The organism is Halorubrum rutilum (genome assembly GCF_024494565.1).
Window position 1 is genome coordinate 328,617 of record NZ_JANHDN010000002.1, and the last position, 55,548, is coordinate 384,164.

The following is a 55,548-nucleotide window of genomic DNA, read 5'->3' on the forward strand; positions in this document are numbered from 1 at the left end:
ACACAACAGGGAATAGCACGACAGTCACCGGCGTCACCAGCGGCAGCGCGAGCAGTGGTGACACGAAGACCAGTCCCCAAGCAGCATTTCGCATTAACGACAACAGTTGATACCGCCGGGGCAAGAGATGGGAATCACGGGCCGCCCCGGAGATCCAACGACGACGCTGGTAGATCATCTCTCGAACTGATGGCGGGGCTTGGTTCATAGCGCGGATGTTGAGAAACTGAAAGGCACACTCACCAGCCTGGAAGGCCCGCCAGACGAAGTTCGTGTCTTCGGTGACGGTGTTCACGTCCCAAGTGATCTGATCTTCAAGTTCCTTTCTGACAGCGATTCCCCCTCCCCATGCATACAGTGGATACCGAAACTTCGGGAATACGGCTTGTTCCAACTGGAAACCCATCCTAAATATCTCTGCAAAGTACGTGAGCCACGAGTCGCTCCTGATCGGTTGTTCGGAAAGTTGGACAATGTCAGCATCCGGCAACCCATGGAACTCTCGCAAGAGCGTATCCTCGTCCAAATACAGGATATACGATGCATTACAGTTCAACTCTCGTCTAGCCCACTCCAGCGCTCGGCCCTTCCGTGTGGCCTCACACTCAAACTCAGAAGGGACGACACATACCTCTGCACCATCGATGGTAATCGGTCGTTCAGCAATGACCCGAATAGTGTCCAGTTCTGTGGGTAGTTGGTCGACGGTGGCTTGGACGACACGTTCAGCCGCTACGGTCATCACTCGAACCTCAACCTCTGCGGGTTCGTGCTCTATCGCCCCACGGCGAGCACGGCCAATAATCACAATCTCAATGAGCCAAAAGACTGTAGCGACAAAGAAGATCGTCAGCACTGTCCAAGCGAACAGTGTGAAAAGCAAATTCGCCAGCTGATAATCCATTACCGTCCTTTAGATCGCTTGTTAATAATATATTGCTCCTCATATCTTTACCAGCAGATCCAGCAAGTCGGCCACAGGATCGGTCGAGCACCAGTTTGTCGTTACGGGTCTGTGCCGGTTTTCTAACGGTTAGTAGCCTTGGGCTAACCGATCTCTGCTGGATCAGTCTCTACCAATCCAAGTACTCGCGGAATGCCAATCATCCGGTGACCGATACGCGCCCTGTATTCAGCAGCGTCTCTGAGATTTCTTCAGCTTCTGACAAAAACGCGTGTGAGATACAGAGAGTGAAGTCAGTACAAGATATGTGTGGGCGCGAGCGGTTGAGCAGAGTGATTCACACCGCAAATACAAAGCCGGTGGCAAACCGGAGTGATATAGATATGATAGTGATTGAGTGCCCTGATTGTCCTGCTGATCTCGCCAGCGATGAGGTAGGAGATGAGTGCCCAGAGTGTGGTGGAAATCTAACTGAGGGGAACATCCTGATGGTAGACTTCGTAATAAAGTGTAACGAGTGTAAGACAAGAATTGGGATTCAAAACCTCGATCAGAGCGGCCAATGCCCAGAATGCGGGCAGTATAGTGGGTTCGGTTAATATATTCGGTGTTTCTTAGCTCCGACCTGTATTCGATGGATATGTGCATTGTATGTAGCACGGATCTTCAAACATATCAGACATATTTGTACTCTCGTCAGACATCATTCCAGGCTCGTCATCATCGACTGTTCACCCGAGAATACGACGAGGATAGGGATCAGTATGGGATCTCTTGTCTCAACAGTAGGCTACAATCAATACTACAAATATTATTTTCAAATAATTCTAATAACACACTCAAAATGTACGCCCGCGACACTAACGACCGGTCTCATCTCCGGCGGCGTGCCGCGTCGACCGGGAAACCCTCGTGGCGGGCGGTCGCCTGCGCGGCGACGGGCGGGTCGCGTCAGCGACCGGATGTCACGCGCCTGGGTTCTCCGCGCTGTCATCGCTCCCATCGGGGAGTACTCGGGCGGGGACTGAGGGCGCGCATCACGCGGTAACCGGCGAACGCTCTTAAACAGTCGGTTGAGAGTTTAGTCGTCCTGTTCCGCGCCGGCGACGAACACGCCCTCGCCGCCGTCTTCCTGCCGCTCCGAGACCGAGACCGGGTCGATCCCGCGGCGGGCGGCGTCGAACTCCGAGAGGAGGTACACCAGCCCGGCGAGCAGGGCGGCGCCGAGCGGGAGCAGCGCGAGCGGCGTCACCCGCGTCAGTCCCCAGACGACCAGCAGGAGGACGACGACCGCCGCGACCGTGACCGCGTAGTAGATCTGCGTCCGCACGTGGTCGATCAGGTCGGCGCCGGTGAACGTCGCCGAGAGGACGGTGGTGTCGGAGATCGGCGAGCTGTGGTCGCCGAAGATGGCGCCAGAGAAGATGACGCCGACCATCGCCGCCACGAGCGTGTGGCCCGCCGCGCCGCCGCCGCTGATCTCCCACGCGATCGGGATCGCGATCGGGGTGACGATCCCCATCGTCCCCCACGAGGTGCCGGTCGAGAAGGCGATGACGCCGGCGACGACGAACACTAGGGCGGGCAGGAGCGCCGGCGAGACCGACCCCACGGCGGCGTTCGCGACGTACTCCCCGGTGCCGAGGGCGTCGATCGCCCCGCCGATCCCCCACGCGAGCACGAGGATGGAGGCCGCGGTGAGCATAATCGAGAACCCGTCGATCGTGTACTCGGTCGCGTCGCCGGCGCCGAAGATGCCGTAGACCCTGCCGAGGACGAACCCGCTGGCGACCATCGCGAACGAGCCGATCATGAGCGCCACCTCGTACGAGGCGTTGAGCGCGGCGTCCCACAGCCGGCCGCCGGCCGCGCCGAGCTCGCCGGCGAGGAGGTCGCCGCCGAAGCCGACCGGCGAGAACTCGCCGGACCACAGGGCGGTCGCGACCGTGACGGCGACGAGCACCGCCACGGGGACGAAGAAGTTGACGAGCCGCGGCGTCGACGCCGGCGGCTCGCCGAGCTCGCCCGCGACGTCCTGCATCGGCACGGCCTCGTCGCGGGTCACCTTCCCTGAGGTCCACGAGCGGTGCTCGGCCGTCAGCATCTCGCCGTAGTCCCGGCCAGACCCCACGATCAGGAGGACCATCACGATTGCGAGGATCGCGTACATGTTGAACGGGATCGACGAGACGAACACCTCGAACGTGCCGGGACGGTTCGCCTCGGCGACCCCGGCGGCCTCGTACCCCTCGCCGATGAGCGAGAGCTGGAAGGCGACCCACGAGGAGATCCCCAGCGTCGCCACCGGCGCCGCCGTCGAGTCGACGACGTACGAGAGCTTCTCGCGGGAGATCCGGAGGCGGTCGGAGACGTCCTTCATCGCCGAGCCGACGATGGCGGTGTTCGCGTAGTCGTCGAAGAAGAGGACGATCCCGAGCCCCCAGGCGACGAGCCCGGCCTGCCGCTGAGAGTCGAGGCGGTCGAGCGCCCAGTCGCGGACCGCGGCGGTGCCGCCGAGGTTCCACACCATGGCGACGCCGGAGCCGAGCAGCAGCGTGAAGACGAGGATGGTCGCCTGGAACTCGTCGGACACCGCCGCGACGATCCACTCGAACGTCTGGACGATCCCGAGCCCGCCCGTGACGATGACGGCCCCCGACCAGACGCCGAGGAACAGCGACAGCACCGCCTTGCGGGTGATCACCGCGAGGACGATCGCGAGCAACGGCGGGGCGACGGACAGCGCTCCGAACCCGGTCATTGGCACCTACTCTCGCACGCGAGTATTTAATACCACCCGTGGGTCCGGACTGACGGATCCCGCGGCACGCGGCGCGTTCGGGAACCGATCTCGGGTCGAGGGCGCTCACGGCGACCGTTCGTCGGTCTCCTTCCGGTCTCGGTCGGCGTCTCGGCGATCCGGACGACCGGTCCGACGCGGCGACTCCCTCCCTCGACCGGCGGATTCGGCGCGTATCCGAACGCACTTACGTCCCTGTGACCGACCCACGCGCAATGTCTGTACGAGTCGGCATCCTCGGTGCCACCGGCGCCGTGGGTCAGCGGTTCATCCAGTTGCTCGACGACCACCCGACGTTCGACCTCGCGGCCGTCACCGCGAGCGCGGACAGCGCCGGGAAGACGTACCGAGAGGCCGCCAAGTGGCGCGTGGACACTCCCATCCCCGACGGGGTCGCGGAGATGACGGTCGCGGAGACGACGCCCGCGGGGATCGCGGACGCCGACGTCGACCTCCTGTTCTCGTCGCTGCCGTCGGGGGTCGCCGCCGAGGTCGAGCCGGCCTTCCTCGACGAGGGGTACGTGGTCTCCTCGAACTCCTCGAACGACCGCATGGCGGCCGACGTCCCCCTCACGATCCCCGAGATCAACCCCGGCCACCTCGACCTCATCGAGGTCCAGCGCGACGAGCGGGGCTGGGACGGCGCCCTCGTGAAGAACCCGAACTGCTCGACGATCACGATGGTCCCCACGCTCGCGGCGATCGACCGGTTCGGGATCGAGAGCGTCCGCGTCTCCACCCTGCAGGCGGTCTCCGGCGCGGGCTACTCCGGCGTCACCTCGATGGAGATCATCGACAACGCCATCCCGCACATCGGCGGCGAGGAGGACAAGATGGAGACGGAGTCCCGGAAGCTCCTCGGCGAGTTCGACGGCGCTGAGGTCCACCTCCACGGGGCCGACGTGGCCGCCTCCTGTAACCGGATCCCGACGCTCGACGGCCACCTAGAGAACGTCTTCGTCGAGTTCGCCGAGGACCCCTCGCCCGCGGCCCTCCGCGAGGCGATGCGCTCGTTCGAGGGCGTCGGCTCGCTCCCGAGCTCGCCCGACCAGCTCATCAAGGTGTTCGGCGAGGACGAGCCGGAGCGACCGCAGCCCCGCCTCGACCGCACGTACGCGGACGGGATGGGCATCGTCGCCGGCGGCGTCCAGTCGACGGACGCCGGCGCGAAGTACAACTGCCTCGCGCACAACACGATCCGGGGCGCCGCGGGCGCCTCGCTGCTCAACGGCGAGCTGCTCGTCGAGGAAGGGTACGTCTGAGCGGCCCCGACCGTTACCGATTTCACACTCGGCCGTCAGCCTCCCGCTCGTCATGTCAGAGACGATCCGATCCCTCCGCCGGGGCGTCGCCCTCCTCCTGCTTCCGCTGTCCGGATCGACGACGCTGCCCGCGTTCGTCGAGTCCGCGCTCCCCGGCCTCTCGGACGTCCTCGGCGTCGCGCTGTTCGTCGCCGCCGTCGCGTACCTCGTCGTCAGCGTCGGGAGACAGGCGGTCTCGGCGGCCGACACGCCGCTGTAACCGGGCGATCGGAGGGTATCGGTCCCGCGGGCGGCGGCCCTACTTCCCCTCGGCGACCTACTTCCCCTCGAACTCGGGCTCGCCGTCGCCCATGAACGCCGTGACGCCCTCCACGAGGTCGTCGGTGTTCATCACGTGACCGAAGCCCATCGCCTCCACTTCGAGGCCGGCCTCGGCGTCCGTGCGGCCGGCGTGCATCGCGCGCTTCGTGTACTTCTGGGCGATCGGCGGGCCGGCGGCGAGCGACTCGGCCAGCTCGCGCCCGCGCTCGTCGAGCTCGTCGCCGGGGACGACCTCGTTGACGAAGCCGTACCCTTCGAGCGTCTCGGCGTCGTAGCGCTCGGCGGTGAAGATGATCTCCTTCGCGCGCCCCTCGCCGACGATCCGGGCGAGCCGCTGCGTGCCGCCCCATCCCGGGAGGAGCCCGAGGTCGTGTTCGGGCTGGCCGAGCTCCGAGCGCTCGGAGGCGACCCGCATGTCGGCCGCGGTCGCGAGCTCCATCCCGCCGCCGAGGCAGTAGCCGTCGATGGCGGCGACGACGGGCTTGTCGGACTCCTCCAGCTTGCCGAACGTCCGCTGGCCTCGTCGCGAGAGCTCGACGGCGTCGATCGGGTCCGCGCCGCCGGCGGCCATGCTCTGCACGTCGGCGCCGGCCGAGAACGCGCGGTCGCCGGCGCCCGACAGCAGGATCGCGCGCACCTCGTCGTCCGCGTCGAGGCGGTCGATCGCGTCGCCGAGCTCGTCGAGCAGCTCCCCGCTGATCGTGTTCATCCGGTGGGGACGGTCGATCTCGACGTGTCCCACGCGGTCCTCGACGACGACGTTGAGGGCGTCGTAGTCGAGCGCGTCGCCCGCGCCGCCCTCGCCGTCGGCGCTCTCGGCGTCCCCGTCGCCTCCGCCGTGGAAGCCGCCGGCCTCGGCGGCCTCGCGCAGGTAGTCGGTCGCCTCGTAGCGCGCCTCGCCCGTCTCCTCGTGGAGCGCGTCGAGCACGTCGACGAGGGCCGGGAGGCCCTCGTCGTCGGCGAGCGTCGCCGGGCCGTCCGGGAAGCCGGCGCCGAGCGTCACGGCGCGGTCGATAGCGGGCGCGTCGGCGACGTCGTCCCCGATCAGGCCGGCGACCTCGTTGGCCATCACGGCGAGCAGGCGCCGGCGGACGTCCTCGTCGACCGCGTCCGAGGGGATGCGGGCGCCGTCGCCGTCCTCGTAGTCGTAGAACCCCTTCCCGGTCTTCTTGCCGAGCTCGTCGGCCTCGACCTTCTCGACGAGCAGCGGGCAGGGGCGGTACGCCTCGCCGAGGGTCTCGTGCATGTACTCCAGGACGTGGTACCCCACGTCGACGCCGACCTGGTCGGCGAGCTCGAACGAGCCCATCGGGAGCCCCATGCCGAACTTCGCCGTGGAGTCGACCGTCTCCATCGTCGCGTCGCCGGACTCGACGATCCACGCCGCCTCGTTCATCAGCGGGACCAGGATCCGGTTGACGACGAAGCCCGGGCTGTCCTTCCGGACGCGGACCGGGGTCTTCCCCATCGACTCCGCGAGCCCCTCGATCAGGTCGAGGGTGTCCTCCGAGGTGTGCTTCCCGGAGATGACCTCGACGAGGTCCATCCGCACCGGCGGGTTGAAGAAGTGCATGCCGCAGAAGCGCTCGGGGCGGTCGGTGACCTCGGAGAGCTCCGTGATCGAGAGGCTGGAGGTGTTGGTGACGAAGACCGCCTCCGCGGGCGCGTGCTCGACGACCTCGTCGTACACGTCCTTCTTGATCGCCATCTTCTCGGGGACGACCTCGACCACCACGTCGGCGTCGGCGAGCGACGCTTCGAGGTCGACGAACGTCTGGACGCGGTCGAGCGCCGCCTCGGCCTCGTCGTCGCCGATGCGGTCCCGCTCCGCGAGCTTGCCGAGCGACCACTCGATCTGGTCGTAGCCGTCCCGAACGAGCGCCTCTTCGATGTCCCGCAGCGACACGTCGTAGCCGGCGAGGGCGGCGACCTCCGCGATGCCGTGCCCCATGTTCCCGGCGCCGAGGACCGTCACGTGCTGGACGTCGTCGAGTTGCATACGAGACCGGTCGGAACCGCGGCGGTTGAACGTTTCCATCTTCCAAACGCGAAACCCGCGGCAAGTTTACGACCCCCGGAGCGCGCGGCGGGCGCGACCGTCGCCGCGACCGAAACCGTCGGGTGGCTCCGGCTCGAACGCCCGGTCGATGGACGACCGAGTCGCGGCGACCCTGCGGGAGGACCCGACGATGGCGACGCTGATCGACCGGCACGGCCGGCTGTCGATCGAGCCCGCGGCCGACGAGTTCGCGCGCCTCTGCACCTCGATCGTGAACCAGCAGCTCTCGACCGCCTCCGCGGCCGCCATTCGCGAGCGCTTCGTGGACGTCCTCGGCGGCGAGCCGACGCCGGACCGCGTGCTCGCGTCCGACGAGGCCGCCCTGCGCGAGGCCGGGCTCAGCGGCACGAAGGTCGAGTACCTGCGCGCGGCCGCCGACGCGTTCCGCGACGGCGACCGCGACCTGACCCGCGAGGGGCTGGCGGGCGAGAGCGACGAGGCGGTCGTCGCCGCGCTCACCGAGATCCGCGGCGTCGGCGAGTGGACCGCGCGGATGTACCTCATCTTCGCGCTGGGCCGCGAGGACGTGCTCCCGCTCGGCGACCTCGCGGTCCGGAAGGGGATCGAGCGGGTGTACAACGACGGCGCGGAGCTGACTCGGGCGGAGATGCGCGAGATCGCCGCGGCGTGGCGACCCTACCGGAGCTACGGGACGCGATACATCTGGGCCGAATACGAGTCGTAAGTTGTTGTGTACTGAGTGGTATCGAATAGCATCGAAAGTCCAGTCGCTCAGTTGTACGTAATCGACGACCCTGCAGCGAACACCTCCAAAGCCCCAGCCGCGAGGACGGCGCACGCTCGCTGCGCGCTTCGGTCGTTCGCTTCGCTCACTCCCTGCAGTGCTTACGTCGCCTGCGCCGTCCTCGCGGCTGCCCCTTTGAGTCCCACCCGACCGCACCACACCTCACACCTCCCCAGCTTCGCGGTTCGCTCGGGCTCCCTCCGGTCGCCTGTCGCTCACCGCGTCCCTCGCACCGGCGGCTCGCGCCACCGCTTCGTCCCCGAATCGCCTCGCCTCTCGCGTTCGCTACTCCTCTTCTTCCAGAATCTCGCCGGCCTCGCCGCGTTCGGCCTCGTCGGTGTCCGCGCGCCGCCGGACGTCGACCCGGTAGTCGGTGAGGATGTCGCGGCCGAGCAGCAGCGGGTAGTCCATGTGACCGCGGTCCTCGACGCTGGCGGTGACTGTGTGCTGGTTCCCGCCGATGCCGATGACGAGATCGACGACGGGACGGGCCTTCCCGCCCTTCACGCTGCCCGACTTGACTCGGGTCATGCTCTTGATCGGGCCGGCGCCGATCTCGGCGGCCAGCTGGGTGTCGATGCTGGTCCGGGTCGCGCCCGTGTCCGACTTCGCGAGCGCCTGCGTGGAGCCGGAGGTCCCCGTGACGACGACCTCCTCGATGTAGCCGATGTCGGGCTGTTCGGCGGGGTTCTTCTTCGGCGCGGGCGCGCAGGACGGCCGCGAGTCGTCGAGGGTGGCCGCGACCCGCTCGACGTCGTCGTCGTCCACCTCGCCGCCGACCGTCTCGATCGCGAGCCGCGCGATGTGCGGCGCCGGGCTCGTGCCGGTCGCCTCGTAGAGCCCCTTGAACCCGGCCGTCGGGTTCACTTCGAGCACGTACCAGCCCTCGTACCCCTCCACGAGGTCGACGCCGGCGTAGTCCAGCCCCATGACGTCGGCCGCGTACAGCGCGGTCTCGGCGGCCTCCTCGGGCATGTCGTCGGTCGCGTCCTCGACCGCGCCGCCGAGCGCGACGTTGGTGCGCCAGTCGCCCTCGGGCGCGTAGCGGTACATCGAGCCGACGATCTCGTCGCCGACGATATAGACGCGCAGGTCGCGGTGCTCCTCGTCGTCGCGGTCGATGAGCTGCTGGAGGAACGCCTGGCGGTTGCCGACCTTCGGGTTCACCCGCTCGGTGAGGTCGACCTTCCACGTGCCGCCGCCGTGCGTGCCGATCGCGGTCTTGTAGACGCCGACCTCGCCGAAGCGCTCGCGGTCCTCGTTGAGCCGGTCGTTCGACAGCGCGAGCAGCGCGTCGGGCACGCGGATGTTCCAGTCGGCGAGCGTCGCCGCCGTCGCGAACTTGTGGATCGACGCCAGCACGGCGTTCGGCTCGTTCAGCATCGGTCGGATGCGCTCGAACGTCGTCGCCAGCCCGAGCAGCTCCGCGGGCTGGTCGGTGTTCGACAGGAGCAGGCGGTTCGCGATGACGTCGACCGGCGGCTCCACCGAGACGTCGCCGTCCTCGACGCTGATGGCGGCGTTCTCCTCGCGGAGCCACACGGGCTCGTGGCCGAGGTCCTCGACCGCGTTGCAGATCGCCTTCGTTTCCTTGCTGTTGTGCAGCGACAGCACTCCCACCCGGACCGGATCCGAACTCATAAGCGCACCTGCGTGGGCCCGGGTAAAAGGTCGCCCGATCGGTGAGCCGGGCGGCCGGGCGGACCGGGGATGACCGCCGACAGACCACCAACCGAATCGCTGGTCGACTGCCGGTCAGTTAGCGACCCGTCGGTCCCCCGATCCGCGGGTCGCCATATATATACCCCCCGACCCGCTCCCTCGTGACATGAGCGACGACCGGGTGTTCACGTATAACGGCGGCGCGGTGCCGCCCGGCGAGACGCAGAACATCCGCTACGGGATCAGCGAAACGTACCTCGGCGACCCCGTCCGGATCCCCGTGACGATCGTCAACGGCGCGCGCGACGGCCCCACGGTGTTCCTCACCGCGGCCTCGCACGGCGACGAGCTCAACGGGATCGAGGTGGTCCGCGAGGTCGCCCACGAGTGGGACCTCGACGACCTCGCGGGGACGCTCGTCTGTCTCCCCGTCCTCAACGTCCCGGGCTTCCTCGCCCAGCAGCGCTACCTCCCCGTCTACGACCGCGACCTCAACCGCTCGTTCCCCGGCAAGCCCGGCTCGACGAGCTCGAAGCGGATGGCCCACCGGATCTACGAGAACTTCATCGCGCCCTGCGACTTCGGGCTCGACTTCCACACCTCGACCCGCGGCCGGACGAACATGCTCCACGTCCGCGCGGACATGGCCGACGCGGGCGTCCACCGCCTCGCGATGGCGTTCGGCTCGAAGGTGATCATCGACAGCGACGGGCCGGGCGGCACCCTCCGCGGCGAGGCGACCGCCGACGGCATCCCGACGATCACGATCGAGATGGGCGAGGCCCACCGCTTCCAGCGCCCGCTCATCGACGACGCGCTCGGCGGCGTGCGCTCCGTCTTCGCCGAGTACGGGCTGCTCGAAACCGACACCGTGCGCTGGCCCGGCTGGCGGACGATCATCGCCGGCGCGGGCGAGAAGACGTGGCTGCGCGCCGACTCCGGCGGCATCGTCGACACCCACTTCGAGAGCGGGTCGCTCGTCCGCGAGGGCGAGCGCATCGCGACGATCACCAACCCGTTCAAGCAGGACGCGGTCGGCGTCGAGGCCCCCTTCACGGGGCTCCTCATCGGACTCCTCGAAAACCCCGTCGTCTACCCCGGGAACCCGCTCTGTCACCTCGTCGAGATCGACGAGGCGGTCCGCCGCGCGATCGAGACGGGGGACGCCCCGACGCCGGTCGGGCAGCCGGAGCCGTCGGAACCGAGGGACTGACCCCCTCGAAGCGACCGCTCCGCGGGAACGCTTTTGACGCCGACGAGCCAAGATCGACGCGTCCGGAGACCGTCCGGACGGGTGATCGCATGAGCGAGCTCAGCCTATCGAGCCCGGCGTTCGGCGACGGCGAGCGCGTCCCCGACGAGTACGGCTACGCGGAGCGGAACGTGAACCCGCCGCTGCGGATCGGCGGGGTCCCCGACGCGGCGGCGGCGCTCGTGCTCATCGTCGACGATCCGGACGCGCGGGAGCCGGCGGGACAGGTGTGGGACCACTGGCTGGTCTGGGACGTCGACCCCGACCGCGAGGCGGTCCCGGAGGACTGGTCCCCGGCGGAGGCGACCGAGGGACAGAACGACTTCGGCGAGCACGGCTACGGCGGACCGAACCCCCCGGACCGCGAGCACACCTACCGGTTCCGACTGTACGCGGTCGAGGAGCCGCTCGGGCTTCCGCCGTCGGCCGACAAGGAGGACCTCATCGACGCGATGACGGGACGGATCGTCGCTAAGGCCCGGATCGACGGGACGTATCCGGCGTGATAGGCGGGACGTATCCGGCGTGACCGGCGACAGGACGCACCCGGACCGGTGACGGCGGGCGTGTGAGCCGCGGTGGCCCCGCGATCGAGCCTTATATTCCGCCGCGGGCGAAGCACCGACCATGACCGAGGACTTCGACACGCCGGTGTTGGACGACCACCTCCACCTCGACCCGCGCCACGGGCGCGGGGTCGACGCGGTCGAGGACTTCGTCCGGCTCGGCGGCACCCACCTGCTCGTGGTGAACAAGCCCTCCTGGCACCTCGGCGTCGAGCCGGACGAGCCGGCCGACTTCCGGCCGGTCTTCGAGGAGACGCTCGACGCGGTCGCGGCCGCGAACGAGGTCCTCCCGGGCCGCGCGTGGCCGGTCCTCGGCGTCCATCCCGGCCTGATCAGCCGGCTGGTCGACGAGCGCGGCTTCGCGCCCGGAGCGGCCCGCGACCTGATGTGCGGCGGGCTGGAGGTCGCGAGCGAGTTCGTCGCCGACGGCCGGGCGCTCGCGCTGAAGTCGGGGCGCCCGCACTACGACGTGACCGACGCGGTCTGGGACGCGTCGAACGCCGTGACGCGGCGCGCGTTCGAGCTCGGCGCCGCGCTCGACTGCGCCGTCCAGCTCCACACCGAGGCCAGCGAGGACCTCACCGACCTGGCCGCCGTCGCCGAGACGGTCGGGCTCGACCCGACGACCGTCGTGAAACACTACGCCGAGGGTTGGCTCGCGGGCCCGACGCCGAGCGTGATGAGCGAGAAGGACCGGCTCGCACGCGCCGCCGAGTCCGGCGAGCCGTTCCTGATGGAGACCGACTTCGTCGACGACCCGGAGAAGCCGGGGATGGTGCTGGGCCCGAAGACGGTCCCGCGCCGCGTGCGCTGGATGCTCGAAGAGGGCTACGACGACGCGGTCCGGCGCGCGCACGTCGAGACGCCCGCGGCGGTGTACGGGATCGACACCGAGGCGACGCTGGATCGGGAGGCGTAATCCGGAACTCCCGAATCCCGGCGTCGAGCGGGTGAGACGCCCTCTCGCGCGGCGATCGATAGGAAAGGCATTTGAGTAGTCCGGGCGACGTACGGGACATGACCGACGACGACGCCGTCGAAGCGTTCTATACCGACGACCGCTGGCAGAACTGGCTCGACCGGCTGCAGGAGGAGGAGCTCGACCCCGAGAACGAGGACTCGGCGCGGCTCCTGTTGAACCTCCAGGACGACGCGGCGATCGCCGTCGTGAAGGTGCTCGCGGCGCTCGACGACGAGCGCATCGACGAGGACCGCGCGGTCGAGGAGATCCGCGAGATCCGCGACATCGTCCTCGCCGACGTCGACTTCGACGACGAGGACAAGGCCATGCTGATCGACGGCGTCCAGACCTCGCTCGTCCCCGTCTTCTACGCGGCCGAGGAGTACGTCGTCGGCGGCGTCGTCGAGGGCGACGTGACCGAGTTCGTGCGCGCGGCCGCCGACGCCGAGGCCGAGGACGACCTCGACGCCGCCCTCGGCTACGTCGTGCAGGCCGGCACCCGCGTCATCGACGGCGAGCCGCTCGACATCGACGTCGTCGAGGAGCTGGAGTACGGGCTCGTCTCCGAGTGGGTCAACGGGCTCGACTCCCTGCAGTCCGCCATCGAAGACCCGGAAGTCGTCGAGGAAGAGGACTGACGGCGTCGGCGGGCCCGCCCCCGCCGGGTCGATCGGGGTGAAGCGTTTTCAGCGCACGTAGCGTCCGATCCGTATGGTCTCCCTCGCGGCCGGACTGGCGATCGCGCTGCTCGTCGTCTGGACGGCCAGCTCGTTCGTCCCGCTCGTGCCGGGCGGCGTCCTCGCGGCGCTGACCGTCGTCGGCTACGCCTACACCACCGGGTTCGCGGAGCCGAGCCCCGCCGTGGTGGTCGCGCTCGTCGCCGTCTCGCTGCTGGCCGCCGCCGCGGACGTCGCGTCGGGGATGGTCTCCGGGCGGCTCGGCGGTGCCTCGACCCGGACCGTCGTCGTCGGGACGCTGGTAGGGATCGTCCTCCTGATCCCGCTCGGTCCGATCGGGATCGTCGTCGGGCTGGGCGGCACCGTCTTCCTCGCCGCCCTGAACGAGCACGACGGCGACACGCGCGAGGCCGCTCGACAGGCTGCCTACGCGGTGGTCGGCGCCCTCGCCAGCGCGTTCGTTCAGGCCGTCCTGCTCGCCGGGGTTACCGTCGCGTTCGCGCTTGCGGTCCTGTGAGGCGACCGGGAGCGCGCCGCCCGGGTCCACTCCTCACGCCGCCACGGAGAACAGCAGGAGGTTGTGCGCGGCCGGCCCGAGCCCCATCGCCGCGACGAAGCCGAGCAGGAGGTACCCCTCCGCCGGCCGGTCGCGGACGTACGCCGCGAACAGCCAGACCACGGCGCTCGCGACCGCGAGCTTCACCAGCAGGAACACCCATCCCTCGCCCAGCACCGGGACGGGCGGGATCCAGTCGAACCCCAGGAGGATCCGGGAGAGGGGCGTTCGCTCGCCGAAGCCGAGCTGCGCCGTCCCCACGGCGGTCGAGACGCCGTCGAGCGCGTGGCCGAACACCGCGAGCGCGCCGACTTCGCCGGTGACCGCGGCCTCCGGGCGCAGCCGGGTCAGCCCGACCCAGGCGGCGCCGGCGACCGGGAGCGCGAGCGCGAGCGCGACCGTCGACCACCGGGCGCCGACCGGCGAGAGCCCGGTCCCGACCGCGACCGCGACGACCGGGAGGAGGCAGAGCGCGCCGGCCACGGCGACCAGCGTCGGGACGCGCTCGGCGCGCAGTTCCGCGCCCGCGAGCCACGCCGCGCCCGCGAGCGACCCCACCGTGAGGTAGACGGTCGGCGAGCCGGCGAGCGGCGCGAGCGCGGGCGGGAGCGCGTCGACGACGTACAGCACGTGGGCCGCGGAGCCGAGCGCCATCCACGGCGCGAGCGCGAGCACGTGGCGGGCGGTCACCCGCGGGGAGCGGCGGCGGAGCGCGGCGCCGACCGCCCCGGCCGCGAGGAGGACGGCGACGAGGTACGGGAGCGGGGGCAGCGTCGTGCCCGCGGGGAGGAACGGGATCGCGCCGGCCATCAGACGGACAGGACCGGCTGGCTCGCGTAGAGGAGGACGTACTCCGCCGCCTTCCCGAGCACCTCGCCCGGGTCGCCCGTGACGGGCTCGCGCGGCACCACGATGAAGTCGGAGTCCAGCTCCTCGGCGGTGTCGAGCACGACGCTGCCGGGGTGAACCGTCTTCACCGTCATCGAGAAGCCGGCCGCGATGGAGTTGCTGTGGGGCACCCCGGCGGCCTCCGCGCGCCGCGCGACGGAGTCGGTGAACGCCTCCGTGTCGTCGGCGACGTCGCTCTCGTCGACCGCGCCGTGGTCGATGGCGCGGACCACGTCCTCGTCTAACACGTACAGGGCGTGGACGCTCGCGCCGTACTCGGCGGCGACCGCGATCGCGTAGTCGACCGCCTCGTGGGACTCCTCGCTCCCGTCGACGGGAACGAGCACGAGGTCGATGTCGATGTCGGTCATACGCGAGACCTCGTCGGGGGAGTTCAAAAAGCCCGCCCCATGCGGTCGGCGAGGCTGCTCCCGTCGGCGCGTCGGAGCCGTCGCCGGGCCCGGCGACGGACCGGTCCGCGATCCCCCGCCCGCGCTCAGAAGCCGGAGAGCTCGCGCTGCGGCGCCCCGCGACGCTCCGCCGGCGGCACGTTCGTCGCGACGATCTCGTCGACCGCGTCGCGGGCGTCGGCGTCGCTGTTGATCGCGCGGGTCGCGTCCTCGCGCTCCACGTGGAACCCCGCGTCGGCGTACGGCTCGTACATCACGCCGCTGTTGCTCACCACGACCCGGACGCCCGCGTCGTCGAGCTCGCCGGCGACGTCGAGCAGCCGGCGCTGGTCGTCGCGGTCGAACCCCTCGGCGCTGTACTCGTTGAAGCTCGCGGTCGCGCTCATCGGCTCGTACGGCGGGTCGAAGTAGACGAGGTCGCCGGGCTCGGCGGCGTCGAGGACGTACGCGAAGTCCCCGTTCCGGAGCGTCGCGTCCGCGAGCACGTCGCTCGCCCGGCGGATCCGGTCGCGCTGGACCCAGTCGGGGTTCGCGTACCGCCCGACGGGAACGTTGAAACCGCCGTCGGCGTTCTCGCGGTAGAGGCCGTTGTAGCAGGTCCGGTTGAGGTACAACAGGAGCGCGGCCTCTTCGAGCGGGTCGAACTCGCCCTCGTAGGGGCGTCTGTTGAACCGCGCGCGCTGCTGGTAGTAGTAGCTCTCCACGTCGCGGCCGCGGGGCGTCTCCTCGGCGTACGGGAGCGTCGGGTCGGGGTCGGCGTTCGGGTCGTCGAACCGCGCCAGCCGCTCGATCAGGGCCTCCGGCTCGTCGCGCACCCGCTCGTAGAAGTTGATCAGTCGGGGGTTCGCGTCGTTGACCGTCGCGTCCGCGGGCTCCAGGTCGAAGAAGAGCGCGCCGCCGCCGACGAACGGCTCGTGGTACCGGCCGTACGACGCCGGGAAGCGGGCGTACAGCTCGTCGAGCAGCTGGCGCTTGCCGCCGGCCCACTTCAGGATCGGCTCGGCCATGCGATACCGGCACTCCCCCGCGACGAGGTAAAAACGTCTCGGGCCCTGTCGTCGGCCGGAGTCGGTCGCCGGCCGCAGTCGGCCGTCGCCCGGGTGCGGACGGTCGGCGTCCGGAGTCGGCCGTCGGCCGGACTCAGTCGTCGCCCGGCTCCTCGTCGAGATCGGGGAGGTCCGCGACGTGGGCGGCGGCCTCGTCGAAGTTCGGCCCCGGCGCGATCGTGCCGGCCTCGCGGTCCCACTCGATGTACCCGGCCTCCTCCAGCGCGGGGAGGTGGACCTCGCGGAGCTCCTCGGCGATCTCGTCCGCCCGGCCGCGGACGCGGAGGTCCGCGACCGTCTCGACCGTTCCGTCGGCGAGCCCGGCGACCGTCCGCCGCGCCTCCGTCGCGTCGAGCGCCGCCGTTCGCGCGGCGAGCGTGTCGCGTGTCGTCGACATGGCCGTTCGTATTTGTTTCACGGCGTGTGGCGAAATAAAAGTACGGGCGAGCGGCCGGCGCGGGGGCGGCCTACCGCACCCGCAGCGTCCGGTGGAGCGTGTAGCCGGCGATCACGAGGAAGACGAACGGGAGCCCCGTGAGCGGGTGCGCCAGCAGCGAGCCGCCCGCGAGCACGAGGTACCCCTTGTCCGGCGGCGACCACGCGGTCCGGTCCCGCATCGCCGCCAGCTCGGTCGCGAAGGCGTAGAGGAACCCACCGGCGACGGGCAGCCACAGCGCCGCCGCCAGGGCCGTCCCGAGCGGCGTCCCCGCGACCCCGCCGACCGAGCGGGGGAGCCACGCGACCGCGGCCGCGTACTCCGAGTCGACGAGCGCGCGCGCCGCGACCGACGCCGGTAGGTATAGCGCCGCGACCGCGACCGTCGTCCAGAAGGGGACGTTCGCGCGCCGCGACGCCGTCGGCGGGGAGCCCATACCCGACCGCGGGGCCCCGCCGGGAGAAACCCTCCGGTTCCCGTCACGCCGTCAGAGCCCGTGGACCACGCGCTCGCCCGCGTCGAGGCCGTTCGCGATGGCGGCGTGGAGCCGCCCCTCGCCCGCGACCCAGTCGCCGAGCAGGTAGAGCCCGTCCCGGCGGGCGGAGTCGATCGGTCCGCGGTCGACGCCGCCCTCCGGGAGCGCGTAGCGCCACCCCTGGTGGTCGGTCCACGCCGGGTCGGCCAGCCGCTCGTCGCCCACGATCGAGGCGGTGTGCGCCGCCAGGTCGGCGACGTTCGCGGCCGGGTCGTCGCCGTAGCGCTCGGCGGACCACTCGGGGCCCGCCTGGACGACGAGCAGCGTCTCGCCGTCCGGGACGTGGCCCGCCTTGCACTCCTCGCGCGAGATCCACCCCACGGGGTGCTCCTTGTCCGTGTTGACCAAGGCGTAGTAGGGGACGTCGACCGCGAAGGGGTAGTGGAGCACCGCGGTCCACACCGAGCGGTACGCCACGTCGCCGACGGCGTCGACGAGCGACTCCCGCAGGGGCGACTCCCACTCGGCGTCCCGGAGGAGCTCGGCGGTCTGAGGCGCCGGCGGGTTCATCAAGAGGACGTCGAACGGCCCCCACGTCTCCCCCCCCGTGTCGTCGAGCTCCCACCGCTCGCCGACCCGGCGCACCGTCTCGACGCGCGTCCGCCGGCGGACCGTCGCGTCGGTCCGGCCGAAGAGCCGCTTCGCGATCTGGGTGAGCCCGCGCCGGTAGCTCCACTTGTGCTCGTCTGCGTCGCGGCCGGGCGAGACCGCCTCGTCGACGTCGAAGGTGTACACCGGCTCGGTGACGTCGACGAGCCCCTCGTCGTCGAGGGTCTCGGTGATCAGCTCGACGACGCGCTCGTCGTCGGACTTCAGGTAGTTCGCGCCGTAGTCGTACGTCAGGTCCCCGTGGCGACGGGTGGCCGCGCGGCCGCAGAGCCCGCCGGACTTCTCTAACACGGTCACGTCCGCGTCGGGCGCCGCCCCGTCGACGACGAAGGCCGCGGCCGCCGCGCCCGCGCCCGCCCCGACGATGCCGATCTCGGTCATACCAGTCGTACGCGACGCAGTCACTTAGTCGGTCGTCTCGCGGATCGCGGAGGCGGGACGCGGACGCCGTGACGAATTAGAGAACCGCGGTCAGTCGTCGGCGCCGACGACCATCACGGGCGCGGAGGCGCCGCGCTGGACGCGGACGGGGAGCGTCTCGGGGTGGACCAGCCGGTCGAGGCCGGTGCGGCGCGCGGAGCCGACCACGATCAGGTCGGCGCCGTGCGCGTCGGCGAAGTCGAGCACCTCCTCGTGAGGGGCGCCGTACCGGAACCGCTTCTCGACGTCGACGCCGAGCGCCTCGCCGCGGGCGGCGGCGTCCTCGACGAGCGCCTCGCCCGTGCGCTCCCGGCGCTCGACGACCACGTCCCAGTGCTCGCTGGTGTCGACGACGTACAGCGCGTCGACGGTCGCCCCGTGCGCGGCGGCGACGTCGAGCCCGGCGTCGATCGCGGCGCGACCGGCCTCGTCGTCGCCGGTGACGACGAGCACGCGCTCGAAGACCGATCCGCCTCGCGCGGTTCCGACCGAGCCCGGCGCGCCGCGCGCCTCGTCGGTCGCGGCGTCGACCGCGCTCGGGGCAGTGGCCCCGCGGGCGGCGGTCCGGTCGGTCTCGGCGGGTGCGCTGACGTCTGGGGCCTCGGCGTCGACGGCGTCGGTGTCGGCGGACATGATGAGTGGTGCCGGCCTCGCCCGTTCTCGGGCGCCGGTCGTGTTCGTATTCACGTAGGAGAGCCGTCCTCTTAACAATTTTCGACAGTATAGACGATTATCATTATCTATCCGGCAGCGATTCTCGGCGTCGGTTGCGTTTCGCGGTGATCCGTCCCGGTTTTTCTCGACGAACGACCGCGATCCGGTTCACCGCGGCGCCCCCCGACGCGCTCTGAGGGGCTCCCGTCCCGGATCCGGTCCGGCGCGGGGCGACGAGGCAAGAACGTCCCCAACGACGCGTTTTAATCGGCGAGTCCGAACAGTACCGGTACGGACGCGAGCGGCGCGGCGGAGCCCCCCGCGGCGCGACCCGACGCACACGCCATGACACCGAACATCACCACGCGGTCGACGGACGGCAACGATGGGTGAGGAGGGCGCAGCGAGCGACGGCGACGCCGCCCCCGACGAACCGGCCGGCGACGGTTCCGCCCCCGACGAACCGGCCGGCGAGGTCGACTACGCCGGCCGGGCGTCGTCGATCCTCGGGTTCTCCCGGTGGTGGCAGATCGTCGCCGCCGCGGGGATGATGGCCGCCGTGAGCCCCTACCAGTACGTCTGGTCGTCGATCGAGCAGCCGCTCGCCGCGAGCCTCGACATCGCGCTGCCGGCGCTCGGCGCGGTGTTCTCGTTTTACGTCGTCTTCCAGTCGCTCTCGCAGTTCCCCGCGGGCAAGTGGCGCGACAGCCGCGGGCCGGGCGCGCTCACCTTCCTCGCGGCGCTGCTGGCGGGCGGGGGGTACATCGGGCTGGCGTACGCGACGGCCGTCTGGCAGCTCTACCTGCTGTACTCGCTCGGCGCGGTCGGCGTCGGGATCGTGTACACGGTCGCGGTCAACACCGCGGTCAAGTGGTTCCCCGACCGCACCGGGCTCACGACCGGCATCGGCACGATGGCGTTCGCGGGCGGGAGCGCCCTCGTCGTGCCGTACGTGCGCGCGAACGCCACGGTGTCGGCGTACGGCGACGTGCTCCGGAACGTCGGGGTCGCCATCCTCGCCGTCACCCTCGTCGGCGCGTACCTCCTCCGTGACCCGCCGGACGACTGGCTCGGACTGGAGGACCGAGACGACGACGAGGGCGACGACGGGCTGGCCGCCTCGCTCCGCGGGCGGGCGTACACGACCCGCGAGATGCTGTCGACGTGGCAGTTCTGGCTGCTGTACGCGATGTTCGTCGCGATGGCCGGCGCCGACCTGATCGTCATCGCCAACGTCGTCCGGTTCGCCGAGCAGTTCGGGCTGGCGGCGGTCGTCGCGACCGCGGCGGCGACCCTGCTGCCCGTCGCCGCCGGCGTCTCGCGGATGGTCCTCGGCGAGGCCTCGGACCGCTTCGACCGCAAGCGGGTGATGGCCGCCTCGTTCGTGCTCGCCGGGGTCTTCCGGCTCGCGCTGATCGGCGCCGGGCGGGCCGAGGCCGGGATCGCGTTCGTCGCGCTGGTGATGGCGGCGATGTTCTTCTCCTCGCCGCTGTTCGTCTACTTCCCGTCGGTGATCGCCGACTACTACGGCTCGCGCAACTCCTCCGGCAACTACGCGGTCCTCTACACCGCGAAGGTCGGCGGCGGGGTCTTCGCGGGGACCGTCACCGGCTACCTCGTCGCGGCGTTCGGCTGGGTCCCGACGTTCGCGCTCGGCGGCGGCCTCGCCATCGCCGCCGGACTGGCGGCGCTCGCGCTCCGCCCCCCGAGCGGCTCCGGGCTGGAGACCGAGTCGGCGACGCCGGCGGATTAGCCGCCGCGGCTACAAGGTCGACGGCGTCGCCGCCGGACTCAGTCGCGGCTGCTCGCCGCGGGGTCAGTCGTGTCGCTCGCCCCCGGCTTCCGCCCCGCGACCGCGTAGAACGGGTCGGTCCCCGGGCGCTCCGCGATCCGGTCCTCGACCGCGAGGCCGCCCGCTCTCAGATATCGCTCGACCAGGTCGGCGCGCTCGTCCATCGAGGCGGTCCGCCACGCCCGGACCGCCTTCGTCGGGAACATCCGGTTCGAGAAGCTCACGACGACGGCGCCGCCGGGCGCGAGGACGCGCGCGAACTCCGCGAACACGGGCCCGGGATACTGGAGGTACTGGACCGACAGGGCACAGCAGACGGCGTCGAAGGCGCCGTCGGCGAACGGGAGCGTCGGATCGGCGTTGAGGTCGCGGACGACGAAGTCGTCGAGCCGGTCGTTCGCGGCGAGCTCCGCCTCGTTGAGCCCGTGGCCGACGACTCGGTCGAACTCGGTCGGGGGAAGGTGCGAGACCCAGCTGCTCATCGCGTCGAGCACGCGGTCGCCCGGGTCGAGGAGATCGTCGTACAGCGCCGTCAGGCGGTCGAGGAACGCGTCGTCGGCGTGGGTGACGAACCGCGGCTCCTCGTAGAACGTCCCGTCGGGCCGGTCGTCGCGCTTCCGCCGGTCGCGGTCGGAGAGGACGGTCGTCACGGGTACCGTCGCTCGGGGGTGCGGACCAAAGAGCCCGTCGCCGGCGACGACGCTCCCCGTCCGCCGGCCCGGGGACCGGCCCGCTCACCCGACGCGCGCCATCGCGCGCTCGATCCGCCGCGTGACCCCGTCGAGCCGGTCGCCGACCGACCCGACCGCCGCGAGGACGGGGTACGTCGCGCCGGTCGACCCGTAGAGGTACGTCGGGAGGTCGACGGCGTCCTCGTCGAGCCGGAGCTCGCGCTCGTGAGCCGCGATCACCCGCTGGCGGCGCGCGGCGATCCGGTCGCAGTCGTCCAGGAGGACGCCGGCGCGGGCGCGACACGCGTCGAGCGCGCCGAAGTCGCCCTCGGGGACCGCCGCGTCGAGCGACGCGATCTCGCGTCGGACGGCCGCCAGCCGCGACCCGGCGCGGTCGAGCGACTCGGCCTCCGTCGCCAGCCGCTCTTCGAGCCGCTCGCGCTCCGCGATCGCGGCGTCGACCGCGTCGAACAGGGCCCGTTCGCAGTCGGGGTGATAGGCGGTGTTCCGGGTGAGCGCGCACGCCAGCTCGGGGCCGAACTCCGCGGCGACGCTGCGCTCGTAGGTGTCGTCGTACTCGTCCTCGTAGTGCGGCACCGACATCACCGTCTCGACGTACGCGTCACGGACGGCGACGAGCCCGGAGCCCGGCGGCGCGGCGGGGACGCCCGAGCCCGCGTCCGCGGTCGCGCCCGGGGCAGCGGTCGGTCCCGAGACGCCGCCGGCTCCCGAGATCCCGGGCGGCCCTCCGGGACCGCCCCGCCCCGGCGCGGACGACCCGCCCGGCGCGGTCGACTCCGTCGGGATCGCCTCCAGTCGGCCGCGGAACGCCCGGAACGCCTCGCGCTCGTCGACGGTGCGGCGCCGCTCGACCCGGAGGGCCTCCCGCGCGTCGTCGACGGGCGCCCTCGACCCATCCGATCCGTCGGTGGCCGTTGACATACCGCGTCCCTCGCCACCGGGCCTCGTAAGCGCTTATATGAGCGGTATCGGGCCGCCGTGAGCGCTCCCGAGCGTTCAATAGCCCTCCCGAGACGGCGGCCGGGTTCGCCTCGCGCCCGCTCGGGCGGCGGGAAACGTACATCCGTCGGCCGGCCCAAGGCCGCGCCGATGGACGTCGCGCTGATCACGGTCGGCGACGAGCTGCTCTCGGGCGACACGGTGAACACGAACGCGAACTGGCTCGCCGGCGAGCTGAGCGACCGGGGAGTCACCGTGGCGCGGATCCTCTCCGTGCCCGACGACCGGGCGGCGATCGCGGACCACGTCCGCGACTACGCCGGGGCGTTCGACGCCGTGATCGTCACGGGCGGGATCGGGAGCACGCCGGACGATGTGACGATGGAGGCGGTCGCGGACGCGTTCGACCGCGAGATGGCCGCCACCGACCTCACGCGCGAGTCGGTCGAGCGCCGGCTGGCCGCGATCCGCGAGCGCGTCCCCGACCGCGAGTTCGACGTCGACGTCGAGGCGGAGGCGGCGGTCCCCGAGGGGAGCCGCCCGCTCGTGACCGAGGCCGGGCTCGCCCCCGGCTGCGTGGTCGAGGGCGTCTACGTCATGCCGGGGATCCCGGACGAGCTGAAGGCCGTCTTCGCGACCGTCGCCGACGAGTTCGCGGGCGACCGGCGCTCGCGGTTCCTCTACACCGTCGAGCCCGAGTCGAACATCGTCCCCGCGTTGGAGGAGGCGATGGAGCGGTTCGACGTCGCCGTCGGCTGTTACCCCGACCGCGAGGCCGAGCACAACCGCCTGAAGGTGACCACGACCGACGACGACGCCCTCGACGACGCGGCGGCGTGGCTGCTGGCGAACGTCGACGCGAGCGAGACGCCGGTGCGGCGCGACTGGGACTGAAAAAAGTGGGGCGACGAAGGGGACGCCGGTCGACCGCGGACGCGGATCAGCCGGCCGTCTGGTTCCCCGAGGGGTCCTGCGATCCGGACGGGGCCGTCTGGTTCCCCGACGGTCCGTCCGGTCCGGAGGGCGCCGTCCGGTTCCCCGACGGCCCGGTCGGCGCGCGCTGGCCGCCCGGCGCCGCCTGGCCGCCCGTCACGAGGAAGTCGGCGAGGTTCCCGATCAGCGCGTCGTTGTCGGCGCGCGCGGCGTTCTCGGGCGAGAGGAAGTCGCTGTCCCCCACCATCACCACGCCGTCGGTCCGAACGAGCAGCGGCGCCTCGGTCGACGCGCGCGTCGTCGACAGCTCGCTCCCCTCGATCGGGCGGAGCACGTCGCTGCCGGCGGCCGCCGTGCCGACCGGCGTCGCCGTCGGCAGGACCGCGCGGTCGACGCCCTCGGTCAGCGCGGCGTCGGACCCGCCGGTCGGCTCCGCGTACACGCGCTGGTAGTTCAGGTCGTTCTCCTCCATGTTGTAGACGTAGCCGGGCTCGGTCGTAATGTCGAGCGTCGCGTCGAGGCCGACCGCTCCCGGCCGGTCGAACGCCGCGTCGGGCTCCGTCGCCACGATCACGCGACCGCCCGAGTCGACGAACTCCTCGATCGCCGAGAGCTCCGCCTCGTCGTAGTCGGTCCGGAACGTCACGAAGGCGTCCGCGTCGGCGAGCCGCTCGCCGAGGGCCGTCTCCGGCCCGCCGCCGGGGGCGCCGGGGCCGCCGGGACCGGCGGCGGGGCGCTGCCGCGTCGCGCCCGGCACGTAGACGTCGACCTCGTGGCCGTTCTCGATGAGCGCGTTCGCCAGCGGCCGCACGTCGCGGTCGGCGACGCCCCCGCCCCCGAGACCGAGGAGCGCGAGCGGGCTCGCGGGCACGCCGCCGGACGCGTCGATGCCGGGGTCGACGAGCACCGTCTGCGACCGCGCCGTCGACTCCATCTCGACGGTCGCCTCTCCCGGCGTGTCGTTCGCGACCGCGTCGCCGTCGACGTAGTGCTCGTTCTGGATCTCGGGCGCGGGGGCGGCGCCGTCGGCGGTCACGAAGCCGGTGACCGCCGCGCCGCCGGTGATCGCCGCGAGCGTCACGACGAAGGCGGCCGCCAGCGTGCGGAGGTCGCTCACGCGCCGACACCCCCGGCGGACCGCGCCGTCTCGTTACCTGTCGCGCCGGTCGCTCCCTCGCCGTCGACCTTGAGATCGCTCTCGGAGAAGCGCTCGACCGTGTCGACGTGCGGGATCGCCGGCAGGTGGACGTACGTGAGCCCCATGGGCTCGACGTCGGCGTAGCCGGGATCGTTCGCGTGGACCGCGACGACCTGGGTGTCAGTGCGGAGCAGGAACGGCAGGCCGCCGTCGGGCCCGGTCTCCCGGGTGTCGACCTCGTACTCGCCGAGGTTCTCCTCGGTCGCGGCGGCGTGGATCGCCTCGTTGAGCGAGCCGATCTCGTCCGCGAAGCCGTTCTCGACCGCCTCGGTACCGAGGTAGACGTCCGCCTTCGCGACCTCCTCGCGCGGCATCTGGAACTCTTCTCCGCGCTCGGCCATCATCGCGTCGACGAACGTGTCGGCGAGCGTCTGCTGCTCGGCCCATCTCTGTATCTCGTTGCTCCCGGCCTTGTCCGGGCCGCTCGGGCCGTAGACCGGCGCGGTCGACCGCGGCGCGGGGGCGTTCAGGCCGATGCTGCCGACCGTCGAGGTCGGGAGCACGTAGATCTCGTCAGCGGGCGCCATGGCGTAGTAGCCGCCGGAGGCGCTGATCGACTGCACGCTCGCGATGACGGTCGTCTGTTCGCTCGTCCGCTGGACCGCCTTGTACATCCGCTCGGAGGCGACGGGCGCGCCGCCCGGCGTGTCGATCTTGAGCACCACCGCGCCGACGGAGTCGTTGGCGCGGATGTCCGCGAGTTCGCTCTCGACGTCCTCGGCGAGGGCCGTGTTGACGGGCCCCTCGATCTCGACGACGGCGACGGTATCGTCCGGGTCGTTGGTCGCCGCGTACACGCTGGGCGCGAGCACGGCGCCGACCACCGCCGCGGCCACCACGACGACGGCGAGCTGCTGCCGCGACGTGAGGGCCGTGGAGGGCTGTTTGGATGACATGACCGAGTAGACCCTGCGTCAATCGGAAAATAAAAATTGCGGAAACGAGCGCGGTGATATCAGCCCTCACGGGGAGGTCCCGTGCGGCGGATCGCACCGCCGTCAGAGGAGGCCCGCACCGCCGAGCACCAGTCGGACGCCGACGAGCGTCAGCAGGCCGAGCACGACGGCCCGACGCGGTCGCTCGCTCACGCGGTCCCGGAGCCGTTTCCCGACGGCGACCCCGCCGACCGCGGGGAGCGCCGCCGCGGCCGACGCGAGGGCGAACGACCCGTCCGGGTAGAGCCCGAGGGCGCCGGCGGCCGCGACGCGGAGGCCGTTGATCCCGACGAACACCAGCGCCACGACGCCGACGAACAGGCCGTGAGGGAGGTCACAGCTCCGCACGAACGCGACGAGCTGCACGCCGACGTTCGTCGCGCCGAACAGCAGCCCGGAGGCGCCGCCCACGGCGCTCATCGCGAGCGGCGTCTCGACGAAACAGCGGTCCCTCGCCCGCGAGAGCGACGGGAGCGGGAAGGCCCGCTGGGCGGTCGCCACGAAGCCGAGCGAGACGACCCCGAGCAGGACGCGGAGCGGGGCGCCCGGGAGCCGGTCGAGCAGGGCCATCCCGGCGACCGTGCCGACGACGGCGGCGACGAGCAGGGGGGCGAACCGGCTCCCGCACACGCGGAGCTCCTCGCGGGTGAGCTCCCCCGCGAGCGCGGCGTTCACGGCGAACATCGGGACGATCATGAACGTCACCGCGGTCGCGGGGTCGACGAGCGTCGCGAGGGCCGTCGTCCCGACGACGGCGAAGCCGAACCCCGCGACCCCGTTGACGGCGCCCGCGACCGCGACGACCGCCGCGATCGCCGCCGCCAGCTCGGTCGAGAGCCCGAGCGTCATACCCGGGGAGACGAGGGGATCGGTGATAAACGACCACCGGTCGTGTGCGGCGCGCGCCACCGGGGACGGGCCTTGATGAGGGTGGCCGTCGTCGTCGGGGGCATGCAGGAGTTCGACTTCCTCGTGATCGGGTCGGGGTCGGGACTGGACGTGGCGAACGCGATGGCCGGCCGGGGGAACTCGGTCGCGGTCGTCGAGGAGGGGCGGCTCGGCGGGACGTGTCTCAACCGCGGCTGTATCCCCTCGAAGCAGCTCCTCTACCACGCCGACGTGCTGGAGACGATCGAGGGCGCCGGCGCGTTCGAGATCGACGCCGAGGTCACCGACGTGGACTTCGCGGAGATCGTCCGGAAGGTGAACGAGGACGTCTCCGAGAGCTCCGACTCTATCCGACGCGGACTCTCCTCGTCGGACAGTCACGACCTGTTCTCGGGGACCGGGCGGTTCGTCGACGACCGCACGGTCGAGGTCGTCGACGGCGACGACGCGGGCGCGACGCTGCGGGCCGACACCGTCCTCGTCGCGACCGGCACGCGCCCCTCGATCCCGCCGATCGACGGGATCGAGGACGTGGACTACCTCACGAGCACCGAGGCGCTCCGGTTGGAGTCGCCCCCGGATCGCCTCGTGATCGTCGGGGGCGGCTACATCGCGGCCGAGCTCGGTCACTTCTTCGGGACGTTCGGCACCGACGTGACGGTCGTCGGCCGCCGCGAGCACCTCCTGCCGGAGGCGGACGCGGCGGTCGGCAAGGCGTTCACCGACCGCTACGCCGACCGGTTCGACGTGTACACCGGCTACGAGGCCGTCGCGGCCGACGAAACGGGCGGCGAGGTGACGGTCGAGGCCCGCCCGTACCCCGAGGCCGGCTCGGTCCGCGCGGGCGGCGAGGCGGTCGGCGTGCCCGACGAGGTCGAGGACGTGACGGTCGCGGGCGACGAACTGCTCGTCGCCGCGGGCCGCCGGCCGAACACCGACGCGCTGAACCTCGACGCGACCGGCGCCGAGACGGACGAGCGGGGGTTCGTCGAGACCGACGAGTACCTCCGGACCGACGCCGAGGGGGTGTGGGCGCTCGGCGACGTGGTCGGCGAGTATCTGCTGAAACACAACGCGAACCACGAGGCGAAGGCCGTGATCCGGAACCTGCTCGGCGACGAGCCGGAGCCGGTCGACTACTCCGCGATGCCGTTCGCGGTGTTCGCCTCGCCCGAGGTGGCGGGGGTCGGCGCGCGCGAGCGGGACCTCCGCGAGGCCGACGCCGACTACGCCACGCGCACCTACCCGTACGACGAGACGGCCCGCGGGAGCGCGATGCACGCCGACGGGTTCGTGAAGGTCCTCATCGACCTCGACGGGACCATCGAGGGGTGTCACATCGTCGGCCCCGAGGCGTCGAACCTGATCGAGGAGGTCGTCGTCGCGATGACCGCGGGCTCGGGGACGGTCGCGGACATCCGCGACGCGGTCCACGTCCACCCCGCGCTCTCCGAGGTCGTCGACCGGGCATTCTCCGGGCAGTTCTCGCGCGGCGGCGGTCACGACCACGGGCGTCGCTCGTGACACGTCATCGCATGCCGAGTCGGCGTCCGGGACACACACCCGCCGGTGGGTTATGTACCGGTAGCGCCCATACCGGAGTACGATGGCAAAAGCAGCAATCGTGATTCTCGCCGGCAACGAGTCGCACGCCGACTACGGTCGCCTCGCGAACGCGCTGGAGGCCGCGAAGGAGTTCGCCGAGACCGACGGCGACGAGCTCGAACTCATCTTCGACGGCGCCGGGACCCAGTGGATCCCGGAGCTGGAAGACGAGGAGAGCGACTACCACGAGCTCTACCAGGCGGTGCGCGACGACGCCGCGGTCTGCGACTACTGTTCCGGCGCGTTCGGCGTCGACGACGCCGTCGCCGACGCGGGCCTCGTCACGCTCGACGAGTACGACGGGCACCCGAGCGTCCGGTCGCTCGTCGACGACGACTACGAGATCATCACGTTCTGAGCGCCGTTCGCGGCGCGTTCTCCCTTTTTTAACGACACCGATCGGTAGCGTCAGATAAACTCGGAGGGGTTCGGCCCGTTCGTGACGTGGACCTCGAACGGCTGCGTGCCGACGTCGTCCCGCTCGACGAGGTGCCAGTACGTCTCGGCCAGCTCGTCGGGATCGAGGAACGTGTCCGCCTCGCGGTCCGGGTCGCGCTCGCGGGCCTCGGCCGAGCCGATCTGGCCGTCGATCACGACGTGCGCGACGTGGACGCCGTCGCCGCCGAACTCCTGCGCGATGTCCATCGCCATCCCGCGCGCGGCGAACTTCGCGGCCGTGAACCCGATCGCGCCGCCGCGGCTCCGCACCGCCGAGGTGGCGCCCGTGAATATCACCGTGCCGCCGCCGGCGTCGAGCATGTCGCCGACGGCCTCCTGCGAACAGACGAACGCGCCGCGGCCGTTGACCGCCCACGCCTCCTCGAACGCCTCGACGCTCGTGTCCATCAGGCCGGTCCACGACGCGGCGCTCGCGTGGTTGACGAGGACGTCCACCGGTCCGAACGCCTCCCGCACCGTCTCGAAGCCGTCCCGGATGGCCTCGACGTCGGTCAGGTCGACCGTGACCGCGAGCCCCTCGCCGGGGTCGGGGAGGTCGGCCGCGAGCCCCTCGACGTACTCCGTCGAGCGGGCGAACAGGGCCACCCGACAGCCCTCCGCCGCGAACTTCCGCGCGAGCGACTCCCCGAGCCCCGGACCGACGCCGGCGACGACTGCCGTGCGAGTCATGCCCGCGCTACGGGCGCCCGGTTGAAAACCGTGGCCGCTCCGGCGAAGGGGGCGTGGGGACGCGGCAGCGTCGCTCTCATGGATTCGACCCGTCGACGGTTCCGCCCGTCGAGGGGGAGGGCCCTCGTTCGAGCGGGTGACCGCGCGGGGTGATCCCGTCGAGCCGAACGATCCGCCAGCCGTCGCCGCGACAGCGGACCGGCTCGAGGACGGCCGTGACGGTGTCCCCGCGACCGAGCCCCCGGAGCCGCTCGCGGACCCCCTCGCTCGCGTCGATCGCCTGGTAGGTCCGCCCGTCGACGCCGTACAGGGTCACCGCCCCGTCGCGGTTCGGTTCCGCCGCGAGCGTGCATCGCCGTCGAACCGCGTCGGTCGCTCTCATGGTTTGGCGGGCGTCACGGCACGGCATAAAACGAACTATGAGGCCATCGTACGGCGACGGACGGCTATTGAACGCTTCCGACGCAACCCGAGATCGTCGCGGACCGCGACCCGGAGGAGTCCGGACCGACCTCACCCCTCAGTGGCCGCCCGGAGCTCCGGGAAGTACCGGCCGTGGAAGTCGAACGGGACCGCGTGCGGCAGCGTCGCCCGGGCGCGTTCGGCGAACGTCTCGCCGTCGAGGACGAGCAGGCGCGACCGGTCGGCGTCGACGTCGAGCGCGACGGTCAGCACGACGCCCTCGTCCTCGCGCTCGCCGTCGGGCGCCGGGACGAAGATCGGCTCGCCGAAGTAGTCGCCGCCCGCGTCGAAGGTCTCCGCGGTCCCCGACTCGGCGTCCAGCTTCACGACGCGTCGGGCCCACTCGGTGACCGGCGCCTCCATCCCCATCGCGTAGACGTACCGGTGCTCGCGGCACCACCGCGCGGGCGACGCGGTCGGGAGCGCGGTCCCGCCGTCGTACAGCGCCTCGCGGGAGACCGCGGCGCCGTCGCGGTCGGCCTCGCCCGCGCCGTCGTACCTGTCCGCGCCGGTCGCCGCTCCGAGGTCCAGGGTGAACCGGTCGACCCGACCGACGATGGCGCCCATCTCGCCGGCGCGGACGTTCTCCAGGTACAGCGAGTCGATCGCGGTCGCGTCCGGGACCGTCTCCAGGTCGAAGACGACCTCGGTCCCCCCGTCCCGCTCGAAGGCGTTGACGTGGTGGAAGCCGAAGACGGGGGCCGCGGTCGGCTCCGCGACGACGTCGCCCGTCGTCCGGTCCAGCACGACGATCCGCGTCCCGCGCTCGGGCTCCCACTCGAACTGCTCGATGAACGGGGGCTGCCGCCCCGGCTTCAGGAACCGGCGCGGGTCGAGCCGGAGCGGGAACTCAGTCAGCACGACGTACCGCGGCGTGAGCGCGAAGCTGTGCATGTACGCCGGTCGGTCGGTCTCGACGCTGCCGACGTGGCGCCGGTCCCCGTCGGCGGTCCACGCGGTGACGTGGTACCGGCTGGTGCGCCCGAACTCGGTGTCGACGGTGACGAGCGCGCCGGTCGCCGGGTCGCGCTTGAAGTGGGCACAGGAGAGCTGGCCGCTCGGCGCGTCGCCGTCGCGGTCGGCGTACCCCGTCGCTTCGAGCGTGTCCGGGTCGAACCGGACGCCCCGCGGCGACTCGGTCAGGGCGACGTACGCGTCGCCGACCCGCTCGGCGACGATGTTCGCGTTGTCGTACGGGTCCGTGAGGAAGGTCGCCAGCCGCGAGCGGAGCGTCGTCTCGCCGGTGGCGAAGCCGCCCTCGAACGCGCCGCTCGTCGCCGCCTCGTACGCGTCCGTCCGGAGGAAGCGGTTGCGGTAGTGGACCGCGTCGCCGTCGCCGTCGGTCACCGACCCGGCCTTGTCGCCCGGATCGAACGTGAAGCGGTACAACATCGCGAGCCCGTCGAACCAGTGGTCCACCTCGCCCCCGTCCGGGAACGAGAACGCCCCGGGACCGTTGCGGATCAGGCTCCCTCGGAGCCACGCGGGGAGGTCGCCGCGCACCGGAAGCGACGCGGCCGCCTCATCGCGGAGCGAGTGGAACCCGGCGTGCGAGTCCATGACGGATCCCCGGGACGCGGCGGGCTAAGGTCTGACGGCGGACCGGGACGGGCGAGGCCGCCGACTCGCGCCGGTTCGGCCCGAACCACCCGCGCCGGGTCGACGTCGGCGATTCACGCCTGGTCGACATCGGCGATTCAGACCGGATCGACGTCGACGACGGTCGAGAGCCGCGCGTTCTCCTTGATCCGGACCCCGGCGCCGCCGACCGACAGCGGGACTCGCGGGAGCGCCGTGACGCGGAGCGTCGGATGGAAGGCGCCCCGCTCCAGCAGCGCGTCCCGCGTCTGGACGGTGAACCGCAGGTCGTCCCCGGCGATCGACTCGTTGTACTCGACGAGGTACGTGCCGGCGTCGAGCGACCACCACCCGTACTCGTCGTCCGGGTCGCGCTTCTCTCGCTCGCACGGTTCGACGGCCGCGGCCTCCAGCTCGTCGCCGCCGAAGTCGACGCGGCCCGGCCCGGTGACCTCGCGGACCTCGGCGACCGTCAGGTCGACGCCGTCTCCCTCGGTCTGGGTCGGTTCGTGGACGAGTCCGTCGATGTGAGTCGCGTACGATGACATCGACGGACGCCTTACCGGCGAAGCGACGTAAAATCACGCGGCGTTCGGGGGAGGGACCCGCGCTGTCGCTCCCCGTCGTGCGGTTTTCGCTTATAAGTGAGTGGGTTGGGGCGGATTTGAACCGCCGGCCTCCTCAGCGCCTCTCGCGCCCGCCTGCGGCGGATACGGCGCTCCCGCGGAGTCAAGATCTGCAGAATAACGCCGCGCACGTACCACACAGGGTCAGGCGATTCGGAAACACCGATGACCCGACAAATCGAACCCGAACGCGCAGTAGAACGGTATCTAAACGAACGCCGGGCGGACATTTCCGAGTCCACCTATTACAACCACTCGTCCCTGCTGTCACAGTTCATTGAGTGGTGTGAGGCCGAAGATCTGGACTACGTCAACGAACTCGACGGGTTCCACATCTCCGACTTCAAGATCCACCGCCGGGATGAGGACGGCATCAACAAAGTTACTCTCTATAATCAGATGACTGTCCTTCGGGTCTTTCTCCGATGGTGTGAATCACGCAGTCTGGCTGAAGGCCTCGCGGAGAACATCCTGATGCCGGTTCCCGAAGAGGACTCTCGGGATACGATGATCGACTCGGAGACGGCGGCACAGATCCTCCAGTACCTCCAGAAGTACGAACACGGGACGTTGAAACATACGGTGTTCTCGCTCCTGTGGGACACGGGGTTCCGTGTGGGAACTCTCCGAGCGGTCGATCTCGAAGACTACCACTCAGAGGAACAGTTCATTGAGGTGGAGCATCGTGCGGAGACTGGTACACCGCTCAAGAACAAGTACGGAGCCGAACGTGAAGTGAACCTCCACGAGTGGGTGTGCGACGTGATCGACGACTACATAGAGATGTACAGGCACGATGTAACCGATGACCACGGACGAGAACCGCTGATCACTACGCAACAAGGTCGACCTGTTCGGTCGAACATACGCGGCCACATCAACTCGATGACGCGGCCCTGCGTGTACGCGGATAGCTGTCCCCACGATAGGAACCCCGATAGTTGCGAAGCCGCACAGCGGCGCGACGCGGCCGCACGGTGTCCCGGTTCAGTTCCGCCTCACGCAATTCGTCGTTCTGCGATCACGGCATGGCTCAACGACGGCCACACGAAGGAACTCCTCTCCGATAGGATGAACGTCTCCGTGAAGACGCTGGAGAAGCACTACGATGCTCGGACGGAGAGCGAAAAGCGGGAACTTCGCCGCGAGGAGTTCGGGATGGAGTAGCGAAGCCGTTTCTCCAAGCAAATCCTGCCCGCAACTCCGGGGGTTCGAGTGCCCAAGACAGTCCTCAATCTCTTTGATTTATTTTCTGGAATGGTGACGCCGTCTGCGTATTTCGGTATCTATTTCCCCTTGGACGTTGTCTATAGGGTGAAGGCAGATTCTCGCGGGACTCCCAACTTGCGAGTCGCAACTATCGGTTCCTCTCTGAGTATCACTTCATTGAGGCGGAGAGGATCGCGAATTGCTGTGACCCTTCATTATTTTCTGACATATGAGTACAGATACATCTACGTCGAAAACGTCATCCAGTACAGAGAGAAAATCGAACAACGACTGCGCGTGCGTCCAGTACGGTTTCTCTGACGAAAAGGGGCCGCACCGGGAACCGAAACTCCGAACGATCTTCGATCCCATTCCCGAGGGTGCCAAGACTGCCAGCCCCATCTACAAGCTACCGAGTGAGCAGTATGAACGGCAAGACGAGTTCGAGACGGGTTACGAGATCAAGGGTGGTTCCTCGATAGCGAAGGAAATTCAGGACGAGTGTGAAGAGGATGATCGTGTCCTCTGTCCCGTTCACATTGAGTCCGACGCATACCACGATGTGGGGCCGAAGACGCTCATCTCGTGGTTTCAGGAGTTCGTCGATGATTATCTTGAAGTTCCGTTCAACACGTGTACGCTCTACTTCTCGGGGAATCGATCCATCCACGTTCACGTTCCCCGGTTCGTATCGGGAGAAGACGATCGGGAAGGGCTGAAGGAATTGGCTGAGTCCTTCTGCGAGGAGGCCGGGGCAGACCTTGATTTGGGGCTGTATTCGCGAAAGCGGCTTTTCAGGCTTCCCGGTGTCGAACACGCGAAGTCTGGCATGCCGAAGGTCGAGATCGAATCAACCTGGAATCATAATCGCATCTTCCGTGAGGCAAACGGATCAAACCCAACCACGTATTCATCATACGCCGACGTACTGTGGGATGTATACGTTCAAGAGCCGCTGACCTTCGAGACACCCATTCCTTCCAGAAACAGACCTCGAAGCCTGTTTCAGGTTCTAAACCCCAAGAAGACCCTCTTGGAGTTCGCGCACGATGAGTCGGGAAGCGAGATCGAGACTCCCCTCATCGAGCAGGTGGCGTATCCCGAAAACCCCGCTGACGTTCCAGAGTGGTCGATGTACAACACGCAAGAGTTCTCCCCGTATGCTCTCGCCTCCGGAAACCCTCGAAGTGTCGCCGCAGTTCGCGTCAAAGGCGGGCCGTTCGCTCGGAGAGACAAGCGCGGAGGCGCGACAATGGTACCGGCGTACTTCTACGGTGCTATTGGGTGTAACGGCGGGTTCACAAAGCAGGACGTCCACGCGCCGCTCCAGTTGTCGAAGAAGGACTACCGGAAGTGGGACTACGAAGTCGGCGAGAAGATCGTCATCATCGGCGGGAAGAGTGGGAGTTCCCGGATCTTCAGCGTCTCCTCGTGGGAAGCCACCGTGGTCGGTCATGCGCTGATGAGTGACGAGGGCGGGCGAGACACCGCGCTCAACTACCTCTCCAAGCAGGGATACAACGTTGGTGCGTCTGGTTCTACCGGATCGAACTCGAATGGGACAACTACATCGACGTCAGGCGAGTTCAGCAGAGAAACAGGGACGATTTGGCCCGCTCGCGAGAACTGGAACACGGACGTAGAAGGCCTCCAATGGAAAGCCGAACAGGATGGTATTGGTACGCTTTCGCACAAGGAACGAGTCCGTGTTGCGTGTCGCCATCTCCAGAACGGCTGGCAAGCAACGTGGGAGTGGTTCGAGGAACAGTTCGGCCCCACGTTCAAGCCCGAGATCACATGGCAATTCCTCAAGGGGATTGTCGAAGACTTCGAAGAGTACAATCACGTAGACGTACCCCCGAAGCCCGCGTGATGCCCATTCTCGCGTACTGTCTGGACAGATACTGTCTACCTTTCACGTAGGGACGTGACTATCCTACTTCGATAATGAAATCAGCACTTGTTCTTTATTCCTCATACAACACACGACCCTGCCACTAAGTTATGTTGCGAAAACGCAGTAAGGCAGAGGGGAAGTCTTCTCTTCCGTCATATCCATTTATAATAGAATAACAGGATTCCAGCGACCAGTTTCCCTGATAACGAATGACGCACCTCTATTCGTCAACAGCAAGCTGGTCACGCCGTCCAAATGCTCCGCGAGACCGCCCGCCAACCTATGACTTTCTACCGGACCCGCGGCCCGCCGACTGCGTAATCTCCCGCTCTACTCCCCCGATTAGCGAGTCGAGATACCACTTTGACGGACTTCTTTCAGAGGTCGGCACTACGCACAGCGATGCCGACAACTGTAAAAAGCATGTCTCACTTTTTCAGCCACACTTCTACCAAATATAGCGGAATCCAAATCATGACAACTGACGACCCAAGAATAGTGAATAATCCGGCGAATTGGAACCATGTTATGAATGGAACTCCACCGATTGAACCGGATGTAAAAAGTGCGATCAAACTAAGAAATCCATTAAAAATACCAAGTAGCCAAACAACAAATCCCAGAAGTAAAGTACCATAGGAAATGCCGAGAGAGTTAATCCAATCAGCCACAGACGATTTTACGCCTTTCAAACGCCGATTAGGGTGTGGATCTCCTTGTCCTTTCCACTGGTAGTATGATCTTTTTTCTTGTTTGATCAGATCTTCACTTTTGGACAGTTCGGATATTTGATTTGCCACTGTTGTTTCTTTCCCTGCCCGACATTTGTCTTGGATCGACTGGAAAACTACATCTGGCTTGTGTTCCATATCCGGATTATCATACAGATACTTGATGATCTCTCGTTTTGTGTCCTGATTTGGCCCATCATATTTTTTCAGCAGATCTTCTTTTGTACTCATGCTAATCGCCACACTGTAGCGGGTTGTGACTCCGATCACACCCTTGGTTTTTGCTCGTGATTCCGATCATAACCTATCAGTCGAATAAACTATCTTCCCTGTTTATATGTCAGCGGCTCGTAATCGTAATCGCACATGACACAAAATGTAATGCGACCGTGGGAGGAATAAGATGCCGGGTGTCGATCACGGATTCGAGCGTGGACTCAGTGTAGTCGTAGAAGCAGTGGTTACAGCGATCATTCTCGGTAAGCTTGTCCCGGTCCTTGTGGAAGCTGGTCTACTCCCCAAGTACGTGTTTTCGCTGTTCATGATGGCATCCATATTCGGAGCGGTGATGATGATTGGCAACGCCAAATACTGGTCTTTCGGTTACTTGGCAGGGGTTTGCCTCGGGATTCCCTTCGGTTTGGGAGCTTTCTTGCAGACCGGCTTCTTGGGTGCATCTGATTACCTTCTGCTCCTGCTAACATTAGCCGGCGCGATTGCTCTAAAGGCGAAGATACACACATAAGACACCAACTGCGTATGCTCCGGAGGTTCGATTTCCCTCGTACGCGGGCGACGCGCATTACCGCAACGCAGTATACTGTATATATTACGTAGTACTGATCTCGGGAATACGTATTCACCTACGTTCTCCCTCCGCAACGTAAGGAGAACACAGCAATTACTATTGTACGAGGGTCGACGAGCTTTGAACCTTTGAGGGGCATAGTTTCTCTTCGCCCTCAATGTGTCTTAGCTCCGGAGAGACTATCTGGACTCTTCTAACACGTTTCTTTCATACGGTCGGTTTATTTGTAACACCCACATCCTCAGATAGGGGAACTATCTCACTTTCCTCAGGCTCTACAGCAAGCCCGTGAGGAGATTTTTGCTTGAAGATATAGTCTCTCACATGAAACTCTATAAAAACGATTCTCATATCTGTGTTCTACCTTACAATTCACTGTGGATACATTACTCTGATACGAACAGCTCCAAGACTTCTGACTCTCATTCACCCATCTCTCGGAGAGGCTTACCTATACGACGCGCTCGGGGAGGTGTTGAGTGTTCTAACCGGCATATCCTACGCACCTGCATGATGTGTACTCAATGGGGGGTGTGGGTAATTGTACGATAGCACAATTGTTATTGAAATTGAGTGTTATCTCCACCTTGATGAGTTTGTTACAGATAACCTTACAACTTTCAACAGTGGAAACGTCTACGACTACAGATCTGCTTGGTATTCTTTTTACAGCCTTTGCGCTATACTTACCAGTAGTATTATTTCTCATGAAATCATTTTCTAATTCAATAGATATTGATATTGTTGATAAGTACGACAAGTCAGAGAAAGCTTGGGAAATAGCAATGATGGAGATGGAAGGTGGAGTCTCCTTTTCAAAAATATTGATTACAGTGATTTATTTAACAGGTTTCGGTGGTGTTTCTGGTTTAATTTTATATGCTGCAATTTCCTTCGGACTTATTTCAACTTTATACTCTCTCGTCGGATTAGGCGTATTAATGTTCCTTTTTGTATTTATCCTGATATTGACTTTAATTGCTGCAAGAGAGTATTATAACACAAATAAAAAGAAGGCGAGATATATACGGGAAAGAAGCTTAAACAATCAGAAAAGGCTGGATGATTTTAATGAACGTAAGGAGAAAGATGAACAGACTGATGCAGACGTTGATTATGTCTTAGATCAATAGTCTGTTTGCATTGTATATACTCAATCAATGGGTTGAGGTAGAATCCTCGTGTCAATCATTCGTTGATCTCATCTCCCGATGTATCTGTTACCTCTACTATCTATCCCTACATACACACACAACACTCACTAAGTTATGTTGCGAGAATCACGGCAAGGCTACGGATTGGCTTTCTACTGCGTTGTTCCCACTTATAAACAAATCAGAGAACTCCAGCAAGCGGTTCCCCGAGAGGAATGACAGAGTCCCTACGCGTCAACAGCAAGTAGGTCACGCCATCCAAAAGCTCCGCGATGAATCACCGGTGCAATGCCATGGAACTACGTGAGAGGAAAGCAGTAGACTGTCACGACCTTCCATACTGCCCGTTCCAGGTTCCTCTATATGACGAATATCGGCCCGCTCAGTAGCCCAAATTCCTGACCTCAGCCGAAAAATTTCACGGAGGGACTTACTTATACATCCCGCTGGCGCATCCGGCAATGTTCCAACCGGTAGTTCGGTGCATTGAGTCGTGTTGCTTTCCCGCCGCCTCAATACTCTGCTTCACTCCAGCTCACACACGGCCTCTCGAAGTTCGTCGTAGAGATCGGGATGATGCTTCTGTAGTATCTCCACATCAGTCGCCATCTCGTCTTCGATCTTCCGACGAACGCGGGAGATTGCCTGATACCGGAGGTCGTCATCTGACTCACTCCCCCCCTCAATAAGTTCCCGCTCTCGATCTGTCAACAGAGCGCGTCGTGCCATACGTACTCCCACGTACGCGCGTTACTTATTGGTGTCCGTATTCGGGAGCGTTCCCGTATGTGGGAACTATTAAGTGAGTGGCCGAGAGACTACTGAGTAGAAGCGCGGGTTGCCATCGTAGAAATGGCCGTGTGCTGGAACACACGACCGCGCTTCGGGCTACCGAAGCATGACAGACAACAACTCTGCGGCAGATAAGAGCATCGTCAATGAACTGAACTTCGGCACGAAGACGTCGAAGCGGGTCGGATGGGAAGCGTGGGAGTTCGGCGTAGAAGCGCCTCATCTCGTCCGTGTGACGAACGCCGCATACGGGTTCGAGAAAGAGGATCACAGCTATCTCGTCGGCGTCGAAGATCGGGACGGCCTCCTCATTCCGGCGGAGTGTGAGTGTCCGGCAGACAAGTACAACGAGGAGCATGACTGTAAGCATAAGGTCGCGCTGGCGACGATCGGCGGCCCGGTAATTCTACAAGCCGCTGTTGACTGCCCAACCCCCACGGTGGACGGTGGGGAAACCACCCGGCAGACGTTGGAAGATCGACTCCGCACTGACGGGGGAACTACAACAGAGAGAGACGACGCCGATCCTCTGCCTCTCGACGCGGATGAACGCGAGGAGTGCGACTGTGCGGAACTATCCGACGACTTCCCTTGCTGGCCGTGTGTGAGAGATGGGAAGCGAGAACTTCCAGATAGATAAGGACTACTCGATTTCTCTCGGTTCGAGCGGATTTTTGGGTCGTGTAACACGATCGCGGATGAGTTCTTTCGTTTCCTCGTCCAAATCGTAGAGATCGTACACGACTTCGTTGTATCCTTGTTCGAGATCTTTCGCCTTCTCCGGGGCTTCTTCTACGGTATTGTGTACGTCCTCGTAACGCTCGTACAACGCCACGAGGTCTTCTTTGAGAGCAGGCAGTTCGATGGCCCGGAGTTCGTCTCCGGTAGTGATTTCGAGAGCCTGTAACAGCTCGTACACGATTTCGGCGGCTCGTTCGTCGTTGAACTCGATGCTTGCCCCGGTCACTCCGAACCGGATAGTCTCCGCATCGAGGCTTGGGTGTAGTTCTCCCTCCAAGTCCTGAAAGCCAAGCCGGTCGATGTAGCCGGCGTAGGACAGGGACTTCGTCTCGAACTCGTCCAGTAGCTCCGCCGGGTTCTCCCGAAGCTGTTTGGCTTCGACGTAGTCCTCACGGAGGTCGGAAAGTTCCTCGGCGGCGTCTTTGACCTTCTCGACTAATTCGGTGGGAACGTCAGACGGGTCAGGTAGGGGAACCTTCTTCATATAGTCCCATTGATACCTCAGGTAGTCGCTCCCGTAGCTCGAAGCGATACGCCGGATGAAGAACTGCGCAACGTTGCTGTTGAAGACGCCAAGCTGGTAGTAGGGATCAAACCCATCGATGATGTACAGCACATAGATGGAGTTCAGCCCATACACGTCTCCGGTTGATTCGTACCAGAAGTTGCTGTAGTAGCTAACGTCCGGCGTGAAGATGAGTTCCTTACCGAACGTGTCCGGTCGGTTTCGGGCTAAATCGAACCAACGTCTGTGTTCGTCGGTGACACAGTAGCGGTCTTCAAGACTGTCTTTGTTGTCGAACAGGTACTCCTTCGCTCCGGGGTAATCTTCGAGTTCGTCGTCGTTTGCGATGTAGAGGAGCTTCGGGTAATCCGGAACGTCGGTATGCCATCGGTGGACGTCTTCACCGCTGACCAAGTCCTTCACGAGTTCGTCTTCGAGGTCGTAGTCTCTCAGGGTGTCCTCGGTGAGTTTAAATATCGGGTTTGCTCCCGTCTGAACACCGTTTTTCGATAGTTCCTCACCATTCGCGTATTCTTGGAACTGCGTTCCTCCGGCTTCGATGTTCCCGAGGGCTTCTTCTTCATCGGCGGGTACGAAACGCCAGTCTTCACCGGCAATCATCGAGGCGGGTACGGAGAACGCACGGATGGGCGAACTCTCGAAGTCGTTACCCGATATTATCTCTCTCAACCGGCCTTCGACTGTCTCCCAACCCGGCGGTTCTTCGTCGGGCGTTTCGGGGAGACAAGCCCCAATAATATCCGCAATACGTCCTTCGGCTGGGTCTTCCCCAATTTCCCGGTCAGGATCGGTGAGTGTTGAATCCTCGCCCTCCTCCTCCGAGTCGGAGTCTTCGTTACCGTCAGCACGAATCGCAGTTTGGGAGATACTTGGAAGTGCGTCGGTCGCTTCGGCAAACGTAAAAACGTAGTCCTCGGGTTGGAACTCCTCGGGTGAGCGTGCGCGCTCGCTCTTGTTGATTCGCTCCCCGGTGAAGATGATGGGGTACGCCTGTGGTGTCTCGAAAACGTCGTAATCACCGAAGTCAATCAGGTAACGGAACTGGAAGTTTTGGGCAAGGTATGGCCGAATCTCCGCCCCGTAACGGTTCGGGATGAACTTGTTCGAGGTGATGAACCCCACCTGACCTTCTTCACGAAGCCAGTCTCCAGCTTTCCGGAAGAACAGGATGCTGAGGTCGTAGTTCCACTTCGCTACGTCGTAATCGTCGTACTCTGCGCGGGCAGGGCCAGTCGGAACGTTCTGTTTTCGGACGTAGGGGGGGTTCCCAATGACGAAACGGTAATCGCTCCGTGTCTTGAGGCGATTTGCCTCTCGACGTTCCTCACGGTATCGTCGCTGTACCTCGCTACTGTGAAGCGCCGTCAGAGACGCCTGATTGTCCGAACGGAGGGAGTCCGTCTGGTAGATGTTGAACCCGTCAAGGGTGTAGTCAGGGTTCTCCTCTTTCGCCGTCTGGTACTTGTCGATGACTTGGAACAGGAGGTTGATTTCCGCGATGTGGCACGCGAACGGGTTAATGTCGAATCCGTGGAGTCGCTGGCGTACAATCTCGATTGTCTCGCCCGCCGGCACGTCTTTCCGGTCAAGCCGTTCGAGGAGACGCCGGGCGGCCCGAACAAGGAATCCACCACTCCCACACGCGGGGTCTAACAGGTCGTAGTCCTCACGTTCGAGGGGTTCGTCCGGGGTGTAATCGACGCTGTCAAGAATCAGGTCGATTATTGCGGTCGGCGTGTAGAACTCTCCGAGCTTCTTCCGTTCTTCCGGGGAGAGGTGTTCTTCGTAGAGGTGTCCGAGTATGTCCCGGTTGACCTCGCTGAAGTCGAAGTGGTTCAAGTGCCACAGCGTTCGCTGTATCACTTCATCGAGGTCGGAGTCGTCTCGAATCTCCCAATCGAAGATACGCCGGGCGAATAGATGCTCGTAGATCTCGCTCAGTTCCTCGGAGGCCAGCTCGAACAGGTCAACGTAGTTCCGTTCGACGTACTTCGTGTAGTCGTCCCAAAACTCGAAGTAATCTTCAACACCGCCATTGCTGACCATCCGGTTGGTGAGTCCTTTGTCCTCGGCAATCCGGATGAGGAGGAGTTTGTTTAGCTGAACGTACACACTCTCGCGGCAGAACACGACCTTGTTGTCCTCCAAGTCCTCGTCTTGCCGACCGCTGAGGCGAACCCACGTCTCGAAGTCGTTGTGGAACTGAGCGTACTCCTCGTACTCGTCGTTCAGTTTGCTCAACTGCGTTCGGAGTTCCGCGACCTCCGCTTCGTCGTGGCCGCTTTCTTCCAGTCGCTCGATTTGGTTTTCGAGTTCGTCGCGTTGACTCTCGTACTCCTCGTAGCGGCTCCAATACTGGTCGAACGTTTCGGATGCGTAGGGGACGAAATACTCATCGAGGGAGATGCCGAGTACGCGGATGAGTTCACGGAAGCCTTCGTCTTCGCTAATATCGGCGGGGTTCTCGAAAAAAAAGTCCTCGTAGCGGTCGGCGTTGAGGACCTCCTCACGCCGGAGGGCGGCCAGCTTCTGTAACGACTGTCGCTGTCCGTGGGAGAGGTCTTCATGGCTTTCCACACGGCTGTTGGCCCCGCTAATGGATTTAAAATCAATCTCCGTAACAAGGCGGGCACTTACCCCGTGGTGAGAGATTGCGTCGGGATCAGTCGGCTCACAGCGGCGGTAGAGACGGAATGAGTCGATGTTGGTGGAGATGAGGAGATCAGCATAGGGAGTTTCCGAGGCGTAGCGGAAGACTTGGGCGACACCTTCGCTAATATCAACGTCCCGCTTCTTCCCCTCGATGATGATTACTGGCGTTCTATCCTCGTCGTAAAACCGAACGTCGTTCCAGTCGTCTTCCTGAGCGTACTCGCTATGCTCCCATCCGAGAGCGTTACAGAACAGTCGTCGGATGAGTCGAGAACGTAAATCAAGTTCGCGTCGTTCCCCATCCTCAATTTCCTCGTAGAGGGAAGCGTACTCCTCAATAATCTCGTCGATGAACTCGTCCCCGTGTGTTCCAGTCATAGATAAGTCCCTGAACCGCAACTATTCGATTCAGAAACAACCCGATAAGGTAGTGTTTTCGCATCCCATATCAGTCGGTTGTTATTCTTCAGTCTCGATATATTCGTATCTCTACTGTCTCCATCCCCCCACAAAAAACACTAAGTTATGTTGCGAGAATCGCAGTAAGGCAGAGGGATAAGTAAATATAGAGGTAACATTGTTTATAAAAGAACGCACTCCAGATGCGGCTTGTTGAATATGGTCAGTTGGCTGTGAGGGGGATCGCCGTCAATCACCCTCAATGCGCACTTATCGGCAGTTTATTAACACTATCGCGTCTCCTTGGGAGTGAATCGCTGTACGGCCCTGTGGTGAGACACAAAGCGTTGCTCCGCAGTTCAATTGAGAACGCTGGAAGGGACAAACCCCGGTACGGCGCGGGGATAGTCTACTTGAGAAACGCGCACAGCGCAAGTGGGTTGGGGCGGATTTGAACCGCCGGCCTCCTCCATGTCAAGGAGGTGTCATAACCGGACTAGACTACCAACCCGAGGGGGCTTACTAACGCGTCTCGTCGTATCCGGGGGACGTAATTGAACCTTTCGTTTCGACCGGCGGCGGCACGGCGCGGTCCCCCGATCGCGCGGCGCCCACGTGCGGCGATTACCCGTCGCGCCGGCGGGCGTCCGTCGGTCGCGGCGCGCTCGTCGCGGGCGGCTTTCGACCGCTTTTACTGGGTCGACGAGAGTCGGTCGGTATGGTCGATCTCGCCGCCCGCACCGACAGGCTCGACGCGTACCTCGACGAGCGCGGGCTCGAAGCGGTGTGGTTCGCCAGGCCGAACGGGTTCGCGTGGCTCGCCGGCGGCGACAACGTCGTCGACGCCGAGGCCGACGTCGGGGTCGCCGCCGCCGGCTACGACGGCGCGCTGCGCGTCATCACGGACAACATCGAGGCGGAGCGACTCGCCGACGAGGAGCTTCCGGACGCGTTCGCGGTCGAGTCGTTCCCGTGGCACGCGTCGTCGCTGTCCGCGGCCGTCGCGGAGCGCTCGCCGGCCCCCGCGGCCGCCGACTTCGACGTGCCGGGCTTCGAGCGCGTCGACGGGAGCCGACTGCGACAGCCGCTCACCGACGACGACGTCGAGCGCTACCGGGAGCTGGGCCGCGAGGCCGCCGCCGCCGTCGAGACCGTCTGTCGCAACCTCGAACCGGACGACCCGGAGTACGAGGTCGCCGCCGGGATCGACATCTCGCTCGCCTCCCGGGACGTCGACACCCCCGTGGTGCTCGTCGGCGGCGCGGAGCGCGCGCGGCGGTTCCGCCACTACACGCCGGGCGAGGCGGCGCTCGGCGACTACGCGCTCGTCTCCGTCACCGCCGAGCGGGCAGGCCTCCACGCCTCGCTGACCCGCACGGTCGCCTTCGACGCCCCCGACGGCCTGGAGGAGCGCCACCGCGCCGCGGCCCGGGTCGAGGCGACCGCGCTCGCGGCGACGGAGGCCGCGGCCGCGGGAGAGCTGACCGACGGCGGCGACGACGCGGACGCCAACGCCCCCGACGCCGCCGGCGACGTCTTCGACGCGATCCGCGAGGCGTACGACGCCGTCGGCTTCGCCGACGAGTGGCGGGAACACCACCAGGGCGGCGCCGCGGGGTTCGCGGGCCGCGAGTGGGTCGCCGCGCCCGGGAGCGACGAGCCGGTCCGGCAGCCGATGGGCTACGCGTGGAATCCGACGGTGCAGGGGGCGAAGAGCGAGGACACGCACCTCGTCGCGCCCGACTTCACCGAGCGGCTGACGAAGACGGGCCGGTGGCCGACCCACCAGGTGGAGCCGGTCGACGTCGGCGGGATATCGACGGAGCCGCGGGAGCTGTCGGCGCCCGTCATCCGCTGAGGCGCCCCGCTCCGAGGGGCCGCCGTCAGTAGCCGTACTCGCTCTCGTCGATGCCGACGTAGTCCTTCTTGACGCGGCGCTTGTTCCACTTGTAGCCGAGCATGAGCTTCACCGACTCCCACCCCGAGCGGTACGGCTGCGCGAGCAGGCCGTCGCCGGCCTCGGCCGCGAGCATGGCGTCGGCGGCGCCGATGATCCGGTTCCAGTCGGCCGGGTCGTAGTCCGCGACCATGTCGGCCATCGTCACGTTGCGGACGACCTCGTCGCCGATCGCCTCCTTCCAGCGCCGGTTGTAGGGGGCCATGTCGCCCGCGGCGGCCAGCTCGCCGGCGATGGCGCCGGTGCGGACCGCGACGTGGTCGCCGCCCTCGTGGAAGGCGGACGTCGTCCCCATCGCGCCGCCGACGACCGCGATCCCGGCCCCGGTCGGCGAGTCGATCGGCCGCGTCGAGGAGATCGGGTACGTCTCCGTCCCGCCGCGCTTGCCCGCGTCCTCGACGATCGGGAAGTCCGCCTCGACGTCGTACTCGTCGCCGTACTGCCACTCCAGGAGGCGCCGGATATACTCGCCGCCCTGCGGGATCGACTCGTCGCCGGGCTCTAACAGCGCGTACGCCTCCCGGTCGAACTCGTCGACGTCGAGGCCGATCGGCATCGTCAGCCCGACGCGGCAGACGCGGTCGTCGTTCGGGAAGATCCACGGGTACGCCGTCTCGCCGGGCATCACGCCCCACCAGAAGACGAGCGCGTCCTCGACCGCCTCGTACACCGGCTCGGGCACCCGGCGGTACTCCTGGTACGCGATGTGGTTCGCCGTGCGCGACGCGAGCCGCTCGGAGGCGGCCGCGTCAGCGGGGAGGTACTTGTCGAGCACCTTGTTCGTCACCGTGCGCTGGGGACCGTCGGCGAGCACGAGGAAGTCGGCCCCGACCGACTCGCCCGAGGCCAGCTCGACGACGTGGCGGGGGTCGTCGCCGCCGGGCGAGGCGGTGTCGACGCCGCGGACCGACTCGCCCGCGCGGTACTCCGCCCCGGCGTCTTCGGCGCGGTCGCGGAGCCAGTCGTCGAAGCGGGCGCGGTGGAAGGTGTAGCCGAACTTGTCGTACGAGGAGTCGATGCCGGTGGAGGTGAGCGTCGCGGCCTCGTCCGGGCCGCGGAACTCCGCGCGGGTCAGCTCCCGCTGGACGACGCCGTCGTCGAACTCGTCGGGGTGGATCCCCATGATATCGACCCAGTAGTCCAAGATCCCCGCGGCGTCCGTCGAGTCGGGGCCGAGCCGGTCGCGGTCGGCCCGCGGCACCCCCTTCTCCAGGACGAGGGCGTCGGCGCCGCCGACCGCGGCCGCGTGCGCTGCGGAGGCGCCGGCCGGGCCGCCTCCCACGATAGCGACGTCTACGCGTTCCATACCCCGTGAGGTCACCCTCCGGCTATTAAATTCACGGTCCCGGACCGGACGACCCCTCAGCCGCGGAGGACCGCGGCGTAGTCCGCGATGACCCCGTCGACGCCGGCCGCCGCGAGCCGGTCGGCCTCGTACCACGTCTCGACGGTCCAGACGTTCACCGCGAGCCCCGCGTCGCGCGCCGCGGCGAGGACGTCGACCCCGCCGGTCCCCGCGGCGTCGCCGTCGGGTCCGCCGAAGCGCTCGGCGTCGAAGAACAGCGTGCCCCGAACCGCGTCGATCGGGGGGTGAACCGCGACCGCGCCGTGCTCGCGGGCGATCGCGATCCCGTCCGCGACCGACTCTGACACCAGCGGGGCGACCTTCGACGACGACAGCGCGCGGACCGCCGCGAGCGCCCCCTCGCAGAACGACGAGAACAGGAGGTCGTTCTCGCACCCCTCGGCGACGTCGAGGACGCGCTCGACGAACGGCCGCCAGGCGGCCGTCCGCTCCGCGAGCGCGTCGCCCGCGAGCCTCTCGTCGGGCCGGAGGTCCCACCGACCCGGGTTCTTGAGTTCGACGTTCACGCCGACGTCCGAGGGGACCGCGTCGAGGACGTCGGCGAGGAGCGGGACGGTCGCCCCGCTGTCGAGCACCTCGGCGTCGGTGACGGTCGCGGTGTCGGTCTCCCAGACGACGCCGCTCGCGTCGGTGAGCCCGCGTCCGCCGCGGCCCGAGAGCTCCGCGTCGTGGATCGCGACCGGGTCACCGTCGGCGGTGGGCATCGCGTCGACCTCGACCTAGTCGGCTCGACGCCCGGCGGCGGGAACGCGGCGCTCCGTCCCGGCCGTCGGGTCCTCTCCCCTCGCGACCCCCGCGGCCCGCTCGACGGCCGGGACGGTGTTCTCGGGGTTCTCCCCGGCGAATCCGCGGTGCGCGATCAGGATCGGGGCGGAGTCGGTCCGGTCGGTGCGATCGGTCATATCACCTCCGGCACCGCGTCGACGTCGAGGGCGTAGCTGTTCTCGCGCTGGAACGGTTCCGCGCTCTCGGTCGGTGCGTTCTCGGCCGCGAACTGATCGAGGTTCATGATGCGGGGACCGAACCGCTCGGGTCCGGTGCCTGTGGCTACCTCGCTATCGCTTATGAACGTTAGCGGTCGCCGCCGGGAAACCGCGGCGGTCCGCCCGCGCCCCGGCGGACGACTCACTCCAGCAGAACCGTGAGGCTCCACCGTCCGGACCGCTCCGGATCGGTCCCGGGCTCGCCGACGGAGACGGCCGTCTCGAACCGGTACTCGCCCACCGGCAGACAGGCGTCCTCGCCGGGCGTCGCGTAGAGGTCGATCTCCCGGCCGCTGGACGCGCCGGCGTCGATCTGGAACGTGCGGTACTCCTCGGTGACGGCGATACCGTCGGTGAGCCGCCAGCAGCCGGGTTCGGCCGGGTACTCCCCGTCGCTCGGGAGGAACACGAGCGCCTCCGAGTCGTCGGACACGTATTCGAGGTGGACCCCCCGCCCCTCGCCGACCGTGATCGATTCGTCGCCCGTGTTCTCCAAGCTCGTCCGGAGCCGCGGCGGCGACTCCTCCGTCGCCGCCTCGCGGACGACCTCGACGGAGGCGGCGACCGGGATGTCGTCCGGGCCGTCGACGGAGACGACCGTGACCCCGGGGCCGCCCGTTCCCCCGGGGCGCGTTCCGGTCTGCCCGCCGTCGCCGCCGTCGTTCCCGTCGCCGTCGCCGCCGTCCCCGTTGCCGTCGGGGATTCCGGGGCCGTCTCGGCCGATACAGCCCGCGCCGAGCAGGAGGGCCGAGGCGCCGCCGACGCCGCCGAGGTACCGTCGTCGCGTTCCTGACATGCGTCCGTTCAGGATCCGGAGGGAGATAGCCGTGTCTGTCGGGCTCGGTCCAGACGGAGACGGACTCGCGGGGACGGATAGCGCCCGCTCCCGGTCGATGGGCGGGTCAGTAGACGACCAGCGAGAGGTACAGCTGACCGATCCCGGCGACGACCATCACCGCGCCGGCGACCCGCTTGAGGGTCCCGGCGTGGGCCGTCACCCGGTTGGCGTTGCCGATCAGCCCGACGCCCGTGGCGACGGTCGTCGCCGCCATCAGGACGGCGACGACCCCGGCGTACACCGAGAGGACGACGAGGGCGGCGTCGCCGGGGAGCGCGATGGCGCGGGCGATCACGGCGAGGAAGACCGGCGCGACGCAGCCCGCGCCGGCGAGCGCGTACCCCGCGCCGAACAGCCCGAACCCGAGGACGCTCGACCGCCGCTTCGGCAGCGAGAGCGAGAGCGACGGCGCCCGCCCGGCGACGACGAGCAGCCCGAAGACGACGAGCAGCCCGCCGACCAGCGTCTCGAAGACGGCGATGTTCGAGAGCGTCGCCTGACCGACCCGGACCGTCGCGCCCGCGAGCAGCGCGAACGTCGCCAGCACCCCGATCGCGGCCGCGAGTCCCCTGGCGCCCGCCCCGGTCACGGAGGCCTCGTCGGCGTCGACGGAGTTCACGTAGAAGCCGACGTACCCCGGCAACAGGGGGTACGCGCACGGCGAGAAGAACGTCGCGACCCCCGCGGTCACCGCGAACGGGACGTTGGTCGCGAGCGAGGCGCCGGTCATCGGTCGACCCGCCGCTTCGCGGATCGGTCGACTCGTCGGTTCACGGGCCGGTCGGCTCGCCGCCTCATCCGTCGAGCGCCCTCCGGATCCCCCCGACGAACTCCTCCGCGGTGTGGGTCCCGGAGGTCGCCCAGCGGACGCGGCCGGTCGCGTCGATGGCGCGGGCGCTCGGGAATCCGTTGATACTCAGCCGCGTGAAGAGTTCGGCGGTGACGTCGGCCGCGACGAGCCAGTCGCCGTCGTGCTCGCGCCACCAGTCCGCGACCGCTTCCTCCCTGACCGCGCCGCCGACGTCCTCGGTCGTCACCGAGACGAACCGCACCTCGTCGCCGAGCCGGTCGTGCGCCTCGGCGAGCGCCGGCATCTGCTCGGCGCAGGGCGGGCACCACGTCCCGAAGAAGTCGACGAACGTGGCCCGGCCGTCGGCGGGTATCCTCACCTCCCCGTCGCGGCTCCCGGGGGCCTCGACCGTCGGCAGCGTCGTCGGCTCGACCGGTTCCGAGCCGTCGCCGAATCCCAGCCCGTCCGGCACGCTCCCCGTCGCGACGGCGCCCGCCCCGCCGAGGACGCCGACGCTCGCGACCCCGGCCAGCAGGTGTCGTCGCCTCACGCCGTGACCACCCGCTGGACGTCGTCGACGAGCCGTTCGACGTCGGTCCGCGGGCCCCGCGGGTACGCCCGCTCGACGATCCCGCGCTTGTTCGCGAGGATGATGAGCCCGTAGTGCGGGAATCGGTACTCCAGGTTCTCGATGTCGTCGGCCGGCTGCTTCTCGATGACGAGCCCGAACTTCTCCTCGTGTATCTCCTGGGCCCGCACGTAGCTCTCCGGACGGAGGAAGTGCCAGTTGCCCGCGTCGAGGTCGACGCCCTGCCGCGCGGCGTACTCGCGGAGCGCCTCGGCGGTGTCGCGCTCGGGGTCGAACGTGATGGGAAGGAACGCGACCTCGTCGCCGTACGCCTCCGGGCCGACGACGTCCCGGATCCCCGGCGGAACGAACGGGTATTTCGGATTCGTTCCGGTCGGGTCGGCGGCGACGGCCTGCGCGCGTCGCAGCCGGAGGATGAGCGCGGGACAGACCCCGTCCGGGCAGTTGGTGTAAAACGAGGTCCACAGCACCGCGCGCTCGCCCTCGAACTCGGAGACGGCGATCTCCTCGCCCGCGATCGGATCGGGGACGGTGAAGTCGGGCATCGCCTCTCCGTAGCTCGGGTGAGACGCCTCGCTCAGGTCCCGCTCCGGCGGCCCGAGGACGGTCCCCTCGGCGCCCCCGGCACCGAGGACGCCGAGACAGCCCGCGGTGCCGACGGTCGCGCCGACGCCGGTTCCGGCCGCGAGCGAGCGCATGTAGGTGCGACGGTCCATCTGTTGTCGATACCTACGTCCTCGCGCGTAAATGAACCCCGCGGCTGGTCGCACCGCGCGGTGACGGTCGAGTTCGCGCCGGAACCCCCGTTCTCGGGGCGCTCTCCCGGCGCGAACCCGATCGACGGCCCCGCGACGGTCGTGGTACCACGACCCTCGCAAGCGTTATCCCCTGAACGCCCGTACGTTTGATTGCAATGGCAAACGGTAAGGTTGACTTCTTCAACGACACTGGCGGCTACGGTTTCATTTCGACTGACGACGGCGATCTCGACGACGACGAGGACGTGTTCTTCCACATGGAAGACGTCGGCGGCCCGGACCTCGAGGAGGGCCAGGAGGTCGAGTTCGACATCGAGTCGTCCCCCAAGGGACCCCGCGCGACGAACCTGACGCGCAACTAACGACTCCACCGCGGACGCCGCGTCCGCACGCACTACCGGACCCCGTCGCCGGTCACCCCGACCGGCGACCGTTCCGTTCTTCTCACGCTTATTCCGCCTCGACGAGCGACGCGCTCGGTCGACAACGAGCCAGCGCCGACGACGCGCTCGGTCGGTCGGATACGCCCGTCGTCACAGCGATCGACCGTTTAAATACGAGCGCGGGCAACGCGTCTCACAGTGAGCGATCCGATCCCGACCGGCTGTCGGCCGGTCGACGACCTGTTGGGCGGCGGCTTCGAGCGCGGGGTCGTCACGCAGCTGTACGGCCCCCCCGCGGCCGGGAAGACGAACCTCGCGCTGGCCGCGGCGGTCGAGGTCGCCGCCGGCGGCGACCGCGCCCTCTACATCGACACCGAGGGGCTCTCGATCGACCGGTTCGAGCAGCTGGCCGAGGGGCGGGCCGACGACGCCGACGTCGGCGACACCGTCGAGGAGATCGCGTCGCGGCTGGTGATCTCGGAGGCGTACGACTTCGACGACCAGCGCGAGGCGGTCCGCGACGCCGAGGAGCTCGCCGAGGAGGTCGAACTGATCGTGTTGGACTCCGCGACCGGCTTCTACCGGCTGGAGCGCGCCGGCGACACCGAGGGCGGCGAGTCGCTCCGGAAGGTCGCCAAGCAGGTGACGCACCTCCTCTCTCTGGCCCGGCGCCACGACATCGCCGTCGTGATCACCAATCAGGTGTTCACCGACCCCGACTCCGACCGCGACCGCGCGCTCGGCGGTAACACCCTCAACCACTGGACCGGCGCGATCGTTCGCGTCGACCGCTTCCGCGGCGGGAACCGCCGGGCCACGCTGGAGAAGCACCGCTCGAAGCCCGCGGGCGACTCCGCCACCTTCCGGATCGTCGCCGACGGGCTCGCCGAGGGCGCGGAGACGTAGCGCGGCGAACTGGAAAAAAAGCGGCCGGAACCGTCGAGGACCGTCCGCCTCTCCTCGCGGCTCAGAGCTCGCCGAGCTTGCGGAGGAGCTGACCGCGGTACTCCTCGTCGGCGTTGACGCCCTTGATCTCCAGGACGTTCCGCTCAAGCTTGTCGAGCGCGACGTGGAAGGCGTGTTCGGCGCCGTACCCCTCGCCGGAGCCGCCGACCTGGCCCTCGTTCGTCCGGAGGCGGATCTGACACTGGATGAGGGGCGTGCCGCGGAGCTTCTCCTTGTGCGCGTGGAGCCGGACGTGCGCGTGGATGACGTGCATCGCGGCGTACTTGTCGGCGACCTGCTCGATCGACTCGACGATGTGCTCGCGGGAGGTCGTGTCCAGCAGGTCGACGTTGGTGATCTGGACGTCCATCGAGTCCTCCTCGGTGAACGTGAGCGCGCGCAACACGTCGGTCTTCGTCACCATCCCGGCGACGGTGTCGGCGCCCTCGGGCGTGACGACGAGCCCGGAGACCGCGTTGTCGAACATGCGCTGCACGACGGCCTGCGCGGTCTCGTCGGCGGTCGCGGTGACGACGGGGCTCGACATGATGTCGTAGACGGGGATGTCGAGCATCCGGTCGATGTCGCCGGCGCGGTCGCCGCTGCCCTGCCGCTCCTGGTCGCGGACGACGAACTCGACGATGTCGTTGGTGGTGACGACGCCGACCAGCTGGCCGTCCTCGTCGAGGGCCGGGAGCCGGGAGATCCCGTTCTCGCGGAGGCGGTTGATCGCGCGGCCGACGCTGTCCTTCTCGCTGACCCCGATGACGTCCTCGGTCGCGATCTGCCCGACGGTGATCGCGTCGAGGCTGTCGAGGACGGCTTCGAGGATCTGGTCGACCGTGACGATCCCGTAGAGCTTCTCGCCCTCGTACACCGGGGCGATCTTCACGTCGCCCTCGACGAGGAGGCGGGCCGTCTCCCGCACGTCCTCGTGGCGGTCGACGGAGGGCGCGGGCTTCATGACGGCGGACACCTTCGTGTCGTCCTCCATGCGCGAGCGCATGAGCTGCTTCTCGCCGACCACGCCGACGTACTCGCCGTCGTCGGTGACGACGATCCCCTTCGGGTTCTCGCGCTCGAAGATGGACCGAACCTTTGCCAGTCGCTCATCGACGTCGACCTCGACGTACTCCGGCACCGCGATATCAACGATATTCATGGTCCAACCTGCGGGTTCGTCGCGCCGGGTATTGAAAGTGCGGGAGGCGTGCTCGCGGGTGAGATCGCGCCCTCCGAACCGGCGGCCACCTGAACGCATTTCCCTCCGGACGACGAGAGGGAGGTATGAGAACCTCCACGGCGCTCATCGCGATCGGCCTCCTGCTCGTCGTGATCCCCCTCCCCCTCCCAATCCCGTTCGTCGGGCTGTTCGTCGGGGGGATCCTCCTGCTCGTCGGCGTCGCGCTCAGACTGCTCGGCGAGTGAGGTCGTTCGGGCCGCCCCCGCGACCGCGAGACCGCGCGGATCGCCTCCGGGGAGCCGCGACGCCGACCGCCGCGCCGCGTCGGTGAAACATTTTTGCCGGTTACCCACCGAGGGAACCCCGTGTACGACGCCGTCGTCCTCGACAAGGACGGGGTGCTCGTCGGGCGGACGCCGTTCGACACGCTCCGAGAGGCCGCCTGGGACGCGTTCGTGAGCCTCGGCGTCGAGGATCCCGACCTCGCCCACGTCGACGACGTCGCCGTCGGCGTCGACCCCGCGACGCTGACCGACATCTGCGAGCGCTACGGGATGGAGCCGGCGGAGTTCTGGCGCGTCCGCGACGAGATGGCCGCGACCGCGCAGATCGACGCCGCCAGGAAGGGCCGGAAGACGCCGTACGAGGACGTGGACGCGCTCCGGTACCTCGACGCCCCGCTCGCCGTGGTCTCGTCGAACCAGCAGGCGACCGTCGACGCCGTCCTCGACCACTTCGGACTCGCCGGGCGGTTCGAGGTCGCGTACGGGCGCGAGCCGTCGATCGCCAGCCTCTCGCGCAAGAAGCCCTCGCCGTACTACCTCGAACGCGCCCTGGAGGACCTCGGCGCCGAGACGGCGCTGTTCGTCGGCGACAACGAGTCCGACGTGCGCGCCGCCGACAACGCCGGCGTCGACTCCGCGTTCGTCCGGCGCCCGCACCGCCGCTCCGCGGAGCTCTCCTGCCAGCCGACGTACGAGATCGACGACCTCCACGACCTCGTGAGCATCTGCGGGCGAGCGCCGGTGGACCCGGACGCGGACGGCGGGAGTTGAGTCGACGGCGTCGGGGCGCCCCGAGCCGGCCGATTCGTCGGGACCGCCGGTCTCGCGAACCGTAACCGCTATTGAACTCGTGGCCGAGCCACCGCCCGTGCACTCGCCCTCCACGAGTCCGGACGCCGACGCCCGGCGCTCGGACGTGCGGTCGATCGCGAAGCGGTATCGCCGAGTCGAACGCGCCGTCGTCTGGCTCGTCGCGCTGGCCGCCGCCGTGACCTTCCTCGTCGCCTTCGCGCTCGCCGACCTCGTCCCGGCGCTGGCGGTGGCCGCGGCCCTCGTCGTCGCGTTCCGCGCTCCGATCCTGCGACGGAGCGGGACGACGAGGCTCCGGACCGACGCGGCGCCGGAAGCCGTGGTCGAGGCGTTCGCCTCGGCGACCCCCCCGGTGCTCGCGTTCCAGTGGGGCACCGCAGACGAGATCCGGCCGGCGTCGGGCGGGGGGGACGCGACGTACGAGCACTCGGCGCTCCTCGGGCTCCGGACCTACTCGCTGGCGGTCGAGACGGAAGCAGAGGGGACGAGGGAAGTCGACGCGGTCGCCGGCGCGGACGACGACGGCGACGGCGACGGCGGCGCCGACGTCGTCAGTGACGGCGGCGAGGGCGACACCGGCGGCCCGCTCGCACGGGTCCATATCGAGGGAACGCTCGACGGTGAGCCGTGGGCCGCGTACTCGGTCGCGGTTCGGGGAGCGGGCGACGGGGAGCCGGGCGGGACGGTCGTCGACGTCGAGCTGCTCCCCCGGCGACGGTTCGGACTCCGCAGCGTTCCGCAGGCGCTGGTCGCGGACGCGTACTACGTCGACGCGTTCGCGGCGCAGGGGTACGCGGTCGTCGACCGCGACGTCTCGTTCGGGGTCTAGCGTCGCCCCTCGACCCGGCGCGTCGCGCGAGCGGTTCGACCGACGGCCGGGGCGTCACGCGAGCAGCTCGGTCTTCGGCGCGTCGACGACGGTGCGGGAGACCGCCTCGTCCTCCTTTACACCCCGGAGGTCGACCCCTCGGAGGCGGAGCGCGACCGCCGCGTCAGACCGCTCCTCGTCGTTCAGGGGACGGACCGTCTCCGTCTCGCGCTCGTCGTCGTCCCCGCTTCGGTGGACGATCTCGATCTCGCCCTCGTCGAAGTCGACGTGCTCGACGTCGCGGAGGGGAATCGTCGCCGTCCGCTCGCTGGCCACCGATGTCGCGACGCCGCCGACCGCCGTGAACAGACCGATCAGCCCGACCGTCGTCCGTGCGCCGCCGCCCCGCAGGAGCCACTCGACCGCCGGGGGCACGAGCATCGTGACGGCGCCGATGCCGGCCCAGCCGACGTCCCGGAGCGCCGAGGGGAGGCGCCCGTCGGCGAGGGCCCTGCCCGACTCGGTGACGGTTTGCGCGATGCTGCGCCGGATCCGGAGCTCGCCGGGCGCGACGCGGACGGTCCCGCGGGCCGTGGCGAACGACCAGGTTCCCGACCGGCTCATCGGTCGAGCGAGCCGGCCGCGGCCTCCGACCGACGCGGCATCGCGGGCGGCGTTCGCGGGGTGATCGCGGTTCGACGGCGCTCGCGGGGGACGGAGCGGAGCGACATGGAGGGATGTCGGCGGTTCTCCCTCAAACATCTTAAATCGTCGAGGTGAACGGCCGACTCCGGGAACACACAAATTCGTGTATAGATACGGTCGTCCGTCCGCCGAGATCGACACGATCCCGCGCCGCTTTTGTATCGGCTCGCTCTCGGTCCCGGTATGACGGAGACAACCGACGGGCCGGACGACGACCCCGGCGACGCGGGCGACGCGGCAGACCCGGGTGGCGCGGACGACGCGGACGCGACGACGGTCATCGACGGCGAGGCCGTCGCGGCCGACGTGCGCGCCGACGTGACCACGCACGTCGAGACGCTGGAGGACGCCGGCGTGACTCCGGGACTCGCCACCGTGCTGATGAGCGACGACCCGGCCAGCGAGACGTACGTCTCGATGAAACAGCGCGACTGCGAGGAGGTCGGCATCGAGAGCGTCCACGTCGAGATCGACGCCGACGCGCCCGCAGACGAGCTGTACGACGCCATCGACGACCTCAACGACCGTGACGATGTCCACGGCATCTTAGTCCAGCTTCCCGTTCCGGACCACGTCGACAAGCGGAGCGTCCTCCGGCGGATCGACCCGGAGAAGGACGTGGACGGCTTCCACCCGGAGAACGTCGGTCGGCTCGTCGCGGGCGACGCCCGGTTCAAGCCCTGCACCCCCCACGGCGTCCA

Annotated in this window: 55 protein-coding genes, 1 tRNA gene and 2 pseudogenes (2 of these 58 running past the window's edge); 24 read left to right on the forward strand and 34 right to left on the reverse strand. The window is 67.6% G+C overall.

From position 1 onward, the window contains the following. Window positions 1-904, reverse strand: partial view of a glycosyltransferase family 2 protein gene (locus NO900_RS05160; RefSeq protein WP_256408151.1) — the 5' portion only. The gene continues 308 nt to the left of window position 1, outside the view; the window shows 904 of its 1,212 coding nt (coding positions 1-904); it begins with the start codon at window positions 902-904; its stop codon lies beyond the left edge, outside the window. 1,081 nt (window positions 905-1,985) lie between these two features. Further along, entirely contained in the window at window positions 1,986-3,665 is a 1,680-nt protein-coding gene (locus NO900_RS05165; protein ID WP_256408152.1) for a Na+/H+ antiporter NhaC family protein, read from the reverse strand. Window positions 3,666-3,919: 254 nt separating this feature from the next. On the opposite strand from NO900_RS05165, the gene asd reads away from it, so the two are divergent. Next, a complete protein-coding gene (gene asd / locus NO900_RS05170) occupies window positions 3,920-4,966 on the forward strand; it encodes an aspartate-semialdehyde dehydrogenase (protein ID WP_256408153.1) in 1,047 nt (348 codons plus the stop codon). A gap of 52 nt (window positions 4,967-5,018) precedes the next feature. Next, on the forward strand, window positions 5,019-5,225 hold the full coding sequence (locus NO900_RS05175; RefSeq protein ID WP_256408154.1) for a hypothetical protein: 207 nt from the start codon (window positions 5,019-5,021) through the stop codon (window positions 5,223-5,225). A gap of 57 nt (window positions 5,226-5,282) precedes the next feature. On the opposite strand, the gene NO900_RS05180 is transcribed toward NO900_RS05175, so the two are convergent. Continuing rightward, complete coding sequence (locus tag NO900_RS05180) at window positions 5,283-7,286, reverse strand: 3-hydroxyacyl-CoA dehydrogenase/enoyl-CoA hydratase family protein (protein ID WP_256408155.1); 2,004 nt, start codon at window positions 7,284-7,286, stop codon at window positions 5,283-5,285. A gap of 148 nt (window positions 7,287-7,434) precedes the next feature. On the opposite strand from NO900_RS05180, the gene NO900_RS05185 reads away from it, so the two are divergent. Continuing rightward, on the forward strand, window positions 7,435-8,031 hold the full coding sequence (locus NO900_RS05185; protein ID WP_256408156.1) for a DNA-3-methyladenine glycosylase family protein: 597 nt from the start codon (window positions 7,435-7,437) through the stop codon (window positions 8,029-8,031). A 345-nt stretch (window positions 8,032-8,376) separates the two neighbouring features. On the opposite strand, the gene NO900_RS05190 is transcribed toward NO900_RS05185, so the two are convergent. Then, window positions 8,377-9,732 carry a putative ATP-dependent zinc protease gene (locus NO900_RS05190; protein ID WP_256408157.1) on the reverse strand — a complete coding sequence of 452 codons (1,356 nt, stop codon included), beginning with the start codon at window positions 9,730-9,732 and terminating at the stop codon, window positions 8,377-8,379. A 187-nt stretch (window positions 9,733-9,919) separates the two neighbouring features. Between NO900_RS05190 and NO900_RS05195 the strand changes: the two genes are divergently transcribed. From NO900_RS05195 to NO900_RS05215, 5 genes are all read left to right on the forward strand, one after another. After that, complete coding sequence (locus NO900_RS05195; protein WP_256408158.1) at window positions 9,920-10,966, forward strand: succinylglutamate desuccinylase/aspartoacylase family protein; 1,047 nt, start codon at window positions 9,920-9,922, stop codon at window positions 10,964-10,966. 89 nt (window positions 10,967-11,055) lie between these two features. Next, window positions 11,056-11,511: a YbhB/YbcL family Raf kinase inhibitor-like protein gene (locus tag NO900_RS05200; protein ID WP_256408159.1), complete on the forward strand. Its 456-nt coding sequence runs from the start codon at window positions 11,056-11,058 to the stop codon at window positions 11,509-11,511. A gap of 121 nt (window positions 11,512-11,632) precedes the next feature. After that, complete coding sequence (locus NO900_RS05205) at window positions 11,633-12,490, forward strand: TatD family hydrolase (RefSeq protein WP_256408160.1); 858 nt, start codon at window positions 11,633-11,635, stop codon at window positions 12,488-12,490. Between the two features lie 98 nt (window positions 12,491-12,588). After that, window positions 12,589-13,170, forward strand: a complete 582-nt coding sequence (locus tag NO900_RS05210; protein WP_256408162.1) for a DUF2150 family protein — start codon at window positions 12,589-12,591, stop codon at window positions 13,168-13,170. A gap of 73 nt (window positions 13,171-13,243) precedes the next feature. Further along, window positions 13,244-13,726 (forward strand): DUF456 domain-containing protein, encoded by a 483-nt coding sequence (locus NO900_RS05215; RefSeq protein WP_256408163.1) that lies wholly within the window; start codon window positions 13,244-13,246, stop codon window positions 13,724-13,726. A 33-nt stretch (window positions 13,727-13,759) separates the two neighbouring features. Here the strand turns inward: NO900_RS05215 and NO900_RS05220 are convergent, their stop codons facing one another. The 7 genes from NO900_RS05220 to NO900_RS05250 all read right to left on the reverse strand — a co-directional run bounded on the left by NO900_RS05220 (window position 13,760) and on the right by NO900_RS05250 (window position 18,742). Next, complete coding sequence (locus NO900_RS05220; RefSeq protein ID WP_256408164.1) at window positions 13,760-14,575, reverse strand: DUF63 family protein; 816 nt, start codon at window positions 14,573-14,575, stop codon at window positions 13,760-13,762. Then, complete coding sequence (locus NO900_RS05225) at window positions 14,575-15,024, reverse strand: universal stress protein (protein ID WP_092564335.1); 450 nt, start codon at window positions 15,022-15,024, stop codon at window positions 14,575-14,577. Before NO900_RS05225 ends, NO900_RS05220 begins: the two co-directional genes overlap by 1 nt. A 125-nt stretch (window positions 15,025-15,149) precedes the next feature. Next, complete coding sequence (locus NO900_RS05230) at window positions 15,150-16,070, reverse strand: DNA adenine methylase (protein WP_256408166.1); 921 nt, start codon at window positions 16,068-16,070, stop codon at window positions 15,150-15,152. A gap of 133 nt (window positions 16,071-16,203) precedes the next feature. Beyond that, entirely contained in the window at window positions 16,204-16,506 is a 303-nt protein-coding gene (locus NO900_RS05235; protein ID WP_256408167.1) for a hypothetical protein, read from the reverse strand. Window positions 16,507-16,576: 70 nt separating this feature from the next. Then, the gene (locus NO900_RS05240; RefSeq protein WP_256408168.1) at window positions 16,577-16,981 is read right to left on the reverse strand and encodes an abortive infection protein; all 405 of its coding nucleotides are present in this window, start codon (window positions 16,979-16,981) and stop codon (window positions 16,577-16,579) included. 51 nt (window positions 16,982-17,032) lie between these two features. Beyond that, window positions 17,033-18,070: an NAD(P)/FAD-dependent oxidoreductase gene (locus NO900_RS05245; protein ID WP_256408169.1), complete on the reverse strand. Its 1,038-nt coding sequence runs from the start codon at window positions 18,068-18,070 to the stop codon at window positions 17,033-17,035. A 90-nt stretch (window positions 18,071-18,160) separates the two neighbouring features. Next, complete coding sequence (locus NO900_RS05250; RefSeq protein ID WP_256408170.1) at window positions 18,161-18,742, reverse strand: universal stress protein; 582 nt, start codon at window positions 18,740-18,742, stop codon at window positions 18,161-18,163. Between the two features lie 406 nt (window positions 18,743-19,148). Between NO900_RS05250 and NO900_RS05255 the strand changes: the two genes are divergently transcribed. Further along, window positions 19,149-20,516 (forward strand): MFS transporter, encoded by a 1,368-nt coding sequence (locus tag NO900_RS05255; protein WP_256408171.1) that lies wholly within the window; start codon window positions 19,149-19,151, stop codon window positions 20,514-20,516. A gap of 38 nt (window positions 20,517-20,554) precedes the next feature. Here NO900_RS05255 and NO900_RS05260 read toward each other — a convergent pair whose 3' ends face one another. Next, a complete protein-coding gene (locus tag NO900_RS05260; protein WP_256408172.1) occupies window positions 20,555-21,205 on the reverse strand; it encodes a methyltransferase domain-containing protein in 651 nt (216 codons plus the stop codon). Between the two features lie 84 nt (window positions 21,206-21,289). After that, window positions 21,290-22,168, reverse strand: a complete 879-nt coding sequence (locus tag NO900_RS05265) for a DUF7260 family protein (protein ID WP_256408173.1) — start codon at window positions 22,166-22,168, stop codon at window positions 21,290-21,292. Between the two features lie 168 nt (window positions 22,169-22,336). Between NO900_RS05265 and NO900_RS05270 the strand changes: the two genes are divergently transcribed. Further along, the gene (locus NO900_RS05270) at window positions 22,337-23,080 is read left to right on the forward strand and encodes a competence/damage-inducible protein A (protein ID WP_256408174.1); all 744 of its coding nucleotides are present in this window, start codon (window positions 22,337-22,339) and stop codon (window positions 23,078-23,080) included. A gap of 46 nt (window positions 23,081-23,126) precedes the next feature. Here NO900_RS05270 and NO900_RS05275 read toward each other — a convergent pair whose 3' ends face one another. From NO900_RS05275 to NO900_RS05285, 3 genes are all read right to left on the reverse strand, one after another. Then, window positions 23,127-24,236, reverse strand: a complete 1,110-nt coding sequence (locus NO900_RS05275) for a hypothetical protein (protein ID WP_256408175.1) — start codon at window positions 24,234-24,236, stop codon at window positions 23,127-23,129. Continuing rightward, complete coding sequence (locus NO900_RS05280) at window positions 24,233-25,213, reverse strand: S49 family peptidase (protein ID WP_256408176.1); 981 nt, start codon at window positions 25,211-25,213, stop codon at window positions 24,233-24,235. Before NO900_RS05280 ends, NO900_RS05275 begins: the two co-directional genes overlap by 4 nt. A 102-nt stretch (window positions 25,214-25,315) precedes the next feature. Then, complete coding sequence (locus tag NO900_RS05285; protein WP_256408177.1) at window positions 25,316-26,101, reverse strand: sulfite exporter TauE/SafE family protein; 786 nt, start codon at window positions 26,099-26,101, stop codon at window positions 25,316-25,318. Window positions 26,102-26,203: 102 nt separating this feature from the next. Between NO900_RS05285 and NO900_RS05290 the strand changes: the two genes are divergently transcribed. Continuing rightward, the gene (locus tag NO900_RS05290) at window positions 26,204-27,664 is read left to right on the forward strand and encodes a dihydrolipoyl dehydrogenase (protein ID WP_256408420.1); all 1,461 of its coding nucleotides are present in this window, start codon (window positions 26,204-26,206) and stop codon (window positions 27,662-27,664) included. A gap of 82 nt (window positions 27,665-27,746) precedes the next feature. After that, window positions 27,747-28,103, forward strand: coding sequence for a hypothetical protein (locus NO900_RS05295; RefSeq protein WP_256408178.1), 357 nt, complete (start codon window positions 27,747-27,749; stop codon window positions 28,101-28,103). A 50-nt stretch (window positions 28,104-28,153) separates the two neighbouring features. On the opposite strand, the gene NO900_RS05300 is transcribed toward NO900_RS05295, so the two are convergent. The 4 genes from NO900_RS05300 to NO900_RS05315 form a co-directional block, all read right to left on the reverse strand. Next, a complete protein-coding gene (locus NO900_RS05300) occupies window positions 28,154-28,873 on the reverse strand; it encodes an SDR family NAD(P)-dependent oxidoreductase (protein WP_256408179.1) in 720 nt (239 codons plus the stop codon). 76 nt (window positions 28,874-28,949) lie between these two features. After that, window positions 28,950-29,255, reverse strand: coding sequence for a DUF7999 family protein (locus tag NO900_RS05305; RefSeq protein ID WP_256408180.1), 306 nt, complete (start codon window positions 29,253-29,255; stop codon window positions 28,950-28,952). Window positions 29,256-29,386: 131 nt separating this feature from the next. Beyond that, entirely contained in the window at window positions 29,387-30,895 is a 1,509-nt protein-coding gene (locus NO900_RS05310; RefSeq protein WP_256408181.1) for a carotenoid oxygenase family protein, read from the reverse strand. Between the two features lie 137 nt (window positions 30,896-31,032). Continuing rightward, entirely contained in the window at window positions 31,033-31,461 is a 429-nt protein-coding gene (locus tag NO900_RS05315) for a dCTP deaminase/dUTPase family protein (protein WP_256408182.1), read from the reverse strand. Between the two features lie 243 nt (window positions 31,462-31,704). Here NO900_RS05315 and NO900_RS05320 point away from each other — a divergent pair, with 243 nt between their 5' ends. Both NO900_RS05320 and NO900_RS05325 read left to right on the forward strand, forming a co-directional pair. Beyond that, complete coding sequence (locus tag NO900_RS05320; RefSeq protein ID WP_256408183.1) at window positions 31,705-32,706, forward strand: tyrosine-type recombinase/integrase; 1,002 nt, start codon at window positions 31,705-31,707, stop codon at window positions 32,704-32,706. A 271-nt stretch (window positions 32,707-32,977) separates the two neighbouring features. Beyond that, a complete protein-coding gene (locus tag NO900_RS05325; RefSeq protein WP_256408184.1) occupies window positions 32,978-34,621 on the forward strand; it encodes a hypothetical protein in 1,644 nt (547 codons plus the stop codon). Window positions 34,622-35,073: 452 nt separating this feature from the next. Here NO900_RS05325 and NO900_RS05330 read toward each other — a convergent pair whose 3' ends face one another. Beyond that, window positions 35,074-35,646 (reverse strand): hypothetical protein, encoded by a 573-nt coding sequence (locus tag NO900_RS05330; RefSeq protein WP_256408185.1) that lies wholly within the window; start codon window positions 35,644-35,646, stop codon window positions 35,074-35,076. 133 nt (window positions 35,647-35,779) lie between these two features. Between NO900_RS05330 and NO900_RS05335 the strand changes: the two genes are divergently transcribed. Next, a complete protein-coding gene (locus tag NO900_RS05335) occupies window positions 35,780-36,121 on the forward strand; it encodes a hypothetical protein (RefSeq protein WP_256408186.1) in 342 nt (113 codons plus the stop codon). A 689-nt stretch (window positions 36,122-36,810) separates the two neighbouring features. Further along, window positions 36,811-37,317 (forward strand): hypothetical protein, encoded by a 507-nt coding sequence (locus tag NO900_RS05340; RefSeq protein WP_256408187.1) that lies wholly within the window; start codon window positions 36,811-36,813, stop codon window positions 37,315-37,317. A gap of 546 nt (window positions 37,318-37,863) precedes the next feature. Here NO900_RS05340 and NO900_RS05345 read toward each other — a convergent pair. After that, window positions 37,864-38,067, reverse strand: coding sequence for a hypothetical protein (locus tag NO900_RS05345; protein WP_256408188.1), 204 nt, complete (start codon window positions 38,065-38,067; stop codon window positions 37,864-37,866). A 169-nt stretch (window positions 38,068-38,236) separates the two neighbouring features. Between NO900_RS05345 and NO900_RS05350 the strand changes: the two genes are divergently transcribed. Continuing rightward, window positions 38,237-38,770, forward strand: coding sequence for a hypothetical protein (locus NO900_RS05350; protein ID WP_256408189.1), 534 nt, complete (start codon window positions 38,237-38,239; stop codon window positions 38,768-38,770). A 3-nt stretch (window positions 38,771-38,773) separates the two neighbouring features. On the opposite strand, the gene NO900_RS05355 is transcribed toward NO900_RS05350, so the two are convergent. Both NO900_RS05355 and NO900_RS05360 read right to left on the reverse strand, forming a co-directional pair. Next, window positions 38,774-42,427 (reverse strand): Eco57I restriction-modification methylase domain-containing protein, encoded by a 3,654-nt coding sequence (locus NO900_RS05355; RefSeq protein ID WP_256408190.1) that lies wholly within the window; start codon window positions 42,425-42,427, stop codon window positions 38,774-38,776. Between the two features lie 457 nt (window positions 42,428-42,884). After that, window positions 42,885-42,959, reverse strand: a tRNA-Val gene (locus NO900_RS05360). 207 nt (window positions 42,960-43,166) lie between these two features. On the opposite strand from NO900_RS05360, the gene NO900_RS05365 reads away from it, so the two are divergent. Next, complete coding sequence (locus tag NO900_RS05365; protein WP_256408191.1) at window positions 43,167-44,306, forward strand: M24 family metallopeptidase; 1,140 nt, start codon at window positions 43,167-43,169, stop codon at window positions 44,304-44,306. Between the two features lie 25 nt (window positions 44,307-44,331). Here the strand turns inward: NO900_RS05365 and NO900_RS05370 are convergent, their stop codons facing one another. The 8 genes and pseudogenes from NO900_RS05370 to NO900_RS05400 form a co-directional block, all read right to left on the reverse strand. Then, window positions 44,332-45,711, reverse strand: coding sequence for an NAD(P)/FAD-dependent oxidoreductase (locus tag NO900_RS05370; RefSeq protein WP_256408192.1), 1,380 nt, complete (start codon window positions 45,709-45,711; stop codon window positions 44,332-44,334). A gap of 56 nt (window positions 45,712-45,767) precedes the next feature. After that, window positions 45,768-46,478 (reverse strand): annotated as a pseudogene (locus NO900_RS05375) (glycerophosphodiester phosphodiesterase); the annotation flags it as partial. A 12-nt stretch (window positions 46,479-46,490) separates the two neighbouring features. Continuing rightward, window positions 46,491-46,673 (reverse strand): hypothetical protein, encoded by a 183-nt coding sequence (locus NO900_RS05380; protein ID WP_256408194.1) that lies wholly within the window; start codon window positions 46,671-46,673, stop codon window positions 46,491-46,493. A gap of 20 nt (window positions 46,674-46,693) precedes the next feature. Then, window positions 46,694-46,780: pseudogene (locus NO900_RS17600) on the reverse strand (AIM24 family protein); the annotation flags it as partial. Window positions 46,781-46,896: 116 nt separating this feature from the next. Then, on the reverse strand, window positions 46,897-47,550 hold the full coding sequence (locus NO900_RS05385) for a hypothetical protein (protein ID WP_256408195.1): 654 nt from the start codon (window positions 47,548-47,550) through the stop codon (window positions 46,897-46,899). Window positions 47,551-47,656: 106 nt separating this feature from the next. Then, window positions 47,657-48,322 carry a cytochrome c biogenesis protein CcdA gene (locus NO900_RS05390; protein ID WP_256408196.1) on the reverse strand — a complete coding sequence of 222 codons (666 nt, stop codon included), beginning with the start codon at window positions 48,320-48,322 and terminating at the stop codon, window positions 47,657-47,659. A 64-nt stretch (window positions 48,323-48,386) separates the two neighbouring features. Further along, the gene (locus NO900_RS05395; RefSeq protein ID WP_256408197.1) at window positions 48,387-48,932 is read right to left on the reverse strand and encodes a TlpA family protein disulfide reductase; all 546 of its coding nucleotides are present in this window, start codon (window positions 48,930-48,932) and stop codon (window positions 48,387-48,389) included. Further along, entirely contained in the window at window positions 48,929-49,687 is a 759-nt protein-coding gene (locus NO900_RS05400) for an SCO family protein (protein ID WP_256408198.1), read from the reverse strand. The genes NO900_RS05395 and NO900_RS05400 overlap by 4 nt, the downstream gene beginning before the upstream one ends. 197 nt (window positions 49,688-49,884) lie before the next feature. On the opposite strand from NO900_RS05400, the gene NO900_RS05405 reads away from it, so the two are divergent. Continuing rightward, window positions 49,885-50,091 (forward strand): cold-shock protein, encoded by a 207-nt coding sequence (locus NO900_RS05405; protein ID WP_004046191.1) that lies wholly within the window; start codon window positions 49,885-49,887, stop codon window positions 50,089-50,091. Between the two features lie 219 nt (window positions 50,092-50,310). After that, window positions 50,311-51,018, forward strand: coding sequence for a DNA repair and recombination protein RadB (gene radB / locus NO900_RS05410; RefSeq protein WP_256408199.1), 708 nt, complete (start codon window positions 50,311-50,313; stop codon window positions 51,016-51,018). Between the two features lie 61 nt (window positions 51,019-51,079). Here radB and NO900_RS05415 read toward each other — a convergent pair whose 3' ends face one another. Further along, entirely contained in the window at window positions 51,080-52,219 is a 1,140-nt protein-coding gene (locus NO900_RS05415) for a CBS domain-containing protein (RefSeq protein WP_256408200.1), read from the reverse strand. 125 nt (window positions 52,220-52,344) lie between these two features. On the opposite strand from NO900_RS05415, the gene NO900_RS05420 reads away from it, so the two are divergent. From NO900_RS05420 to NO900_RS05430, 3 genes are all read left to right on the forward strand, one after another. Beyond that, a complete protein-coding gene (locus NO900_RS05420; RefSeq protein WP_256408201.1) occupies window positions 52,345-52,485 on the forward strand; it encodes a hypothetical protein in 141 nt (46 codons plus the stop codon). A gap of 120 nt (window positions 52,486-52,605) precedes the next feature. Next, the gene (locus NO900_RS05425) at window positions 52,606-53,295 is read left to right on the forward strand and encodes an HAD family hydrolase (protein WP_256408202.1); all 690 of its coding nucleotides are present in this window, start codon (window positions 52,606-52,608) and stop codon (window positions 53,293-53,295) included. A gap of 97 nt (window positions 53,296-53,392) precedes the next feature. Continuing rightward, window positions 53,393-54,163: a hypothetical protein gene (locus NO900_RS05430; RefSeq protein WP_256408203.1), complete on the forward strand. Its 771-nt coding sequence runs from the start codon at window positions 53,393-53,395 to the stop codon at window positions 54,161-54,163. Window positions 54,164-54,217: 54 nt separating this feature from the next. Here the strand turns inward: NO900_RS05430 and NO900_RS05435 are convergent, their stop codons facing one another. After that, window positions 54,218-54,766, reverse strand: a complete 549-nt coding sequence (locus NO900_RS05435) for a hypothetical protein (protein ID WP_256408204.1) — start codon at window positions 54,764-54,766, stop codon at window positions 54,218-54,220. Between the two features lie 264 nt (window positions 54,767-55,030). Here NO900_RS05435 and NO900_RS05440 point away from each other — a divergent pair, with 264 nt between their 5' ends. Further along, window positions 55,031-55,548, forward strand: the 5' portion of a protein-coding gene (locus tag NO900_RS05440; RefSeq protein ID WP_256408205.1) for a tetrahydrofolate dehydrogenase/cyclohydrolase catalytic domain-containing protein. 460 nt of this gene lie beyond the right edge of the window; the window shows 518 of its 978 coding nt (coding positions 1-518); it begins with the start codon at window positions 55,031-55,033; the stop codon falls past the right edge of the window.

Excerpts from the sequence above, each read along its gene's own strand:
- NO900_RS05165 (WP_256408152.1), bottom strand. The coding sequence starts at position 3,665 with ATGACCGGGTTCGGAGCGCTGTCCGTCGCCCCGCCGTTGCTCGCGATC.
- asd (WP_256408153.1), top strand. The coding sequence starts at position 3,920 with ATGTCTGTACGAGTCGGCATCCTCGGTGCCACCGGCGCCGTGGGTCAG.
- NO900_RS05175 (WP_256408154.1), top strand. The coding sequence starts at position 5,019 with ATGTCAGAGACGATCCGATCCCTCCGCCGGGGCGTCGCCCTCCTCCTG.
- NO900_RS05180 (WP_256408155.1), bottom strand. The coding sequence starts at position 7,286 with ATGCAACTCGACGACGTCCAGCACGTGACGGTCCTCGGCGCCGGGAAC.
- NO900_RS05185 (WP_256408156.1), top strand. The coding sequence starts at position 7,435 with ATGGACGACCGAGTCGCGGCGACCCTGCGGGAGGACCCGACGATGGCG.
- NO900_RS05190 (WP_256408157.1), bottom strand. The coding sequence starts at position 9,732 with ATGAGTTCGGATCCGGTCCGGGTGGGAGTGCTGTCGCTGCACAACAGC.
- NO900_RS05195 (WP_256408158.1), top strand. The coding sequence starts at position 9,920 with ATGAGCGACGACCGGGTGTTCACGTATAACGGCGGCGCGGTGCCGCCC.
- NO900_RS05200 (WP_256408159.1), top strand. The coding sequence starts at position 11,056 with ATGAGCGAGCTCAGCCTATCGAGCCCGGCGTTCGGCGACGGCGAGCGC.
- NO900_RS05205 (WP_256408160.1), top strand. The coding sequence starts at position 11,633 with ATGACCGAGGACTTCGACACGCCGGTGTTGGACGACCACCTCCACCTC.
- NO900_RS05210 (WP_256408162.1), top strand. The coding sequence starts at position 12,589 with ATGACCGACGACGACGCCGTCGAAGCGTTCTATACCGACGACCGCTGG.
- NO900_RS05215 (WP_256408163.1), top strand. The coding sequence starts at position 13,244 with ATGGTCTCCCTCGCGGCCGGACTGGCGATCGCGCTGCTCGTCGTCTGG.
- NO900_RS05220 (WP_256408164.1), bottom strand. The coding sequence starts at position 14,575 with ATGGCCGGCGCGATCCCGTTCCTCCCCGCGGGCACGACGCTGCCCCCG.
- NO900_RS05225 (WP_092564335.1), bottom strand. The coding sequence starts at position 15,024 with ATGACCGACATCGACATCGACCTCGTGCTCGTTCCCGTCGACGGGAGC.
- NO900_RS05230 (WP_256408166.1), bottom strand. The coding sequence starts at position 16,070 with ATGGCCGAGCCGATCCTGAAGTGGGCCGGCGGCAAGCGCCAGCTGCTC.
- NO900_RS05235 (WP_256408167.1), bottom strand. The coding sequence starts at position 16,506 with ATGTCGACGACACGCGACACGCTCGCCGCGCGAACGGCGGCGCTCGAC.
- NO900_RS05240 (WP_256408168.1), bottom strand. The coding sequence starts at position 16,981 with ATGGGCTCCCCGCCGACGGCGTCGCGGCGCGCGAACGTCCCCTTCTGG.
- NO900_RS05245 (WP_256408169.1), bottom strand. The coding sequence starts at position 18,070 with ATGACCGAGATCGGCATCGTCGGGGCGGGCGCGGGCGCGGCGGCCGCG.
- NO900_RS05250 (WP_256408170.1), bottom strand. The coding sequence starts at position 18,742 with ATGTCCGCCGACACCGACGCCGTCGACGCCGAGGCCCCAGACGTCAGC.
- NO900_RS05255 (WP_256408171.1), top strand. The coding sequence starts at position 19,149 with ATGGGTGAGGAGGGCGCAGCGAGCGACGGCGACGCCGCCCCCGACGAA.
- NO900_RS05265 (WP_256408173.1), bottom strand. The coding sequence starts at position 22,168 with ATGTCAACGGCCACCGACGGATCGGATGGGTCGAGGGCGCCCGTCGAC.
- NO900_RS05270 (WP_256408174.1), top strand. The coding sequence starts at position 22,337 with ATGGACGTCGCGCTGATCACGGTCGGCGACGAGCTGCTCTCGGGCGAC.
- NO900_RS05280 (WP_256408176.1), bottom strand. The coding sequence starts at position 25,213 with ATGTCATCCAAACAGCCCTCCACGGCCCTCACGTCGCGGCAGCAGCTC.
- NO900_RS05285 (WP_256408177.1), bottom strand. The coding sequence starts at position 26,101 with ATGACGCTCGGGCTCTCGACCGAGCTGGCGGCGGCGATCGCGGCGGTC.
- NO900_RS05290 (WP_256408420.1), top strand. The coding sequence starts at position 26,204 with ATGCAGGAGTTCGACTTCCTCGTGATCGGGTCGGGGTCGGGACTGGAC.
- NO900_RS05295 (WP_256408178.1), top strand. The coding sequence starts at position 27,747 with ATGGCAAAAGCAGCAATCGTGATTCTCGCCGGCAACGAGTCGCACGCC.
- NO900_RS05300 (WP_256408179.1), bottom strand. The coding sequence starts at position 28,873 with ATGACTCGCACGGCAGTCGTCGCCGGCGTCGGTCCGGGGCTCGGGGAG.
- NO900_RS05305 (WP_256408180.1), bottom strand. The coding sequence starts at position 29,255 with ATGAGAGCGACCGACGCGGTTCGACGGCGATGCACGCTCGCGGCGGAA.
- NO900_RS05310 (WP_256408181.1), bottom strand. The coding sequence starts at position 30,895 with ATGGACTCGCACGCCGGGTTCCACTCGCTCCGCGATGAGGCGGCCGCG.
- NO900_RS05315 (WP_256408182.1), bottom strand. The coding sequence starts at position 31,461 with ATGTCATCGTACGCGACTCACATCGACGGACTCGTCCACGAACCGACC.
- NO900_RS05320 (WP_256408183.1), top strand. The coding sequence starts at position 31,705 with ATGACCCGACAAATCGAACCCGAACGCGCAGTAGAACGGTATCTAAAC.
- NO900_RS05325 (WP_256408184.1), top strand. The coding sequence starts at position 32,978 with ATGAGTACAGATACATCTACGTCGAAAACGTCATCCAGTACAGAGAGA.
- NO900_RS05335 (WP_256408186.1), top strand. The coding sequence starts at position 35,780 with ATGCCGGGTGTCGATCACGGATTCGAGCGTGGACTCAGTGTAGTCGTA.
- NO900_RS05345 (WP_256408188.1), bottom strand. The coding sequence starts at position 38,067 with ATGGCACGACGCGCTCTGTTGACAGATCGAGAGCGGGAACTTATTGAG.
- NO900_RS05350 (WP_256408189.1), top strand. The coding sequence starts at position 38,237 with ATGACAGACAACAACTCTGCGGCAGATAAGAGCATCGTCAATGAACTG.
- NO900_RS05355 (WP_256408190.1), bottom strand. The coding sequence starts at position 42,427 with ATGACTGGAACACACGGGGACGAGTTCATCGACGAGATTATTGAGGAG.
- NO900_RS05365 (WP_256408191.1), top strand. The coding sequence starts at position 43,167 with ATGGTCGATCTCGCCGCCCGCACCGACAGGCTCGACGCGTACCTCGAC.
- NO900_RS05370 (WP_256408192.1), bottom strand. The coding sequence starts at position 45,711 with ATGGAACGCGTAGACGTCGCTATCGTGGGAGGCGGCCCGGCCGGCGCC.
- NO900_RS05380 (WP_256408194.1), bottom strand. The coding sequence starts at position 46,673 with ATGACCGATCGCACCGACCGGACCGACTCCGCCCCGATCCTGATCGCG.
- NO900_RS05385 (WP_256408195.1), bottom strand. The coding sequence starts at position 47,550 with ATGTCAGGAACGCGACGACGGTACCTCGGCGGCGTCGGCGGCGCCTCG.
- NO900_RS05390 (WP_256408196.1), bottom strand. The coding sequence starts at position 48,322 with ATGACCGGCGCCTCGCTCGCGACCAACGTCCCGTTCGCGGTGACCGCG.
- NO900_RS05400 (WP_256408198.1), bottom strand. The coding sequence starts at position 49,687 with ATGGACCGTCGCACCTACATGCGCTCGCTCGCGGCCGGAACCGGCGTC.
- NO900_RS05405 (WP_004046191.1), top strand. The coding sequence starts at position 49,885 with ATGGCAAACGGTAAGGTTGACTTCTTCAACGACACTGGCGGCTACGGT.
- NO900_RS05415 (WP_256408200.1), bottom strand. The coding sequence starts at position 52,219 with ATGAATATCGTTGATATCGCGGTGCCGGAGTACGTCGAGGTCGACGTC.
- NO900_RS05420 (WP_256408201.1), top strand. The coding sequence starts at position 52,345 with ATGAGAACCTCCACGGCGCTCATCGCGATCGGCCTCCTGCTCGTCGTG.
- NO900_RS05435 (WP_256408204.1), bottom strand. The coding sequence starts at position 54,766 with ATGAGCCGGTCGGGAACCTGGTCGTTCGCCACGGCCCGCGGGACCGTC.